The sequence below is a fragment of the Albibacillus kandeliae genome, assembly GCF_003116585.1.
GTDB lineage: Bacteria > Pseudomonadota > Alphaproteobacteria > Rhodobacterales > Rhodobacteraceae > Albibacillus > Albibacillus kandeliae.
Window position 1 is genome coordinate 1 of the sequence record NZ_QEHM01000011.1, and the last position, 54,288, is coordinate 54,288.

Genomic DNA, 54,288 nt, shown 5'->3' on the forward strand with positions numbered 1-54,288 from the left:
CCCCGTCCCGGGCCTGCCCCGGGACCCCGCACCAAACGCGCGCCCATCCACCCGAGCACCCGGCGCAAGGCCGGGGCGCGACACCCACCCCGTCCCGGGCCTGCCCCGGGACCCCGCACCTACCGCCCACGCAGCCACCCGAGGCCCCGGCGCAAGGCCGGGGCGCGACACCCACCCCGTCCCGGGCCTGCCCCGGGACCCCGAACCACCCGGCACCCCGCCAACCGCCACCCCGCAAAGCACCTGTCCGCCGACAGGGCAACCAAACGACCCGGCACCGCGCCGATATGGGAGGATTGAGACATGGCACGCGCAGTGACCCGGCAACGCAAGGCCGTGAACACCGCCCTCGCATGGGCGATCGGTCTGCTGATCTTCTTTCCGATCCTCTGGACCATCCTCACCAGCTTCAAGACCGAGGCGCAGGCGATCAGCGATCCGCCCGTGTTCCTGTTCTTCGACTGGACCCTCGAAAACTACCGGGTCGTGCAGGAGCGTTCGGACTACATGCGGTTCCTCTGGAACTCGGTGATCATCGCCGGCGGCTCCACCGTCCTCGGCCTGATCATCGCCGTGCCCGCGGCCTGGTCGATGGCCTTCGTGCCCTCGCGCCGGACCAAGGACATCCTGCTGTGGATGCTCTCGACCAAGATGCTCCCGGCGGTCGGCGTGCTCTACCCGATCTACCTGCTGTTCATCAAAATGGGCCTGCTCGATACCCGCATCGGTCTGACCGTGGTGCTGATGTTGATCAACCTGCCGATCATCGTCTGGATGCTCTACACCTACTTCAAGGAAATCCCGGGCGAGATCCTCGAGGCCGCGCGCATGGACGGCGCGACCCTTCGCGAAGAGATCCTCTACGTGCTGACGCCGATGGCAGTGCCGGGCATCGCCTCCACCCTGCTGCTCAACATCATCCTCGCCTGGAACGAGGCCTTCTGGACGCTGAACCTGACCGCCGCCAAGGCGGCGCCGCTCACCGCCTTCATCGCCAGCTATTCCAGCCCCGAGGGCCTGTTTTACGCCAAGCTCAGCGCCGCCTCGACCATGGCCATCGCGCCGATCCTGATCCTCGGCTGGTTCAGCCAGAAACAACTCGTCCGCGGCCTGACCTTCGGCGCGGTGAAATAAGGGGAAACTCATGGGACGCATCGTTCTCGACAACGTCACGAAAAGCTTCGGCAACGTTCAGGTCATCCCCCCGCTGGACCTGACCATCGACGACGGCGAATTCACCGTCTTCGTCGGCCCCTCCGGCTGCGGCAAGTCCACCCTGTTGCGCCTGATCGCGGGGCTGGAGGATGTCTCCAGCGGCCAGATCCGCATCGACCGCGAGGACGCGACCAACGTGCCCCCGGCCAAGCGGCGGCTGGCAATGGTGTTCCAGTCCTACGCGCTCTACCCCCACATGTCGGTGCGCAAGAACATCGCCTTCCCCCTGCGCATGGCAGGAATGGACAAGGCCGAGATCGACAAGCGGGTCGAAAACGCGGCCGCGGTGCTGAACCTTTCGGACTACCTCGACCGGCGGCCCGGCCAGCTCTCGGGTGGCCAGCGCCAGCGCGTCGCCATCGGCCGCGCCATCGTGCGCGAACCGGCGGCCTTCCTCTTCGACGAACCGCTGTCGAACCTCGACGCCGCCCTGCGCGTGGGGATGCGCCTCGAGATCTCCGAACTGCACGAACGTCTCAAGACCACGATGATCTACGTCACCCACGACCAGGTCGAGGCGATGACCATGGCCGACAAGATCGTCGTGCTGCGCGCCGGTCACATCGAGCAGGTGGGCAGCCCGCTCGAACTCTACCACACCCCGCGCAACACCTTCGTCGCGGGCTTCATCGGTTCGCCCAAGATGAACCTGATCGAGGGGCCGGAAGCCACCCGCCACGGCGCCCACACCATCGGCATCCGCCCCGAGCACATCGCGGTGTCGCCAACCGGCGGAGAGTGGTCCGGCGTCGTCGGCGTGTCCGAGCACCTCGGCTCCGACACCTTCCTCCACATCCACGAGACCGGCCTCGCCGAGACCATCACCGTGCGCGCCGGCGGAGAGGTGTCGTTCCGCCACGGCGACCGCGTCACGCTCTCCCCGCGTGCCGACGTGATCCACAAGTTCGACGCCCAAGGCCTGAGACAAGAATGAAACGACTGGACGGAAAATGCGCGCTGATCACCGGCGCCGCCCGCGGCATTGGCCGCGCCTTTGCCGAAGCCTACCTGCGCGAGGGCGCCCGGGTGGCCATCGCCGATATCGACATCGGGCGCGCCCGTGAGACTGCAACCGCGCTCGGCGCAGAGGCCATCGCGGTGGAAATGGACGTGACCCGGCAGGACAGTATCGAACAGGCGGTGACACAGGCCGTCGACGGCATGGGCCGCATCGACATCCTCGTGAACAACGCCGCGCTGTTCACCGCCGCCCCCCTCGTCGAGATCGACCGCACCGACTACGACCGCGTCTTCGGCGTCAACGTGGCCGGAACGCTCTTCACCATGCAGGCGGTCGCGCGCCACATGATCGCGCGCGGCGGCGGCGGCAAGATCATCAACATGGCCAGCCAGGCGGGCCGCCGGGGCGAGCCCCTTGTCGCGGTCTACTGCGCCACCAAGGCCGCCGTGATCAGCCTGACCCAGTCCGCCGGGCTCAACCTGATCGAACACGGCATCAACGTGAACGCCATCGCCCCCGGCGTGGTGGACGGCGAGCACTGGGACGGCGTCGACGCCTTCTTTGCCAAGTACGAGAACAAGGCCCCCGGCCAGAAGAAGAAAGAGGTCGGCGAGGCCGTGCCCTACGGGCGCATGGGCACCGCCGAGGATCTGACCGGCATGGCGATTTTCCTCGCCGGCCCCGAGTCCGACTACATCGTGGCGCAATGTTACAACGTGGATGGCGGCCAATGGATGAGCTGATGAAACTCTCCGCCGAAACCCTCGCGCCCCTCGCCTCCCGCGTGGCGACCCCGGCCTACGATCGCTCCGCGCTGACCCCCGGGATCCTGCACATCGGCGTGGGCAACTTCCACCGCGCCCATCAGGCCATCTATCTCGACGACCTGTTCAATCTCGGCGAAGGCCACGACTGGGCCATCGTCGGCGCGGGGATCAAACCCTTCGACGCCGCCCGGCGCGACGCGCTGCAGGGACAGGACTGGCTGACCACCGTGGTCGAGATGAGCCCGGGCCGCACCGATGCCCGCGTCACCGGCGCGATGATCGACTTCTGCGAGATCGACGCCACACGGATCATCGCCCATATCGCCGATCCGGCCATCCGCATCGTCTCGCTCACCATCACCGAGGGCGGCTACTACATCGACGCCCAGACCGGCGCCTTCGACACCGCCCACCCCGAGATCCGCTCCGACGCCGCCGACCCGGACTCGCCGCAGACGGTCTTCGGCATCCTGCTCGCGGGTCTGCGCGCGCGCCGCTTCGCCGGGCACCCGCCTCCGGCCATCCTCTCCTGTGATAACCTGCCCGAGAACGGCCACGTCACCCGCGCCGCCGTCGTCGGCCTTGCCGGGCTGATCTCCGAGGAACTGCGCGACTGGATCGCCGCCGAGGTCGCCTTCCCGAATTCGATGGTCGACCGCATCACCCCGGCCACCACCGACACCACCCGCGCACTGGTCAGGGACACCTTCGGGATCGACGACGCCTCGCCCGTCATCTGCGAACCCTTCCGCCAGTGGGTGATGGAGGACAACTTCCCGCTGGGCCGACCGGCCCTCGACAAGGTCGGCGCCCAGTTCGTGCCCGACGTGATGCCCTACGAGACGATGAAGCTGCGCATCCTCAACGCCGGGCACGCTGCCATCGCCTACCCTGCCGCCCTGCTGGGCCACGAGGGCGTGCACGAGGCGATGGCGGACCCCGACATCGCCGCATGGCTCGACCAGCTGATGCAGCGCGAGGTGATCCCGGTACTGACGCCGATCCCGGGCGAGAACTACCACGACTACCTCGCCACCTGCGCCGGGCGTTTCGCCAATCCGCAGGTGCGCGACACCATCGCGCGCCTCTGTCAGGACGGGTCGAACCGGCAGCCGAAGTTCGTGCTCCCGACCATCACCGAGGCCCTCGCGGCTGGCAAGCCGATCGACGGCCTCGCGCTGGAGGTAGCCCTGTGGTGCCGCTACTGCGCCGAGACAACCGCGCTCGACGACCCCCGCGCCGAAACGCTGGCCCGGGCCGCCCGGGCCACGCGCGACGATCCCGGCGCCTTCCTCGCCCTCACCGATATCTTCGGCCCCCTTGGCCGCAACGCCGCGCTTGCCGAAGCCTTCGCCCGGGCGATAGACCGGCTCTGGACCGGCGACGCGCGCGCGGTCCTGCGCGACTACCTGAATGGCGAGACGACCTGACATGATCCTCTGCTGCGGCGAGGCCCTGATCGACATGATCCCCGGCACCACCGGCGCCGGGGCCGATGCCTTCGTGCCGCACGTCGGGGGTGCCATCTTCAACACCGCCATCGCACTCGGTCGCCTCGGCACCGCCACGGGTATGCTCACCGGCCTCTCCACCGACCTGTTCGGGCACACCCTCGGCGCGGCCCTCGCGGCAAGCCACGTGGACACCTCGCTGGTGATCCACTCCGACCGCCACTCGACGCTCGCCTTCGTGCACCTTGTCGACGGTCACGCGACTTACACCTTCTTCGACGAGAACTCGGCCGGTCGCATGCTGACCCCGGAGGACCTCCCGGCCATTTCCGCGGACGTCACCGCGCTCTACTTCGGCGGCATCAGCCTCGCCTGCGAACCCGGTGCCGACACCTACGCCGCGCTCGCCGAAACCGCCTCCGCCGGGCGCGCCATGATGCTCGACCCGAACATCCGCCCGGGCTTCATCCGCGACATCGGGCGCTACCGCGCAAGGCTCGACCGCATGGTCCGCCACGCCGATATCGTCAAGGTGTCGGACGAGGACCTGAACTGGATCATCCCCGAGCCGCTCTCCCTGCGGGAAAAGATCGACACGCTGCTCGACAAGGGCCCGGCACTGGTGATCCTGACCCGCAGTCAGGACGGCGCCACCGGCTTCATGGCCGACGGCACCGAGGTTCACGCCCCTGCCACGCGCGTGCAGGTCGTCGACACCGTCGGCGCGGGCGATACCTTCAACGCCGGTGTGCTCGCCAAGCTCTCCGAACTGGGACAGTTGGAAAAGACCCGCCTCCGTTCGCTGGCGCCGGACGCGCTGGAACAGGCGCTGCGCCACGGTGCCCGCGTCGCCGCCGTCACGGTCTCGCGCGCCGGGGCCAATCCGCCCTGGGCCTCCGAACTATAAGCCTGCGCTCAGGCGCAGACCCGGTCCGAGGCCAGCACTTCCAGATCCCGCGACCCCACGCGGATCGAGCGGGGCTGCAACCCGTAGATCCGGCGGATCGAATGGCTGAAATGGCTCGAGTCGGGATAACCGAGGGCAAAGGCCACATCGGTCAGGCTGCTGTCGTGGTTGGCGTGATAGAGGAACCCCCGCGCCTGTTTCCACATCCTCAGCGCCCGGAACGAAACGCCGGTCTGTTCCTTGAACAGATGCAGGAAGCGCGAGGTCGACAGTCCCGCCTCCCCGGCGCAGGTATCCGCCGACAGGCGCGTCTCGCGGTCTTCCTCGTCGAACCGCTCCAGCACCGTCTCGATCCGCGCGTCGAGCGTCCGCCCCGCCAGCGCGCGGCCCAGCACCAGCCGGTCAAAGGTCTCGGCTGACGGCGGCTCGCTGTCGGGCAACTGCCGCAACCGCCCGGCGGCCCCGCGGATCCGCGCAATCGCCACCGACTGGTCCCCGCCCCCGTTCAGCGTCTCGATCAACCGCTCCAGCGCCTCGGCTTCCACCCGTTCCGGCTCGATCAACAGGCTGATGATCCGCCCCGAGCGCGTCTCGGCCCTGTGCGCGCATCCGGGCGCCAGTGCGGCGATCTCGCGCTCCTGCCACGGCCCGTCGCCGATCTTGATCCGCACCGGCCCCTCCGGCGCCACGTAAATCCCCGCGCCGCCCATGCGCCTTGTCTTCATGCCACGCCCCAGCAGCCCGGCGTAGAACACCCGGTCTCGCGTGCACAGCATGAATTTGCCGCTTTCGGTTTCCCCGGTCATGGCCTGCCTCCCGTCAGTCGCATGATCGCGCGGCATGCCACTCCGGGCATCGCCGCCTTGTCTCCTCGCCCAGAGCCTAGGTTCGGTCCTGACCCCGGTCAATTCGCGACGCGGCGTCCCAGCGTCTTGCCACAAGCGCGTTCTCCGGCAATCTGCCAGAAGGAGAAAACCACGCGGGGAGATGGATCGTGCTGCAACTCTGGCATTGCGTGAACGCGCGCTCGTTCCGGGCGCTCTGGGCGCTCGAGGAACTGGAACTCGACTACGACCTGAGGGTGCTGCCCTTTCCGCCCCGGGTGTTCCAGAAGGACTTCCTCGACCAGAACCCGCTCGGCACCATCCCCCTGCTCGTCGACGGCGAGACCCGGATGACCGAATCCGCGGCCATCGCCCATTACCTCGGGCGGCGTCACGGCGGCGGCAGGCTGACCTGCGACGAGGCCCACCCCGAGTTCGGGGCCTATCTCAACTGGCTGCACCACGGCGAGGCGACGCTGACCTTCCCGCAGACCCTCGTGCTGCGCTACAGCCGCTTGGAGCCGCCGGAACGCCGCCTACCACAGGCCGCCGAAGACTACCGCGTCTGGTTCCTCGCCCGCCTCCGCCTTGCCGAGCAGACCCTCTCGGACGGCCGCAGCTTCCTGCTCAAGACCGGGTTCACCATGGCCGATATCTCGGTGGCCTATGCCATGCAGGTCGCGCTCATGATCGACCTGCGCGACGACCTCCCGCCGCTCTGCCTCGCGTGGTACGAAAGGCTGACCGCGCGCCCCGCCTTCCAGCGTGCGCAGGAGGTTCAGCTCGCAGCAGCGAAACAGGCCCAGATCGGCGGCGTCACCCTCTAACCCTTGCGCAGCGCGGGCAGCCCGACGCCGGTGCTCTCGAACCCGCCATCGGCGGCGATGATCTGGCCGGTGACATAACTCGCCCGCTCCGAGCAGAGAAAGACCACCACCTCGGCAATCTCGCGCTCGCTGCCGTAGCGATTCAGCGGGATCGCGTCGTGATAGGCGTCGATGATGTCCTGCGTGTGCACCGCCATCGCCAGCTTGGTGCGCACCGGCCCCGGACAGACGCAATTGGCGCGGATGCCGTATTCGCCCAGTTCCGCCGCCTGCTGCTTGGTCAGATGGATCACCGCAGCCTTCGAGGTTCTATAGGCAACGCGCAGGGTCGAGGCCCGCAGCCCCGAGATCGACCCGATGTTGACCAGCGCGCCCCGGCTTTCCTTCAGCGCCGGCGTCGCCTCCTGCGAGAGCAGGAACACCCCGTCGAGGTTGGTGGCCATCACCCGGCGCCAACGGGCAAAGTCGGTCTCTTCAATCGGCCCGAAATCCGCCACCCCGGCGTTGTTCACCAGCGCGTCGATCCGCCCGAAGGCGGCCAGCGCCCCCGCGACGATCGCCCTAACCTGCTCCGGCTCCGACACGTCATGCGTCAGCGCCACCACGCCCTCCAGCGTCCCGGCGGCGGCCTCCAGTTCGGCCCCGTCGCAATCCACCATCGCGACGCGCCAGCCGTCTTCCAGAAACAGTTTCGTGGTGGCAAGCCCGATCCCCCGTGCAGCCCCCGTGACCAGAGCAACCTTGCCCGTCATGCTGTCCTCCTCCTTGTCCTCCCGCGCGGCGCACGTCCGTCCGCCCGCGCAGACAGGATCATCCCGAGCCCGGCGGGACTGTCAATGTCGGGGAACCTCAGTGCGCGCGGCGCCAGCGATGCAGGATGTCGGCGCCAATCGCGCGGGTCTCGACCAGATCGAAGCGCGGCGCGTTCGCCAGCCGGTCGATGCCCAGCGCACCGATGGAGGGCAGCCCCTCCGCCCCGATGGCCAGACCCGCGGAAAAACCCACCATCTCGTCCACCAGGTCGGCGGTCAGCAAGGAGGCCGCCAATGTGCCGCCCCCTTCGCAGAACACCCGCGTCAGCCCGGCATGCCCGAGTTGCGCCAGCATGTCGGCGGCGTCGATCTGGCCGCTGGTCAGGCGGCAGCCGAACAGCCGCGCCCCCAGCCCTTCCCACGCCTTCAGCCGCTCGGTATCCGCGCCGTGCCCGTGACACAGCCAGACCGGTGTCTGCCGTGCGGTCCGCGCCAACTGGCTGATCAGCGGCAGGTCCAGCCGCCGCGAGGCGATGATCCGAACCGGCTGGTGTTCGATCCCAAGGTCGCGCACGGTCAGCGAGGGGTCATCGGCCCGCGCCGTCCCCGCCCCGACCATCACCGCGTCGTGGCGCGCGCGCATGGCATGCACCTCGCGCCGCGCCTCGGGCCCGGTGATCCACTTGCTCTGCCCCGTCGCGGTGGCGATCCGGCCATCGAGGCTCGAGGCAAGCTTCAGCGTGACAAAGGGGCGCCCCTGCTCGGTCTTCATGAAGAACCCGGCGTGATCCAGCGCCGCCTCGTCCTCCAGCACGCCGGTCGTCACCTCGACCCCCGCCGCACGCAGCAGGGCAAACCCCTGCCCCGCAACCCGGGTATCGCTGTCCTCGATTGCCGCAACCACCCGGGCGACGCCCGCAGCGATCAGCGCCTCGGCGCAGGGCGGTGTCTTGCCGTGGTGGGAACAGGGCTCCAGCGTCACATAGGCCGTTGCCCCCCGGGCCAGCGCTCCGGCCTGTGCCAGCGCCTCGACCTCGGCATGGGGCCTGCCTCCCGGCTGGGTCCAGCCGCGCCCGACGATCCTGCCATCGCGCACGATGACGCAGCCGACCGCCGGGTTGGGCCAGCAATTGCCCTGTCCACGCCGCCCGAGGGCCAGCGCAAGGGCCATGTACCTCTTGTCGGTGTCTTTCACTCTTCCGGCGGCACCGGTGGCCGCAGTTCGTGGACGAAGTCCTCGAAATCATCTGCCGCTTGAAAGTTTTTGTAAACACTCGCGAAGCGCACGTAGGCCACGGTGTCGATCCGCGCCAGCGCCTCCATCACGATCTCGCCGATCTTCTTCGAGGGAATATCGGTCTCGCCCATGCTCTCCAGACGGCGCACGATGCCCGAGATCATCTGGTCGATCCGCTCCGGGTCGATCGGACGCTTCTGCATCGAGATGCGGATGGACCGTTCTAGCTTGTCCCGGTCGAAATCCTCGCGCTTGCCGCTGGTCTTGATGACCACGAGATCGCGCAGCTGGACGCGCTCGTAGGTCGTGAAGCGACCACCGCACGCGGGGCAGAAGCGCCTCCGCCGGATCGAGACGTGATCCTCGGCCGGACGGCTGTCCTTCACCTGGGTGTCGATGTTGCCGCAAAACGGACAGCGCATGGCTATTCCCCATTACTTTCGATTGGGGGGCTACTCCCCTTACCCACATCGACTATAGGCGGACAGTCAAGCGTTGTGTAGTGCTATTTCTGTGACACTATATCCTGTGGCAACTTACACGCATTTCACCCGCTAGTCTGTTGATTTTTCGGGCAGACCCTCGCCCGCCCGCAGTCAGCCAGAGAAATGCGCCGCCACCCGGCGGCTGTGCGGGGCGTCCCGGTGCTCGAACAGGTAGATCCCCTGCCATGTGCCCAGCAGGGGCCGCCCCTCGCTCACCGGAACCGAGAGCGAAACGGGCAGCACTGCCGCCTTGATATGGGCGGGCATGTCGTCCGGGCCTTCCAGCGTGTGCTGCAGGTAGGACAGCGACGGATCGGTCGCGGGCGGCACGAACCGCCCGAGCCAGGCCATCAGATCGGTCCGGACATCGGGATCGGCATTTTCCTGGATCAACAGCGAGCACGAGGTGTGCCGGACGAACAGCGTAAGCAGCCCATCGCCCGCGCCCTCCTGCCGCAGCCAGCCGCAGACCTCCCGCGTGAACTCGTAAAGCCCCTGCCCCCGCGTCCGCAGGGTGAATTCGGTCAGCACGCCGCGTCCCTCAGTGCAGTTCCCACTCGAGGTTGCAGTAGTTCTGCGCGAAAGCGGAGGACAGGTTGTCGCCAACCGTCTTCATGTTCAGCAGGACGGTCTTCTGCCCCGGGGTCACGCCGGGCGGCGGTGTCATCGAGAACTGGACGGCGGACTTGCCGGCGCCGGTCTCGGGCGCAGCCCGCCCCCGCGTGATGTAGATGCGGTCGGCGGCCCGTGCCCGCAGCACCCGCACCGCGTAGTCGCCCGCCGCGCACCAGAGCTGCGCGCCGCCGTCTCCGGGGCGCGCAATCACTTCAAAGCTGCCGTCCGGCAAGGGGTTCACCTTGTTCCGGTTCAGCGCCACCCAGGGGGCCGCAGTCACCGATGTCGCGGTCATGGTCAGCGCGACTGCCATGATGCTCAGGGATTTCAACATCCGCTGCTCTCCTCTCGTGGCCCGGTCAGGTCCGCTACCTGCGCCGGATCATGCTGCCTTTGTCCGCGTCGAAGTCATGACAATACTGCTGGGCGAACGCCGCAGTCAGGTTGTCTCCCATCACCTTCACCGACAGCGAATATCCCGGATCGGCCGCACCGGAGGCCGGCGGGCTCAGCGAGAACTGCACGGTGGCCTTGCCGCCATACTGGCTGCTGCGGCTGGATGGTTTGACGATATAGATTCGCTGGGCGGCAGCGGCACCAAGCTGCCGCAATGCATAGTCCCCCGCCGCACACCAGAAATTCGACGCCCCCGATCCCGGCCGCGACACGACCTCGAAGGCTCCGTTCCCGGCAGGAAAGACTTCCAAGAGGTTCACCGCGCGCCATGCAAAGGAGGCGGCGGGAACGAGGGCCAGACTGGCCCCAAGAACAACGACTGACAAATGCTTCATCTTAAAGAGCCTTTCTCGTGAATGACCCGACCCATGCGCAGAGGGTAGCTGCTCCGCGCCGCAAGGCAATATGAAGCGGATCACAAATTGGGCAACTTGCGGCAAAGCTGCCGGGCCCGAACTAAACCAAGGCAAGAAAAAGGGGCGGAAGTTACTCCGCCCCGATGGTCATCCTGTCCGTTCCGGATCGTCCTGCGATCACTGATCCAGGAACGAGCGCAGCTTGCGCGAGCGGCTCGGGTGCTTGAGCTTGCGCAGCGCCTTCGCCTCGATCTGACGGATACGCTCGCGGGTCACACTGAACTGCTGGCCCACCTCTTCCAGCGTGTGGTCGGTGTTCATGCCGATGCCAAAACGCATCCGTAGAACCCGCTCCTCGCGCGGGGTGAGCGACGCCAGAACGCGGGTCGTCGTCTCCTTGAGGTTTTCCTGAATCGCGGAATCCAGCGGCAGAACGGCGTTCTTGTCCTCGATGAAGTCGCCCAGCTGCGAATCTTCCTCGTCGCCGATCGGCGTTTCGAGCGAGATCGGCTCCTTGGCGATCTTCATCACCTTGCGGACCTTCTCGAGCGGCATCTGCAGCTTCTCGGCCAGTTCTTCCGGGGTCGGCTCGCGGCCGATCTCGTGCAGCATCTGGCGGCCGGTCCGGACCAGCTTGTTGATCGTCTCGATCATATGCACCGGGATACGGATGGTGCGCGCCTGGTCCGCGATGGACCGGGTGATCGCCTGCCGGATCCACCACGTCGCATAGGTCGAGAACTTGTAGCCGCGGCGGTACTCGAACTTGTCCACGGCCTTCATCAGGCCGATGTTGCCTTCCTGAATCAGGTCAAGGAACTGCAGACCGCGGTTGGTGTACTTCTTCGCGATCGAGATCACGAGGCGGAGGTTCGCCTCGACCATTTCCTTCTTGGCCTGACGGGCTTCCTTCTCGCCCTTCTGGACCTGCGCGACGATGCGGCGGAATTCGCTGATGTCGAGGCCGACGTACTGGCCGACTTGCGCCATGTCCGACCGCAGTTCCTCGACCTTCTCGGTCGAGCGCTCGATGAACATCTGCCAGCCCCGGCCCGGCTTGTCCGCCATGTCGGTCAGCCAGTTGGGGTCGAGTTCGCGGCCACGGTACTCGTCTACGAATTCACGGCGGTTGATGCGGGCCTGGTCGGCCAGCTTCACCATCGCGCTGTCAATCGCCATCACGCGGCGGTTGATACCGTACAGCTGGTCGATCAGCGCTTCGATACGGTTGTTGTGCAGGTGCAGCCCGTTCACCAGAACGACGATCTCCGAGCGCAGGCGCTGGTACTGGTCCTCGTCCGCATCCGAGAAGGAATCGTCCTCGTTCAGCGTGGCCGAAATCCGGCTGTCCTGCATCTCCGACAGCGTCGAATAGTCGTTGGCGATGCGCTCCAGCGTGTTCAGAACCTGATCCTTCAGGGCCGCTTCCATCGCCGCCAGCGACATGTTCGCCTGCTCGTCATCCTCGTCGTCGTCATCCTTGGCAATCGGGTTGCCGTCGGCGTCGAGCTCGGGGGAATCGTCCTTCTCGGCCTTGGGCGTCTCGACGTTGTTGGCCGAGACGATAGGCTCGTCCACGTCGCCGTCTTCGTCCAGCTGATTGCCGAAAGTGGTTTCAAGGTCGATGACATCGCGCAGCAGGATGTCCTCGGACAGAAGTTCGTCGCGCCAGATGGTGATCGCCTGGAACGTCAGCGGGCTTTCGCAGAGCCCCGCGATCATGGTGTTGCGACCGGCCTCGATCCGCTTGGCGATGGCAATCTCGCCCTCGCGGCTCAGCAGTTCGACCGAGCCCATCTCGCGCAGGTACATCCGGACCGGATCGTCGGTACGGTCGAGTTTCTCGTTGCCACCGGTCGAAAGAGCGACTTCACGCGCGTCGTTCTGGGCCACGACCTCGGTCGAGCCCTTGTTCTCTTCTTCCTCGGCTTCCTCGTCCTCGATGATGTTGATGCCCATCTCGGAGAGCATCGACATCACGTCCTCGATCTGCTCCGAGCTGACCTGATCCGGCGGCAGAACCTGGTTGAGCTGGTCGTAGGTGATGTAGCCCTTCTCGCGCGCCTCGGCGATCATCTTCTTGACCTGGGCCTGGCTCATGTCGAGCGAGATCTCGGCATCCTGCTCTTCGGTCTTGGTCTCGTCGTTGTCTTTGGCAGCCATGCATTGCTCCTGCGCGGGGTCTTCGGGCGATTCGCTGATCTGCGAATCAATAGCGCGATCTGATGATTCGGCTACCCGTTTACCCAATTTTCTTTGGCGTTCCCTCAGGAAAACGCTTCACTGTTGCCGTTTGGAGTAACCAATCTGTTCCAACAAAGAGGCAAAAGCGTTGCGTTCATCCCGGTTGATTCGGGCTCCGTTCTCGCCGGTGTCGTACTCTGCCCTGTCCTCCTGCTGCGACCGCATCGCCCGGTTCCGCGCCTCGGCCGCCTGGCCAAGGCGCCAGGTCAGGGCCTCGTCACTCCCAAGGGACAGATCCTCCACGGCATCCGCGATCTCGGCGCTCAGCCCTCGTTGCGCCTGAAGTTTTGCGAGTTCCTCGCCCAGCGTCATTTCCGCCAGCTCAACATCGCCCGGTTTGCGCACCGAAGGGTTGATGGCCACATGGCGAAGCGAGAACAGGTTTTCAAGAGGCTCGGGTCCGATTGACGAGAGAATCTCCCGTTCAAGGTGATCGGCGTCCGAGGTCGGCACCCTCAGGATGAGGTTGCGCAGATCGCGCCGGTCGCTGTCGTGGCACTCCATCTGCTCGATCCCCGCCTCGAACTGCGGCACGATGGCGGGCGTCCGGATCAGCACCGCAAGGATCACCGCCTCGCGCATCGCGATCTCGGCCTTCTCGTCGCCCGAGACCAGCGGAGAGGTCTTGGTCGAGGCCAGCGCGCCCGGCGTCGCCTTGCGCCCCGGGGTCCAGTCCTTGCCCGACCGCCACTCGCGCTTCGGACGTTCGCCTCCCTGCCCCGCCCCGCGGTTGCGGAACAGATCCCACCGCAGCGACTTGATCTCTTCGCCATAGTGGCTGCGGATGGACGGGTCCTTGATCTGCTTGATCTTTTCCCGCAGCACCTTGTCCAGCGCGGCCTTGCGCTCGGGGCTGTCAAAGACCTTGCCCTCGGTCTCGCGCTGCCACAGCAGCTTGACCATCGGCATCGCCCCGTCGAGGATCGCCTGCACCGCGTCGCGCCCCTCGCTCCGGATCAGGTCGTCGGGGTCCTGCCCCTCGGGCATGATGGCGAACCGCAGCGACTGCCCCGCCTCCAGCAGCGGCAGCGACAGGTCGATCAGCCGCATGGCGGCGTTCAGCCCGGCCTTGTCCCCGTCCAGCGCGATGATCGGCTCCGGCGCGATGCGCCACAGCATCCGCAGCTGGTTCTCGGTGATTGCGGTGCCAAGCGGCGCAACCGCAGCATTGAAGCCGCCGGAATCGAGCGCGATCACGTCCATGTAGCCCTCGGCCACGATCAGCGGCTGGCCCTTGCCCGCCGCTTCCCGCGCGGGGCCGTGATTGAACAGGCTGTGCCCCTTGTCGAACAGCTCGGTCTCGGGCGAGTTCAGGTACTTGGCGTTGTCGTTCGGGTCCATCGCCCGTCCGCCAAAGGCGATGCAGCGCCCGCGCGCATCCCGGATCGGAAACATGATCCGGTTGCGGAAGGTATCGTAGGGCTTCTTGCCCTTGTTCGAGGGCTTGGCCAGCCCCGCGCCAAGGATCAGCTCCTCCTCCACGCCCTTGCCGCGCAGGTGATCCCACAGCGCCTGCCAGCCGTCGGGCGCAAACCCGATCTCCCAGCGCTCCAGCGCCGCGTCATCCAGCTTGCGCCGGGCAAGGTAGTCGCGGGCCGGTCCGGCCGCGCCGGTGCGCAGCTGCAGGCGGAAGAACTGCACCGCCTGCTCCATCACCTCGACCAGCTGGCCGCGCTTGTCCGACTTCTTCTGCGCCTGCGGATCGCGCGCCGGCAGCGGCATCCCCACCTCCCGCGCGAGGATTTCCACCGCCTCCATGAAACCGACGTTCTCGGTCTCCTGAATGAAACTCAGCGCGTCGCCCTTCGCGTGGCAGCCGAAGCAGTAGTAGAATCCCTTGCGGTCATCCACGTGGAACGAGGCCGATTTCTCTTGGTGGAACGGGCACGGCGCCCACATGTCGCCCTTGCCCTGGTTCGACTTCCGGCTGTCCCACATGACCTTGCGCCCGACAACCTGCGAGAGGCTGGCGCGGCTGCGAAGTTCATCCAGGAATCCGGGGGGCAGGCTCATGAGGTTTTATAGCGGAGGCCGAGGCCCCAGGTCCAGAGGATCGGCATCGCGGATCCGGCGCGCGCCTGCGCGCTGCCGCTCCGCGAGGCACTCCCCGGCCCGTCCTCAGTTCTTGACGCAGACCTCGTTCCACGCCTCGGCAAGGTCGTAGTTCCGCACGATCCGCATCTTCTTCTCGTAGACCCACGGCGCGATCAGCGGGATCGTCGCATTGTAGTTCTCGGGCCAGGGCGGGGTCGGATAGGTCTTGGCAATGTAATCCGGCACGTCGCGTTCCTTGACCCGGTCCAGCCGGGCCTTCTGGACCGCTGCAACAACCTGGGCCTGGTGGCCGCAATCCTCGGCCTTGTCCACCGCGGCAAGGGCGGGGCTGGCAAGAAGGCTGGCGACAAGTGCGAGGCGGATCATCATGGGCATACTCCGGAATCAAATGACTTGCCCGGCACTCTAGAGCGATCGGGGCGAAACGGAAACCGCCCGCCCCCTCCGTCGCTCAGCGGCGCGCGGTCACGCCCTGCATCGCGGTCTTCAGATCATGCACCAGCGTCGCCGCCATCGACCGGAACACCATGATCATGAACGCCTGCGGCCCCACGCGGGTCACCGAGGACATCATGTGCATCAGTTCGGTCCGCGCGGTGCGGCCCTCGGCAAAAACCTGCGGACGCAAGTCCAGCGGCACCAGGCGCGCCAGCACGTCCTCGCAGCCCTCGCCCTCGAGGCGCACCACGACCCATGCATCGCTCTGGTCGGTCACCGCCGCCGCGTCGCCCAGCCCCTCGGCTGCGCCACCGACCAGCATGTACTGGTTCTGGCCGAACCACAGCACCCGGCCACCCGCCGCGGCACCGCTTTCCCCAGGCCCCGGCAAACCCGCGCCCAGCGCTGCCTCCAGCGCCGCCGCACCGCCCTTGAACGGCATCAACGAGGTCAGCGCAGTCGGCACCTCCTCGGTCAGGCTCAGCTTGCCGATGGTGACGGGCAGCAGCCCGTCCCCCGCGCTCTTGGCTACCAGTTCAACCACGCACGCGCCCTCCCTCGGGATCGAAGGCAACCGGGTCGATCACCTCGCAATAGGTTTCCAGACCGCGCAGGTGGTCGACCATACGGATGGTCTCGCCATGACGCGCGCGCCCGTTCTTCAGGAAGCCCATGCCCAGCATGTGGCCCAGCGTCGGCGAGAAGGCCACCGAGGTCACGTAGCCCTGATCGTTCACGCGCACCGCCTCCTCCTTCTCGTTGAACAGGTGCGCCCCGGCGGCCAGCTGCTTGACCGGCCCAACGGGCTTCAGCCCCACCAGCTGTTCGCGGTCGTCCCCGAACAGGCCCGGACGCTCGGACATGGTCTTGCCGATACAGTCCTTCTTGCCCGAGACCATCTTCTCCAGCCCCACGTCAAAGGCCGTGGTGCGCCCGTGGATCTCGGCATGGGTAATGAAGCCCTTCTCGATCCGCAGCACGTTCAGCGCCTCCATGCCGTAGGGCCCGCCGCCCTTCTCCTCGGCGCGCGCCATCAGCAGGCGGAACAGGCTGTCGCCATAGCGCGCCGGCACCGCCAGTTCATAGGCATGCTCGCCCGAGAAGGAGATGCGGAACAGCCGCCCCTTGACGCCCGCCACCTCGACGGCGCCGCAGGCCATGAAGGGCCAGTCGCCTTCCGACAGCGGCTCGTCGAGCAGTTCGTCCAGCAACTCGCGCGACTTCGGACCGGCCACGGCGAACTGCGCCCATTGCTCGGTCACCGAGATGAAGTTCACGTCGAGGTCCGGCCGCAACCCCTGATGCACGAACTCCAGATGCCGCATCACCTCCCCCGCCGCAGCGGTGGTGGTGGTCATCACGTAATGGGTCTCGCTCAACCGCGCGGTGGTGCCGTCGTCCATGACGAAGCCGTCCTCGCGCAGCATCAGCCCATAGCGGCAGCGCCCCACCTTCAGCGTCGAGAAGGTGTTGGTATAGACGAAGTCGAGGAACTCGGCCGCGTCCTTGCCCTGAATGTCGATCTTGCCCAGCGTCGAGACATCGCAGACGCCCACGCTCTCGCGCACCATGTTGACCTCGCGGTCGCAGGATTGCCGCCAGGTGGTCTCGCCCGAAACCGGGAAATAGCTGGGGCGATACCACAGCCCCGCCTCGATCATCGGCGCGCCGCGCTCCACGCTCGCCTTGTGCGAGGTGGTAAAGCGCTGCGGGGCAAAGCCCTTGCCCTGCGACCCGGCCCCCATCGCGGCGATCGAGACCGGCACATAGGGCGGACGGAAGGTGGTGGTCCCGGTCTCGGGGATCGCCCGCCCGGTCACGTCGGCCAGGATCGCCAGCGCCGCCACGTTCGAGTTCTTGCCCTGATCGGTCGCCATGCCCTGCGTGGTATAGCGCTTCATGTGCTCGACCGAGCGGAAGTTCTCCACCGCCGCCTGCTTGACGTCCTTCACGGTCACATCGTTCTGGAAATCGAGCCAGGCGCGGCCCTTGCCCGGCACCGCCCAGAGCGGGGCAATGCGGTAGGGGTCGTCCTCGGCGGCCGGCAGTTCCACCGCGCCTCCGGCCACGCCCAGCGCATCCAGCGCCTCGGCGGCAGCCTCGGCCCCGGCCCGCAGGCAGCCCGCAGTCGAGAAGACCCCGTTGCAGGCCCCCGCCGCGCGCATCCCCGGGATCGCGCCCTCGGCAGGCACAAAGGCTTCGAGGTCCTGATTCCAAACCGGCCGTCCGCCCATGTGGCAGGTCATGTGCACCGTGGGGTTCCAGCCGCCCGACATGGCCAGACAGTCCGTCTGCAGCTTGTCCTCACCCGACACGCTGCGGATGGTGATGCTCTCCAGCCCCAGCCGCCCGCCGCTGTCGCAAACCTGCGCGCCCTTCAGCACGCGCACGCCCGCGCAATCCGGCGCATCGTGGCGCGAGTCGATCAGGGCTGCCACGTGCACACCCGCATCCAGCAGGTCGCGCGCGGTGCGGTGCCCGCTGTCGTTGTTGGTGAACACCGTCACCATCTTGCCCGGGCTCACGCCCCAGCGGTTCAGATAGGCGCGCACGGCGCCCGCCGTCATGATCCCCGGCCGGTCGTTGTTGCGGAAGGCGACAGGCCGTTCCAGCGCCCCGGCGGCCAGGATCGAGCGCTTGGCCACGATCCGCCAGAAGCATTCCAGCGGCGTGCCCGCGCGGCCGATAGTATGGTGCGCTACCCGTTCCAGCGCGCCAAAGGTGCCGCCGTCATGGGCGCCCGTCACCGTGGTGCGCGGCATCAGGCGGACATTGGGCATCTCGCCCAGCTCCTCCAGCACCTCGCGCACCCACTCGGCCCCGGGCATCCCGTCAACCTCGTGCGTCTCCGCCAGCAGCCGCCCGCCCAGGCTCGCATCCTCGTCGGCAAGGATCACGTCGGCCCCGGCCCGGCCCGCCACCAGCGCGGCCATCAGCCCCGTGGGGCCCGCCCCGATTACCAGCAGGTCGCAGAAGGCATAGGCCTTCTCGTAGCTGTCCGCGTTGTTCTCGCCCGACAGCGCGCCAAGGCCCGCGGCCCGGCGGATCGCCGGCTCATAGACCTTCTCCCAGAAGGCTTTCGGCCACATGAAGGTCTTGTAGTAGAACCCCGCCCCGAAGAAAGGCGCGGCCAGGTCGTTCACCTGCAGCGCGTCCCAGGTCAGGTTGGGCCAGCGGTTCTGACTGCGCGCCTCCAGCCCGTGATAGATCTCCTGCACCGTGGCGCGCACGTTCGGCTCCTGCCGCGCGCCCCGCCCGACGGTCACCAGCGCGTTCGGCTCCTCGCTCCCCGCGGTCAGAATGCCGCGCGGACGGTGATACTTGAACGACCGCGCCACCAGCCGCACGTCGTTGGCCAGCAGCGCCGAGGCCAGCGTGTCACCCTCGTAACCCTCGTAGCGCATGCCGTCGAAGGTGAACGAGACCGGGTGCCCCCGGTTGATCAGTCCCTTGCCCTCGACCCTCATGCCCGTGCCTCCGAGGCCAGAACCGCGTCCAGGATCTCGTGGCTCACGGTATTGCGGGTCACCACCAGCCAGGCGCTGCAGCCGGTCTCGTGATACCAGAGCTCGCGGGTCACCCCCGCCGGGTTCTCGCGCAGGTGGAGATAGTCGTTCCACACGCCGTCGCCCGCCTCCGGGTCGGGGCGCTCCAGCGCCACTGCCGCACTCTTGTAGTAGAATTCGCGCCGGTCGCGCTCTCCGCATATCGGACAGGTGATCCTCATCGCGCCGCCCCCTGCTTCTTCTCTTTGTAAATACTCATGTCCATCGCTCGCCAGGGGCGCTCAGTGCAGGTTGTGCTGTGCACCGGTGCCTTCCTCGTCCATCAGGCCCACGCCGCTGCGGAAGCGGTCCAGGCGGAACTTCTCGGCCGCCGCGTGGTGGCGATCCGTCGCGATCAGGTGGGCAAAGCAGTTGCCCGAAGCCGGGACCGCCTTGAACCCGCCGTAGTTCCAGCCGCAGTCGAGGTAGAGTCCCTCGACATGGGTCTTGTCGATGATCGGCGAGCCGTCGGGTGTCATGTCCATGATCCCACCCCAGCTGCGCAGCACCTTGGCCTTGCCGATCATCGGCATCAACGTCATGCCCGCCTCCATCACGTGCTCCACCAGCGGCAGGTTCCCCCGCTGCGCGTAGGAAGCGTACATGTCGAGGTCGCCGCCGAAGACCAGCCCGCCCTTGTCGGACTGGCTGATGTAGAAGTGCCCCATGCCAAAGCTGACCACATGGTCGATGCAGGGCTTCAGCCCCTCGGTGACAAAGGCCTGCAGCACGTGGCTCTCGACCGGGATGCGCATGCCGGCCATCGCCGCCACCTGCCCCGACCGTCCCGCCACCACCATGGCGACCTTCTTGGCCCGGATTGCGCCGCGCGTGGTCTGCACGCCCTTCACCACACCGTTCTCGATGTCGATTCCGGTCACTTCGCAATTCTGGATCAGGTCCACGCCCCGGCTATCGGCGCCGCGCGCATAGCCCCAGGCCACCGCGTCATGGCGCGCCGTGCCGCCGCGCGGATGCAGCAGCCCGCCGTAGACCGGAAATCGGACGTTGTCGAAATCGAGGTAAGGCAGGTACTTGCGCACGCCCTCGCGGTCCAGCAGCACCGCATCGTCGCCCTGGTTGATCATCGCGTTGCCGCGTCGGGCAAAGGCGTCGCGCTGACCGTCCGAGTGGAACAGGTTGATCAGCCCGCGCTGCGAATGCATCACGTTGTAGTTCAGCTCCTCCTCCAGCCCTTCCCAGAGCTTGAGCGAGTGCGAATAGAATTCCGAGTTGCCCGGCAGGAAATAGTTGGCGCGCACGATGGTCGTGTTCCGCCCCACGTTGCCCCCGCCGATATAGCCCTTTTCCAGCACCGCCACGTTGGTCAGCCCGTGCTCGGCGGCAAGGTAATAGGCGGTCGACAGGCCGTGCCCGCCCCCGCCGATGATGACGATGTCGTACTCGGATTTCGGAGCCGGGTCGCGCCAGTGCGGCGTCCAGCCCCGGTTGCCGGTCAGCCCCTCCTTCAGGATTCGGAGGCCGGAAAATCGCATGTCGTGCTCCCTGCTGGTTCGAGCCGGATACAACCAACTCTCCGAACTACTATCAATGCCACGCGCCAACTCACCCCTGTTTTTCGACAAAAACTTGCCAGCGCGCGACGCAAAGAGTCGCAGATGATCGCCGACCGCGCCGCGCCCTTTGGTGCTGGCGCCACGCTCCCTCTGGCACAGGCAGTTCCTGCGCAGATTCCGCCCGCCCTGTCACCGCGTGTCCGCCCCAGCACGTACCCCCCGCAGCGCGACCCGGCACTCGAAGCCGGCGACAGAGCCTGATTCCCTGCCCGCTCCTCTCCCGAACGGGCGAATCACCCCTGCCATCGCCACGACGCCGCCTTTGTCCCCGAGGGGGAAACAGCCCTCGCGATTCGGGCAGATTGCAAGATCGAAACGGTACCTCACCCCTTTTCGGCGCGCTTCCGCCCAATTTCGGCCAAGTTTGGCTCCCATTGATGGCGCGCCAATTCTCTATCCACGGGTCGCACCGCGCGACGCGGCAAAACGAGGTTCACATGGCCGACCGCACTGGAACGAACCACATCAAGACGGGCTCCCGGCCCGACCGCCGCCTTGCCGGATCGCGAACGCATGCCTTCCTCAGGGACGAGAGCGGATCGCTGGTGATCTTCGCCGTCTACATCTTCGTCCTGATGTTGATGGTCGGGGGCATCGGCATCGACCTGATGCGCTTCGAGCGGGACCGCGCCAAGCTGCAGTACACCCTCGACCGCGCCGTGCTGGCCGCCGCCGACCTCGACCAGGAACTCGAACCGCAGGCGGTGGTCGAGGACTACTTCGCCAAGTCCGGCCTCGGGAACTACCTCAGCACGGTCACCGTCTCGCAGGGCCTCGGCTATCGCACCGTCTCGGCCTCGGCCAAGTCGACGGTGCAGACCCAGTTCATGCACATGAGCGGCGTCGACACCCTCAGCGTGCCCGCCAACGGCACCGCCGAGGAAAGCATCGGTGACGTGGAAATCTCGCTGGTGCTCGACGTCTCCGGCTCGATGGCCAGCAACAGCAAGCTCACCAACCTCAAGAGCGCCGCCAAGGAATTCATCGACACGATGGTCAACAGCACCGAGGAAGGCTCGGTCTCGATGTCCATCGTCCCCTATGCGACGCAGGTCTCGGTGCCCGAGTCCTTCCTGGACCGCTTCAACATCAACCGGCTGCACACCTACTCGAATTGCGTGAACTTCACCGCGGGCGACTTCTACGACACCGCCATCACCGAGACCGAGCCGCTCGAACAGACCATGCACTTCGACCCGTGGAACTCGAGCGACCGCCGGCCCTACAACCAGTACGTCTCCGATCCGGTCTGCGAATCCGCCGCCTCCCGTGAAACGATGGTGATGCAGGAAGACGCGACCACGCTGAAGAACTTCATCACCAACTTCTATGCCGAGGGGAACACCTCGATCGACGTGGGCATGAAGTGGGGCGTCGCGCTGCTCGACCCGGAAATGCGCCCGGTGATCAACGACATGATCACCGATGGCGAGGTTCCCTCGAACTTTGTCAACCGGCCCAACAACTTCAACAGTGGCGACGTCCTCAAGGTCATCGTGCTGATGACCGACGGCCAGAACACCGCCCAGTACTACCTCAAGGACGGCTACGGCGGCGTCGCGGTCGAGGATCGGGACAAGGTCACCTACGACCCCAGCAAGGACTACCGCACCGGCAACTCCAACGTCTGGTGGAACGACACTGCCGATCGCTACTCGGTGCACGTCGGTCTCGATGCCGACGACGTCGACGGCGACGGCGTCACCGACGAGAACCTGTTCTACTGGCCCTTCAACGACAGCTGGCAGGACCACGCCTACGGCAACGGCAACTACACCGAAACGACCACCTACTCCGTCAGCACGGGCGTCTGCCAATCCTACAAGAAGAACGGGTCCTGCCGACAGTACGAAACCAAGGAAGTGACCGAGACCAATACCTATTCCGAGACCGGTTCGGCCTCGCTGCTGAGCTACGCCGACCTCTGGGCCAAGACACCGCTCTATGCCAACGCGCGTGACAACTACGCCCCCTTCATGGGCAACTCTGCGGCCCGCAGCGACTGGTACGATGGCGTCTACAGCTACGTGGACTCGACCGAGAAGAACCAGCGCGTCTACGACATCTGCAACGCCGCCAAGGACGAGGGCGTGATCATCTTCGCCATCGGCTTCGAGGCGCCCGACAGCGGCCGCACCGTGCTGCGCAAGTGCGCCAGCTCCGATGCCCACTTCTACGATGTGCAGGGCCTCGAGATCTCCGACGCCTTTGCCTCCATCGCCACCTCGATCCGCAAGCTGAGGCTGACCCAATGACCGCGCGCCTGCTCCGGGCCGTCCGCCGCTTCCGCCGTTCCGAATCCGGAACCGCCACGGTCGAGTTCGCCATCACCTTCCCGGCCATGCTGGTCATGCTGCTCTCGGGCGTGGAACTGGGCATGATCTCGCTCCAGCACGCGATGCTGGAGCGCGCGATGGACATCACCGTCCGCGATATCCGCCTCGGCACCGGCTCGGCACCGCAGCACGACGATATCAAGGACCTGATCTGCGAACGCGCGGGCTTCATCCGCGACTGCAGCGACAACCTGCTGCTCGAGATGGTCCAGGTTGACCCGCGCGACTGGTCCGGCGTGGCCGACAACGCCACCTGCACCGACCGCTCGGAAGAGGTGAACCCCAAGACCGAATTCAAGAGCGACGCCCCCGAGAACGCACTGATGCTGCTCCGGGCCTGCGCCAAGATCGACCCCATCTTCCCCAGCACCGGGCTGGGCGCCAACCTCGCCAAGGATGACTCGGGCCAGTTCGCCCTCGTCGCCATCTCGGCCTTCGTTCAGGAGCCCGAATAAGCCATGCAGACGAACACCTTCCGCACCCTGCTGAAACGATTCCGCGACGACACCTCCGGGGTGATCAGCCTCGAGTTCGTCATCATGATGCCGATCCTGTTCTGGACCTTCATGGCCGTTTACGTCTTCTTCGACGGCTACCGGCAGAGCGCGCTGAACCTCAAGGCCGCCTATACCATCAGCGACCTGATCTCGCGCGAGACCGAGGCGATCAACGATCCCTACGTCAACAGCATGATGAACGTGCTGCGCCTGATGACCCGCTCGGGCTCCGAGGTGGACCTGCGCATTTCGGTGATCCGCTGGGATCAGGACGACGACCGCTACTACGTCTACTGGTCGGCCAACCGCGGCTTTGCCGCCGAGCTGACCGATGACAACGTGATCGACTTTGCCGAACGCCTGCCGGTCATGCCCGACGACGAAATGGTGATCCTCGTCGAGACCAAGAACGTGTTCGAGCCGGTCTTCGACGTCGGCATGAACGACATCGACCTCGACAACTTCGTCTTCACCCGTCCGCGCTTTGCCTCGAAGGTCGAATGGGACGCCGGCGAAACCGATACCGAGACCAACGTCCAGGACGACCCGGCCTGATCCGCCGGGTCAGTCGCCGCGCTGCTCGCGCTCGGCGATCATGGCGGCCAGCATGTCGGCCAGCATCCGGCCCTGCTGGCCCGGCGTGACGCCACCGATCCCGATCCGACGGCCGACCCGCCACCACAGCCCGGGGCGCCATGCGCGCGCTCCCGGCGTGCGGGTCCGGATCATCATCCCGTTCGACGGCTTGAAGGCCAGCATCCCCCGCTCGACCGCCTCGATGTCGGCGACCTTCGCGATCAGCGTGCCGTCCGTGTCGTAAAGCCCCTCTTCGGTCAGCTCGACACGGGTCCGCGTGGCGCGGCGCATCTTCTCGCCCAGCCACAGCACCAGCACCCCCAGCACGATCAGCAGCGCCTGCCACAGCGGCGTCGGCTGCGCCTCCAGCGCGAGGTAGATGGACAGCGCGCCCAGCATGACCAGCATGCTCACGCCCATCACGCGCCGCACCGGCGATGCGGCCACCACGGCCAGTGTCTTTTCGTCCATCAGAGGGCCTCCCGGAATCCGGTGGCCCTCTTAGCGTGAAACCGCAGCCGCGAACAGGCTATTCCGCCGCCGCGCGCCGGACCATCACCTCGGCACCGGGCTCCTCCGGCTCGTCATCGACCATCTCCGCCGGAAAGCCCGGCGCGCGGATGTCGAGGCCGGTCGCCTCTTCCAGCCGCTTGATGATGTTCGGCGACAGCTCGCGCGCCCCGAACCGCGAAATCCCGTCCTGGAAGATCGAGATCAGCAGCGGGTTCACCTCCACCGGCACGCCGGCACGGTCCGCAACCGCCTGGAACAGCCCGATGTCCTTGGCGACAAGGTCCATGGTAAAGGAAATGTCGCGGCTGCCGTTCAGGATCACCTGGCTCTCGGTCTCGTGCACAAAGCTGGTGCCCGAGGAGATGCGGATCGCCTCGTAGGCCACGCCCAGATCCATCCCCGCCCCCTTGGCCACGGTCAGCGCCTCGGCGCAGCTCACCAGGTTGGCGGTGGCGAGGTAGTTGGTGATGACCTTCAGCACGCTGGCACTGCCGATCTCGCCGGTGTGCAGCACGCGCCGCCCCATGATCGTCAGAAGCGGCAGAACCCGCTCGAAGGTGATGCGGTCGCACCCCGCAAAGATCGAGATATTGCCGGTATCGGCCCGGTGACAGCCGCCCGACACCGGGCAATCCACAGCCGACCCGCCCCGTTCGAGGACCAGCGCGCCAAGGCGCCGGATCTCGGCCTCGTCGGTGGTCGACATCTCCAGCCAGATCTTGCCGGGGCCAACCTCCGGCAGCATCTCGGTCACCACCCGGTCCGAGATCACCGGGCTCGGAAGGCAGGTGATCACCACGTCGCAGTCGCGCATCAGCGCCGCTGCACTTCCGCCGTCCTTCGCCCCCTTCGCGACCGCCGCCGCCACGAGATCGGGGTTCAGGTCGTGCACCGAGACGTCGATCCCATTGCGGATCAGGCTTCCCGACAGCTTGCCGCCGACGTTGCCCAGTCCGATAAAGCCCACGCGCATCATTCTTCTCCAACAAAAGCCCTGTCAGAGAAAGACTGCGCAGGCCGGAAACGGCCCGCGCGTCTGGTTGCGACATGAATTTGCGACACGCGCCGAACCTGCGGCGCATGACGTCTGGTCAGGCCATCACTCGATGTTCTTTTCCGAGGCATCGGCCTCGCCCTTGATCCAGTAACCGGAGGCCTTGAGCCAGCCCAGCGGCACATTGCGCTGGTCGGTCATGTAGGCGCGAAGGGCCCGGGCGACGGCGGCCTCGGCGGCGATCCAGACAAAGGTCTTCTCGCCCAGTTCGATAGCCTTCAGGGCCTCGATGTAGGGCGCCGGATCGGTGGCCGCGTCAAGCGGTCGGTGAATCCAGTTGGTGTCGAGTTCCGCCGCCGTGTCGAACCCCTGTTCGTCCGCCGGTCCGGGCACCGCGACAAGGCTGGTCACCTTCGTTCCCGCGCCCATCTCCTCGATATAGCGGCCGATGGCCGGCAGCGCGGTCTCGTCCCCGATCAGCAACCAGTGCGCGATGTCGCCCTCAATCACCTGCGAGCCGCGCGGCCCGCCGATCGACAGCGGATCGCCCACCTTTGCGCTGCGCGCCCAGTCGGCGGCAGGGCCGCCCTCGTGGTCCACGAAGTCGAGCACCAGCGAGTTCGCCTCCGCGTCATGGCGGCGGGGGGTGTAGTCGCGCCGCTCGGGCTCCCCGCCCTCGCGCGGGAAAAAGACCTTAACGTGATCGTCGGGCGAGGCCGACAGGAACCCGTCAAGGTCGTCGCCCGCCACGGTCACGCGGATCATGTGGGGAGTGAGATGGGAAACCTCGGTGACCGTGAGTTCACGGAACTTGAGCTCGTGGCGAACCCGCCGGATCACGGGGCGGTTCATGGTCTCGGAATCTTGCGTCATGTCTGTCCTTTCAATCCCCGGCTCAGGCAACTGCAGGACACAGACGCACATCACCGGGGCGGACTTGCGTCCGTCGGTTTTGTGCGTTGGTTCACGTTAACGCTTACGATGGCGTCGCCTGCGGGCGGGCCTCCCGAGCATGTACGAGTGTTTTAGTCGGAAATCAAGAACCCCCGACTCCGGCGCGCGGCAATTCCTCCTCCCGCATGACAATGCGATCAATTCATGCGCAAGCGGCACCGCCTGCGACTCGCCCGATCATGGCGAATCCGGGGCGCTCGCCGCGCTCCACTGCTGGACAGCGCTACAAACGCAAAATCAACCTCGGATTGTTTCCGTGTTGCCCCCGAAAACCCCTGCAAATGGGGCGAAACCGCGAAATTCGTCGCGATTTAATTCGAGCTGAATTATATCCAGAACATGAAAAATACGTACGAGTTGCCTTCTGTTAACCACCCTGCCGCTCTCCGCACGTTGCGGGGAGCGGAGGCAGACCCGCAGTTCGCGCGGCCTGACCAATCCGGATCCAAGCCCATGCAGCGCCGACGTCCCACCCGCCCCGTTACCGTCCACCCCGAGCTTCGCGAAGACCTGAACCTGCAGGAACTCAAGACCTTGTCCGCCGTGCTGGCGCAGATTTCGCAGATGCCGGTCGAGGACAAGATCATCAAGCGCCCGCAGCCCGCGCCCCGCGTCAAGCAGGCGCTGGACTGGTCGCTACCCGGCTTCGAGGGCAAGGCACGGGTCACCACCAACTTCGGCGAACTCCCCATCGAGGCCCTGCGCCGCCGCGACATGGTCAAGACCATCTCGGGCGCCTACCGCGAAGTGCAGTGGGTCGATACCATCCGCCTCGACGTCGACTTCATGGAACTGCACCCCGAGGCCGCGCCGATCCTGATCCGTGAACGCGCCATGGGCGGCCTCTACCCGCGCCGCAACATCCTCGTCTCGCCGGGCCAGCCCCTGCGCTACCCGCACCCGCACGGCGACACCATGAACCTCACCGCCGGCGAGGTCGTGGGCCAGCCCAACATCCTGCGGATGCACCGCAGCGAGATCACCTATTACCGCTTCCACTGCGGCACCGACGAGACGGTTTGTGTCGAAGGGTCGTGGTTCCACGTCTCGCCGCCCAAGTAGGACCGGCCCGGGCGCGCCCTTTGGTGCGCCCATGCACAGGGCCTGCCAGCCCGCGCCGGATTGGCGCAACACGTCGGGGCCACTAGATTAGGGCCAGCACCCACTCACGAGGAGGGCCCGACATGTCTCTCAGACCGACACTCGAAACCCGCAAGGCCATGCCCACGATGGAAGGCGCAGGCGTCAAGCTGCACCGCGCTTTCGGCTTTCAGGATCCGACCGAACTGGATCCCTTCCTGCTGTTCGACGACTTCCGCAACGAACGGGTCGAGGATTACATCCGCGGCTTTCCCTGGCACCCGCACCGCGGCATCGAGACCATCACCTACGTTCTCTCCGGCACCGTCGAACACGGCGACTCGCTGGGCAACACCGGCACCCTCGGCGCCGGGGACGTCCAGTGGATGACCGCCGGGTCCGGCATCATGCACCAGGAAATGCCCAAGGGGAACGCCCGCGGCCAGATGCACGGCTTCCAGCTCTGGGGCAACCTGCCCTCGGCCCAGAAGATGACCGCGCCGCGCTATCAGGACGTTACGGCCGGAGAGATCCCCGAGGTCATCGACGATGACGGCACCCGCGTCCGGGTGGTGGTCGGCACCTTCTGGGGCAAGACCGGCCCGGTCGACGGCATCGCCGCCGATCCGCAGTACCTCGACATCTCGATCCCGGCGGGAGTGAAGAAGACCTTCCGGATCGACACCTACCGCCGCGCCTTCGCCTATGTCTTCGAGGGCAGCGCCGCCTTTGCCGATGCCTCCGCCCCGACCGGCGTTCTGCTGGAAAAGGAAGTGGCGGGCGAAGAGGTCAACATCCGAGACCTCTCGGGCGACCGCACCCTGATCCGCTTCGGCACCGGCGACGAGATCACCGTGCAGGCAGGCGACAAGGGCGTGCGCTTCCTGCTGATCTCCGGCGCGCCGATTGCCGAGCCGGTGGCCTGGCACGGCCCCATCGTGATGAACACCCGCGAAGAGCTGATGCAGGCCATGAAGGAACTCCGCAACGGCACCTTCATCAAGCCCGCGCACTGAGTTAAGCGCGCCGGGTCACACCGGCGCGCGCGCCAACACCGCCCGGCGGGCCATGTCCAGATAGATGGTTTCGACCTCGTCCAGCGACAGGCGCCCGCCGCTGCGGTACCAGGTGTTCACACCGTTCAGCATGGCAATCACCGCCAGCGTCGCGATCTTGGGGTCCGGCACGTCGAACACCCCCTCCGCCACCCCATCCCGCAGGATAGTCTCAAGCACGTCCTCGTAGCGGCGGCGCAGCGCCTCGACGGCCGCAAAGTTCTCCGGCGTCAGGTTGCGCAGCTCCATGTAGGCGATGAACACCGCGTCCAGCCGCTCGAGGTGAAACCGGATGTGGAAGCGGACGAAATCTTCCAACCGCGCCAGCGCCCCCTCCGGCCAGGGCCGCTCTCCCCGAGCATCGATCAACTCGGCCAGGTGGGTTTCCATCAGGTTGAACAGCAGGCTCTGCTTGTCCGAGGTGTAGTTGTAGAGCGCGCCGACCTGCACGCCGACCTCGGCAGCAATCTGCCGCATCGAAACGGCGGCATAGCCATGCCGCGCAAACAGCTGCAGGGCCGCGTCGCGGATGCGCGGGCCGGTGACGTCGGAGCTTGAACCCTGTGTACGTGCCATGCCCGCAGGCTATATGAACAAGTGTTCAGATAGAAGCCCCGCTTGCGCCCGGCGCGGCAAGAGGGCAAGACTGAACCCGTATCATCACAGGTTTCCGCGTTATGTCGACCGCCCGTTCCGTCCGCCTCGCCCTGGCCCTGCTGCCCCTGCTGGCAGGCTGCGTCGACGTGCCGGAACTGGGCGACAGCGTCCGCCCCGAACTCGAACGGGCGCCCTACCCCCGGCTGATCCCCCTCGACGGGAGCTATGCGCCGCAGGGCGATCCCGCCGAAGAGGCCGAAAAGATCGCCGACGGCCTCAGCTACCGGGCCAGCCAGTTGCAGCGCAAGGCCGACGCCCTGCGCGCCACTCCGACCGGCGACGAGGACGAGTCCTGAGCCCCTGCCGGACAGGCCGAAAACCGACATTGCCACCCACCCTCGTTTGGCTATAGTGCCGCTTCTTCCGAAACGGGGGCAGGACATGCAGGATATCCAAGTCGGCATCATCATGGGCAGCCAGTCTGACTGGGCCACGATGAAAGAGGCCGCCGCCATACTCGACGAACTGGGCATTCCCTACGAGAAGAAGATCGTCTCGGCCCACCGCACCCCGGACCGCCTGTGGGACTACGGCAAGAGCGCCGTGTCGCGCGGCCTCAAGGTGATCATCGCAGGCGCCGGCGGTGCCGCGCACCTGCCCGGCATGATGGCGTCGAAAACCCGCGTGCCAGTCGTCGGCGTGCCGGTCCAGACCCGCGCCCTTTCGGGCGTCGACTCGCTCTATTCCATCCTGCAGATGCCGCGCGGCTTCCCTGTCGCCACGATGGCCATCGGCGCCGCCGGGGCCGCCAACGCGGGCCTCATGGCCGCCGGTATCCTCGCCACCTCGGACGAGGAGATCGCCGCCCGCCTCGACAAGTGGCGCAATGACCTCTCCGCCTCGATCCCCGAGGAGCCGACGGATGACTGAGCCCCTCGCCACCGGCGCCACCATCGGCATTCTCGGCGGCGGCCAGCTGGGCCGGATGCTTTCGGTTGCGGCCTCCCGCCTCGGGTTCCAGTGCCACATCTACGAACCGGGCGCCAACCCGCCCGCCGGGCACGTGGCCGCAACGGTGACAACCGCGCCCTACGAGGATGAGGCCGCGCTGACCGCCTTTGCCAAGTCGGTCGACGTGGTGACCTACGAGTTCGAGAACGTCCCCACCGCCGCGCTTGACCTCATCGAGTCGCACTGCGCCATACGCCCCAGCCGCGAGGCGCTGCGGGTCAGCCAGGACCGGCTGACGGAAAAGACCTTCCTGCAGGACCTCGGCCTGAAAACCGCGCCCTTCGCCGACATCACCGACCTCACGAGCCTGGAAGCGGCAATCGAGAAAATCGGCACACCCGCGATCCTGAAATCCCGCCGCTTCGGCTATGACGGCAAGGGCCAGGTGCGCCTCAAGTCCCCCGCCGACACCGCCAGCGCCTTGGCCGAGATGAAGGGCGCCCCCGCCATCCTCGAAGGTTTCGTCGACTTCTCCTGCGAGATCTCGGTGATTGCCGCGCGCGGTCCCTCGGGCGAGGTTGCCTGTTTCGATCCCGGCGAGAACGTCCACAAGGACGGCATCCTGCACACCACCCGCGTACCCGCCAACATCCCCGCCGCGCTGCGCACCGACGCCATCCTGCTGGCGGGCCGGATCCTGAACGCGCTCGATTACATCGGCGTGCTGGGGGTCGAGCTTTTCGTAACGCCGAACGGCCTCGTGGTGAACGAGATCGCGCCCCGCGTTCACAACTCCGGCCACTGGACCCAGAACGGCTGCACCGTCGACCAGTTCGAGCAGCACATCCGCGCCGTGGCCGGCTGGCCGCTCGGCGACGGCAAGCGCCACCTCGATGTCGAGATGCTGAACCTGATCGGCGACGACGTGCTGCAGACCGAAGCACTGGCGAAACAGCCGAACACCGCCCTGCATCTCTACGGCAAGGCCGACGTCAAGGCAGGCCGCAAGATGGGCCACGTCAACCGCATCCTCGGCCCCGCAAGCTGACAGCCGCGCGGTTCAGATGAACCGCGCCGCCACCTCCCCGCTCATGTAGCTGATCCGCCCGCCCGCAAGGGTCGCGGCCACGCGCCCCGTCGCGGCATCGAGGATCACGAGGTCGGCGCGCAGCCCCGGTGCCAACCGCCCCCGGTCCTCCAGCCCCAGCAGCCGCGCAGGCCCCTCCGACAGCAGCGCCCAGCCGCGCGCAAGGTCGCAGACGCCCTCGCGCACCAGCTTCAGCACCGCGCGCCGCAGCGAGGGGTAGTGATAGTCCGAGGCCAGCGCATCGCACAGCCCCTCGGCCACCATCTCGGCCGCGCTCACGTTGCCCTTGTGCGAATTGCCCCGCGCGGCATTCGGCGCACCAAAGATCACCCCGTCCCCCGCCTCGTGCGCCGCCAGCGCCGCCGCGTGGGTCTCCGGGAACTCCGCGATGGTCGCGCCCCGCGCCCGCCACGTGGCGCGGTCCTCGGCGGTATGGTCGTCATGGCTGCCGAACCGGATACCCTGCCCCGCCAGCCGCCCGATCAGCCGGTCGATGGCGGCAGGCACTTCAGCCGAGCGCGCGTGCATGTCCTGCAACATGGCAAGATGCACCTCCGGGTTCCGCCCCGCCTTCAGCGCCTGCCCGGTCAGCCGCGCGGGCACCTTGCCCGCCGCCAGCCGGTCGTGCGGCAGGTGGTCGTTGAACACGAGGTAGGACACGCCCCAGTCCGCGATCTTTTGCGGCAGCGCCTCGTAATCGTCGAGCATATGCGTCTCGAACCGCAGTTGCGCGCGCAGGTCGGTCACCACCTGCGGCTGCGCCTCGCGGATCGCCGCAAAGACCTGCGCCGCGTAGTCGGGGCCGCGCACGCCGCCCTCCCAGCTGTAGAACTGCGCCAGCACACCCGTGGTGATCCCGTTCGCCGCCAGTTCCGCCTCGGTCGCGATCACGCCCTCCGCCATGTCCGGCATCGCGCCCCGCCGCGGCGCAAGGTGCCGCTCAAAGGCATCGCCGTGCAGATCCACGATCCCCGGCAGTATCATGTAGCCGCTCAATTCCACGGCCCGCCCCGCCGGGTTCGGCAGAATGCGCCCCTCCCCGATGGACAGCGTCCTCGCGCACAACCCCTCGCCGGGGCAGAGCACCTCCGCCCCGGTGAACGTCAGCTCCAGCCCCGTCATCGGCTGTCTTCTCCCAGGTTTTCCTCGCACCCCGGCAGGGCGCTGCAATCCACGCCCGCAAGTTCGGCCACCGCCTGCGCCCAAGTGATGTCACCGGCAAAGGCCCCCTGTTCAAGGAACCGGATCGCCTCGGCAATCGCCACCGGGTTGTTCATCATGAAGGTATGGGTGACCGGCAGCACGATCCGCTCGGCCATGCCCTCCAGTTCGGTCTCCTCGACGCCCACCTTGCCATCGTCCGGCCCATCGATCATCGCCGAGAACACCGGGTTCAGCGTGCGGTTCCCCGCGATCACGCCAACCGGGTAGTCGACCCCCGGCAGGCTCAGCGGCACGCTCGCCGGTCCGGTCCCCAGCTGACGTCCGGCGGGGCCCATCATCAGCCCGAAGACCTCCCAGTCGTCGAGCGACTCGGCCAGTTGGCTGCCCCGGTTCGGCGGCCCCATCATTACCACCCGCCCCAGCCGCTCCGGCGCGCCCTCTAGGAAAGCACGACGCACGAGGATCCCGCCCAGCGAATGGGTCACGAAATGCACCGTCCCCTCCGGGCACTCGGCCATCGCGGCGGGGACCGTCGCCTCGGCCATCTCGCCGATCGGCACCTCGGTCGAGGCGTAGTCCGGGTTCACCACCGCATAGCCGCGCCGGGTCAGCACCTCCTGCAGCAGCGTCATCGACAGATCGCTGCGCGCCAGCCCGTGCAACAGCACGACACAGTCCGCCGAGGCGGCGGTGGGCGCGAGCAACAGAAGGAACAGGAACAGCCGGATCATGGCCCAGCCTTACGCGGAAACGAGACGCTGCAAAAGATGCCTCAGCCGCGCCGCAGCGACAGCGCGATCCCGCCCAGCACCAGAACCGCCCCGACAAGGAACCGCAGCCCCACCGCCTCGCCCAGGATCAGCACGCCACCGGCCACCGCGATGACCGGCACGCTCAGCATCAGCACGGCCGAGGTCGAGGGCGAAAGCTTCGGCACGATGGAATACCACATCGCATAACCGATCCCCGAGGTCACCGCCCCCGACAGGATCGCAAGCCCAAGGCCCGGCCCGGACACGACCAGCGGCTGCCCCGAGACGACCGGCACCAGCAGGGTCAGCGGCAACGCGAGGCAGAAGTTGGCAGCCGTCCCGGCCAGCGCATCCGGCTCGCCCCGACCGGCAAGGGTATAGGCCCCCCACCCGATCCCGGCGAGGACCATCAGCGCCGCCCCCACGGGATCGGCACCCGTCGCGCCCGCCGGGTTCAGCACCACGACCAGCCCGCCAAAGGCGATCACCGCGCCAAGAACCTGCCGCAGGCTTGGCCCCGCGCCACGCAGCGCGGAAACGACAAAGATGGTGATCTGAACCGCCCCGAAGAGGATCAGCGCCCCCAGCCCTGCGGGCAGCGTCAGGTATCCGAGCGAGAAGCCCCCCATGTAGAGCGCGAGCGAGACCGCCCCCACCGCGCGCGCCCGGCCCGTCCAGCGCAGCGGCCGCTGCTGGAGGCGGGCCAGCGCCACCAGCGTCAGCGCCCCCGCCAGCACCCGGATCACTGCAAAAGCACCCGGATCGACATGCCCCCCGTCCACCGCCATTCGGTTCAGCACCGAGTTGGCAGCAAAGAAGACCATCGTCAGGGCGATCAGGAAAGCAAAGCGCATGGCGATTCCTATAGGCTCACCGGGCGCTTACGGAAAGTCCCGCACATGTGGCGCACCTTCAGCCGAAGGCTTTGGGATAGATCAGGGTCGTCTCGGGCACACCCTCGCCCGCCCCCGCCAGCAGCGTGTGATCGACCGGATAGGGCGACGTCAGCTTGCGCGCCCGCTCCAGCGAGAACCCCGCCTTCTCGTAGAACCCGACCTGCCCCAGCACCACGACGGTGGTGCCGCTGATCCGCGCCCATTCGGTGATCATCCCGACCAGCCGCTTGCCGATCTTCCGCCCCTGCCAGTCCGGCGCGACGGCGACCGGCGCAAGGCAGAGCCAGTTGCCCGGCTGCACCATGCGCGACAGCCCGGCATAGGCGATGATCTCGTCACCCGCCGGGGTGATCATCTCGCCCACCATGTCGCCGCTCTCGCGCAGGGCCATCACCAGTTCGGCCTCGTCCGGCCCGCCAAAGGCGCTGCGCAGCAGGGCGTCCACCCCGGGCTCTTCCCCGTGCTTCATGTCACGACTGAGATCTGGAAAACCGAACACCGGGGTCTCTCCTCTTTTCCGCATCCTAACACGGCGCCGCGGTGGCGGCTGGAACAACGACGCAAGGGAATTCACGGCCTGCGCCCTCCCACCCTCTTGACCGGATTAACGGCGCGCGTAAATGGCGCTTGCGGGCATCTCGGCCCGTTCCTGTTCCTGAAATGCAATGATTCCCGTTTCCATGTCGTCCGGCGACCTGATCGCCGACCGCCGCGCCGATTACGCCGAGGCCATGCTCCCCCAAGACCCCGCCGCAGCCTCCGATCTCTACGCACAGGCGCTGGAGCTTGTCCCCGGCTGGGCCGCGGGCTGGTTCCGGCTGGGCGAAATCCGGGCCGAGGCCGGGTTGGACGGTGCCGAGCGCGCCTTCGAGGCGGCGATGGCCGCCGACCCCTCCGACCGGCTGGGCGCCAGCCTCCGCCTCGACCTGCTGCGCGATCGCTCTCTGGCCGACGTCATGCCCTCGGCCTTCGTCGAGCTGCTGTTCGATCAATACGCCGCCGAGTTCGACACCGCGCTGGTCGACCGGCTCGACTACCGCGCCCCGCAACTGCTGGCCGCAGCGCTCACCGGGCCGCAGGGCCGCGTGCTGGACCTCGGCTGCGGCACCGGCCTGATGGGGCAGGAGTTGCGCGCAGGATCCGACTGGCTGGAAGGCTGGGACATCTCCGCCGAGATGCTGCGCGAGGCCGAGGGCAAGGCGCTCTACGACCGGCTGGACAAGCGCGACCTCTCCGCCCTCGCCCCCGAAGACGCCGCATGGGACCTCGTGACCGCCGCCGACGTCTTTGCCTATCTCGGCTCGCTGGAACAGATCGTGGGCTGGGTCGCGATGGCCCTGCGTCCGGAGGGCCGCTTTGCCTTCACCGTCGAATCCCACGACGGCGACGAGGCCTATGTCCTGCGCGAAAGCCGCCGTTATGCCCATTCCGAACGGCACCTCGCGGCGCTGCTCGACCTCGCGGGGTTCGAGGCGCGCATCGGCCGCGCCGTGCTGCGGCAGGACCGTGGCGCCCCGATCTGGGGCCTCGTCGTCCACGCGGTCAAGCGCGGGCACGGCACCGGCAGCGCCCATGACGGCGCAAGGGCCGCGCCCGTTCCCGCCTGACCGGCTCCCGGCCCTATTCCTCCACCGGGGCCTCAGGCTCGGTGGCCGGCGTCTCTTCCACCACGGGCGCCGCCTCCGCCTCGACCGGCAACTCTGCCGCAGGTTCGGCCAGCGGCACCGCGACCTCGACGGTTTCCGCCTGAGCCGGGGGCGCCGACAGCAGCACCTGCCCGAGGTTGCGGTTCGGCCCCCAGTCGCGATAGCGCAGCTTGCCATCCGCGATGTAGAGCTTGCGCATCAGGAACAGCTTCTGCTCGCCCTTGACCTCAAGAGACAGGCTGTCGCCCTTGTCGGTCGAGACGATGGACATCGCCGGATCGACCGCCGCGATGGCCTCGAGAATGCGGCGCACCTCGTAGGGGTCCGTCACCTTGTCGACCCGGAAGTAGCAAATCCCCTCCACGGCGACACCTGCCGCTAGCGCCACCGCGCCCGCCGTCACCGCGGCCGGAGCCGCCGCCGCCGTCCCGGCCGAGCTCAGCGCCGCGTTCGCACTGGCCGTAGCGCTGCTGGCCGACACGCCCGCCGCGCTGGTCCCGAGCGCCACCAGCTCGGGAGAGTTATACATCAGGCTGTAGACCCCGAGCGCCGTGCGCCCGGCCTCCGCCGCCACCGTACCGGCCTTGCCGATCAGCACCGAGGGCTTGTAATCGCACAGGCCCGCATGTCCCGCCTGCCCGCTCAGGCACAGCAACAGGGCCGCGCCCGGCACTCGTATCCAGTTGTTTTGCATGTTCTGCCTCTGCTCCGAACATCCACGACACCCGTGCGCCCGGACATCCGGACGACACGGCTTACACGATGAAAGAAAGTCCCGACTCGCGGGAGGCAGCTACCCGTCGAATCTCCGGCCCCTTCTCGCAGAAGCCGCCGGAACGGAAAAGGGGCGCCCCGAAGGACGCCCCCGATACTGTCGCGTGAGCAACAGCGGCTGATTACATCATGCCGCCCATGCCGCCCATGCCGCCCATGTCGGGCATGCCGCCGCCAGCACCTTCCTTGGCCGGCTTGTCAGCGACCATGGCTTCGGTGGTGATCAGCAGACCGGCGATCGAAGCGGCGTCCTGCAGTGCGGTACGCACAACCTTGGCCGGGTCGATGACGCCGAACTTGAACATGTCGCCATATTCTTCGGTCTGAGCGTTGAAGCCGAACGACTTGTCGTCGCTTTCGCGGACCTTGCCGGCCACAACCGAACCGTCAACACCGGCGTTCTCTGCGATCTGGCGCAGCGGGGCTTCCAGAGCCTTGCGCACGATCGAGATACCGACGTTCTGGTCGTTGTTGGCACCGGACAGGCCGTCGAGCGATTTCGCTGCCTGAACCAGGGCGACGCCGCCGCCGACCACGATGCCTTCTTGAACGGCAGCGCGGGTTGCGTTCAGAGCGTCATCGACGCGGTCCTTGCGCTCTTTCACTTCGACTTCGGTCATGCCGCCGACGCGGATGACAGCAACACCGCCTGCCAGTTTGGCAACGCGCTCTTGCAGCTTCTCACGGTCGTAGTCCGAGGTGGTTTCTTCGATCTGGGTGCGGATCTGGGCAACACGTGCTTCGATCTCGGCCTTTTCGCCAGCGCCGTCGACGATGGTGGTCTCGTCCTTGGTGATGGAGACTTTCTTGGCCGAACCCAGCATGTCCACGGTGACGTTCTCGAGCTTCATGCCGAGGTCTTCCGAGATCACCTGGCCGCCGGTCAGGATCGCGATGTCCTGCAGCATGGCCTTGCGGCGGTCGCCGAAGCCCGGTGCCTTGACGGCTGCGATTTTCAGGCCGCCGCGCAGCTTGTTGACCACGAGGGTCGCCAGCGCTTCGCCTTCGACGTCTTCCGCGATGATCAGCAGCGGCTTCTGCGACTGGATGACCGACTCGAGCAGCGGAACCATCGGCTGGAGCGAGGAGAGCTTCTTCTCGTGCAGCAGGATCATGCAGTCTTCGAGGTCTGCGATCATCTTGTCGGCGTTGGTCACGAAGTAGGGCGACAGGTAGCCGCGGTCGAACTGCATGCCTTCGACGACATCGGTCTCGGTTTCCAGACCTTTGTTCTCTTCGACGGTGATCACGCCTTCGTTGCCGACTTTCTGCATCGCGTCAGCAATCTGCTGGCCGATTTCAGCTTCGCCGTTGGCCGAGATGGTGCCGACCTGAGCAACTTCCGAGCTGTCCGACACGTCACGTGCGGCAGCTTTGATCGCTTCAACGACCTTGGCGGTTGCCATGTCGATGCCGCGCTTCAGGTCCATCGGGTTCATGCCCGCTGCGACCGACTTCATGCCTTCCTTGACGATGGCTTGCGCCAGCACGGTTGCGGTGGTGGTACCGTCACCGGCTTCGTCGTTGGTGCGGGAAGCGACTTCCTTCACCATCTGCGCGCCCATGTTCTCGAACTTGTCTTCCAGTTCGATTTCCTTGGCGACCGAAACACCGTCCTTGGTGATGCGCGGTGCGCCGAAGGACTTGTCGAGGACCACGTTGCGGCCTTTCGGGCCCAGGGTCACTTTCACGGCGTCTGCGAGGATGTTGACACCCTTCAGCATACGGTTGCGGGCATCGGTGTTGAACTTGACGTCCTTAGCAGCCATTTCTCTCTCCTAAAATCTGATGTGCGATGTCTTGGGGATCAGGGGCGCGCTCAGGCTGCTTTCGCAGCGGCGTCGTCCGTGATGATGCCCAGAATATCGCTCTCTTTCATGATCAGCAGCTCTTCACCGGCAACGGTGACTTCGGTGCCCGACCACTTGCCGAACAGGATGCGGTCGCCAGCCTTGACGGCCATCGCGATCAGTTCGCCGTTGTCCTTGCGTGCACCTTCGCCGCAGGCAACAACTTCACCCTCGCTGGGCTTTTCCTTCGCGCTATCGGGGATGATCAGCCCGCCAGCGGTTTTCTCTTCGCTTTGCACGCGGCGAACCAGCACACGGTCATGAAGTGGTTTGAATGCCATCTTTGCAGCTCCTTGAGGCTCAAAGTTTGTTTCTCCCGGTCCCTCTCCTGAGGCAACCATTAGCACTCACCATGGTCGAGTGCTAACGGCGCATAGCTAGGGACAGCTCACGCGGCTGTCAACAGGAGGACGGGCAAAAAAACCTGGGGCGAATGCACCGCTTTCGACGCAATCCGCGCCCTGCCCCACGCCCCGTCCGGGCCGCGTCCCTCATGTCCGCCCGCAGCGCCCGTAAATCAAGGTCATAGGCGCCTCGTCGCCGGTCATGTCGTCGCGGATCAGCCGGTTTCCGCCATCGCTGACCCGCAGCCGCATGACCTTGCTCCAGCTCATGCCCTCGCCCGTAAAGGCGAAGGCGCCCTCGATCATGCTGTCCGAACGCAGCGCCGCCTCGCTCAGAACCGCCCGCGATTCGTAGAAGGTAAGGGCTTCCTCCCCCACTTCCATCAGGCCCTTGGCATCGGACCGGCCCGGCTCGCAATCGGCTTCGTTGATGCCCCAGCGGCCCTGCAGGGCCTCCGGAATCGACGGCTTGCCCGACAGCATCCCGCAGGAGGACACCGCCAGAAGGGTCAGGAACAAGATTGGGCCTCGCATCGTTTCCTCTTCATTAACCTATCAAATCCCGGCGGCCGCGCCGCCCAAGGACAGATAGGGCACGACCGCCGCCTTGTCTCGCACGGGCCGAAAATTCCCGGCCGAAAGGAGCCACCATGACCACGCAGGACGACATCTGGACCGCCGAAGAACAGCTCTGGACCGGCACCGCCGACATGATGAAGGATCGGATCGCCCCGACCTGCCTCATGGCCTTTCCCGGCGAAGGACTGCTGCAGAGCGCCGCCATCGCCGCCGCGATCGAGGACTCGGTGCGCTGGGAAAACGTGCTGATGAAGGGCCGCTTCAAGGCAGAGACCGACGGCACCATCGTGCTCGGCTATACCGCCACCGGCTATCGCGACGGCCGCCCGCCCTACCACGCGCTCTGCACCTCGACATGGCGGCAGACGGCGCACGGCTGGCAGATGATCCAGCACCAGCAGACCCCGATCTAGCCCTCGCTCGCCTCCGGCAGGGCATCCGCCCAGTCCGCCAGCCCCTTCTGGCCCTGCTCGGTCAGCCCGTAGATGCCGCGCTGAACCCTTTCGAACCAGCCGTAATGGTTGTCCGCCATGATCCGTGTGGCGGCCTTTACCCCGGTATCCCCCGCCACCGAGGCACCCCGGCTCGGCCCGTACTCTGCAAGGTAGGTCGCGCAGGCGATGGCGTCCTGCCGATACCCGGTGACGATCCCGTGCCGCGTCGCGCCCCCGTCGTTCGGATCCCCGCGCAGCCGATCAAAGGCGCGCAGCAGGCGCGCGCTCTTCACCTTGGACTTGCGCGGCAGATAGGGGCCCGGGTCGCAGATCACCTCGGCCAGCCCGTCCTCGCGCACGGTGATCAGCCCGAGGCCCAGGCGCCGGCACAGGGCAGTATTGTCCTTCATCGCCCGCCGCGCCGTCCGCCCGCCCGGGCGCGGCACCGCGATATAGACATGGTCGGTCACGCCCAGCCGCTCGACCGCCTGATGATAGAGGCTCAACGAGAACCCCAGCTTCAGCTCCACGATCACCGGCGCATCCTCGCCACGCCGCGCCATCACGTCGACCGCGCCAACCTCGCCCTTCACCGTGTACCCCTGCCGTTCAAGCAGGGCCTTGACCGGAGCGTAGAGCGAGGATTCCGAGAGTTTTGCCATGCCCTTCGCATATCAGCCGCCCCGCGCCGCTCCAAGCGGGGAACGATACCTGCCCTGCCCCCCGTCACGCCCACGACTTGAAATCGCCCCGTTTCGCTTTCAGTACTCGGGAGGAAACGGGAATGGGAGGCACGGGATGCTGCGCAAACTTCTGATGGTGGCCGTCACCGTCGCCTCTGTTCAGGCACCGGTCGCGGCGCAGGCAGACTGCGACGGAACCGACCTCCGCACCACCCTGACCCAAGCCGAACAGGCCCGGATCGACGAGAAACTGGCCGCCACCCCCTATGCCGAGGGCAACCACTGGGTCGCAACGCGTGGCAACCAGCGCATCGACCTGATCGGCACCTACCACTTCAACGCGCCCCAGTTCGAGGCCATCGCCGAGCGGCTGGAACCCGTGGTCGCCACGGCCGACGCGATCCTCTTCGAGGTCAACGCGCAGGATACGGCGGACTTCCAGAAATCGCTGGCAACCGACCTCTCCGCCGTCCTCATCGTCGAGGGCCCCACCCTCCCCGACCTGATGACCGAGGACGGCTGGGACCAGCTCAGCGCCCTCGGACGCGAGCGCGGCATTCCCGCCTTCGTCCTCGCCAAGTCGCGGCCCGTCATGCTGCTGGGCGCGCTGGCGCTGCCGGGCTGCTTCGAAAAGGGCCCCGACCTCGAAAAGGGTCTCGACAAGCGCCTGATGCAGATCGCCAGCCACCACAACGTGCCGCAGATCTCGCTGGAAACCGTCGCGGACTCCTTCGGCATCTTCGAACAGGATCCGCTGGAGGAGCAGGCCGCGCTGCTGGAAAAGATGCTGCCGCAGCTCAGCGATGCCGAGAACCAGTTCCATACCCTTCTCACCGGTTACCTCGACGAGGACGTGGCCCGCACCGTGCTGACGATAGAAGCCTCCACCCGGCGGAGCGCACCCGACACCGCCGAGCATGACGCGGTCTCCGCCAAGTTCAACAAGCGCGCCCTGTCCGACCGGAACCACAACTGGATGCCCGTCATCCTGCGCCAGCCCGGCGACCGCCTCGTCATCGCCGTGGGCGCCGCCCATCTCTCCGGCAAGGACGGCTTGCTCCACCTTCTCGAACAGCAGGGCTACACCCTCGAACGCGCCGCGTTCTGAACCCCGCCCTCCCGAGGGCCGGGCGCCTTGCCGCGCTGCGGCGCATGGCCTCGTGACATCTTCGCGCCGTCCCCCTATAAGGCGCGCGAAATCCAAATCCGAGCATCCGAGGACACTCTCCCCATGACCATCCAAGTCTTTGGCCACAAATCCCCCGACACCGACAGCACCGGCTCCCCGATCATCTGGGCCTGGTACCTGAACGAAGTGAAGGGCACCCCGGCCAAGCCCGTCCTGCTGGGCGAGCCCAACACCGAAGCCGCATTCATGCTGACCCGCTGGGGCCTCGACAAGCCGGAGATCATCACCTCGGTCGCCGCAGACGCGCCCGTCGTGATCGTCGACACCAACAACCCCGCCGAGCTGCCCGCCGACATCAACAGCGCCGACATCCTCGCCATCATCGACCACCACAAGCTGGTCGGCGGCCTGGAAACCAAGGGCCCGATCGACATCACCGTGCGCCCGCTGGCCTGCACCGCCACCATCATGCACGACCTGATCGGTGACGACCTCGCGAAGATGCCCGAGCAGGTGAAGGGCGCGATGCTGACCTGCATCCTCTCCGACACGCTGGAATTCCGCTCGCCCACCACCACCGACCACGACAAGGCCGTGGCCGAGAAGCTGGCCGCCGACCTCGGCATCACCATCTCCGACTTCGCCGCCGAGATGTTCGCCGCCAAGTCCGACGTCTCCGCCTTCTCCGAAGCCGAACTCCTCCGCATGGACTCCAAGGAATACGAAGTCGGCGGCAAGCAGTTCCGTGTCTCCGTGCTCGAAACCACCTCGCCCAAGATGGTGCTGGACCGCAAGGACGCCCTGATGGCCGCCATGCCCGGCGTCGCCGAGGAAGACGGCGCCGACCAGGTCCTGCTCTTCGTGGTCGACATCCTGAACGAGGAAGCCACCCTGCTGGTCCCGAACGAGCTGGTGAAATCCGTGGCCGAAAAGAGCTTCGACGCCAAGCCGACCGGCGACACCGTCGTCCTGCCGGGCATCATGAGCCGCAAGAAACAGATCATCCCGAACCTCAAGGTCTGAGACCGGGAACACCGCGACGAAAAGGGCGCCCCCCGGGGCGCCCTTTGCTTTTGGGCGTGCTGCCTGGCGCTCATGGCCTTGTGGGTATGCCGCCATGTCGAACGACAGCCGCCGAAGAGGTCTTCGGGTGTTGCCCGGATGGGCGAAAGTTAAGCGGACAGGGCTGTCTCTCGATGATACGCGATGACGCTCTGCTCTCTACCTATCTCCAAGGGATGAAAGGCATTTGTCCAGTACGCGGTTCAAATCAGACTGATCTAAATCGGACAGCCCTTCGACCAGTCGTTTCTGAACGACGACGTGATCCGTCACTGCGGCATCAATTTTCCTGATCCCGCTCTCTGTGAGTTGTACATGGACGCTGCGCTTGTCCTCAGGGTTCGGGATGCGCGCCACGAAACCTTCCTTTTCGAGCTGATCGATGCGGTTCGTCATGGTGCCTGACGTTACCATCATCGTCGTAAGCAGTTGGTTCGGCGATAGTGCATGAGGCGGCCCCGATCTCAAGAGCGTGGCCAACACATCGAAACTTGCCGCGCTCAGGCCATGCTCTGCAAAGGTCTTGCTCATCTCTTCGTTATATAGAGCTGACAATCTGACCACCCTGCCAATTATGCCCATTGGCCCGGTGTCAATGTCAGGCCGCTGTTTGGCCCACTGCGCTCTGATGTCTTCAATATCGAACATGCCCCAACACTGGGATCATTTTATCTTGACGTCAAGCTAAATGCATTTATCTCTACGTCAAGATAAGATGGAGAGCCCCATGTCCCGCCCCTCTGATTTCGCAATAACGGCGTTGGCCCCACTAGTGTGGGGTAGCAGCTACATCGTCACGACACAGTTCCTGCCAAACCTTGATCCGTTGACCATTTCTGTACTTCGCGCTCTGCCAGCTGGCCTGCTTCTGTTGTGTCTGGTTCGCCAAGTTCCTCATGGTCACTGGATCTGGAAAATGTTCGTTTTGGGCGCACTCAATTTCGCAATATTCTGGTCACTACTCTTCTTTTCCGCCTATCGCTTGCCAGGAGGCGTCGCAGCCGTGATGGGGGCATTGCAACCGTTCGTGGTCATCTTCGCATCGCGTTTCCTGCTTGGATCACCAATCAAAGTGCTGTCACTCCTTACAGTCGCGGCTGGCGTTCTTGGTGTAGCACTCCTCGTTCTAACGCCCGAAGCAAAGCTGGATATGTGGGGAGTTGCTGCTGGGATGGCCGGATCGGCGTCGATGGCCTTCGGCACTGTATTGAGCAGAAAATGGCAGCCGCCAGTCACCGCTCTTACTTTTACGAGCTGGCAACTGACAGCAGGTGGTTTGCTCTTGGCACCCTTTGTACATTTTGCACCTACCGATTGGTCAACCATCAATGCAACGAATGTTCTGGGTCTCGCATACCTGGGATTGATCGGTGCCGCATTGACCTACATTATCTGGCTGCGCGGCATCCAAATCATACAGCCAACTGCGGCTTCGGTTCTGGGCTTGCTAAGCCCTATGAGCGCGGCATTGCTCGGGTGGTTTTTCCTGAATGAAACATTGAGCACTACTCAATCTATAGGAATGATGATCGTGCTCCTTAGCGTACTCGTCGGTCAATACGCTCTAAGGTCAAATCGAGCATCCCCAGAGCCGGCATTGGCCACGTTGCAGAAATCATGAAATGACGGGCTCTTATCCAACACTGCACTTCGAACCCGCGTCGCTCTAATGAGCACCCCCCAAAACAAAGGGCGCCCCTAAGGGCGCCCTGTCTCGTTCATACCGTGTCTTGGGGCCTAGCTCTTGCCCATCGCGCGGATGTCTGCGGCGCTTGGCGTGCTGCCGCCAATGCCCCACTGACCGCTGCGCACTTCCTTGACGCGCACCCAGGTCACGCCGCGCATGGCCTCGCCTTCGACTTCGACCATTGCATTGGTGACCTTCTCGATCATCGCGGCCTTCTGGGCCTGATCAAAAACGCCTTCGATCACTTCGATATCCACCAGTGGCATGTTGCCTCTCCTCTCTCGTATGGAATGAGACCACATTGCCGCAGAGGCACGGCGGCGCTCCACTACGCAAACAGTAGGAAACCCGCTACAGTTTTTGTACTAGGTCTTTACCCGGCGTCATGAGACACTTTTCGCGGAGGTGCCCCATGACGCAAACGCCCTACCCACGTTTCTGCCCCGTCGCGATGGCCGCGGATCTTCTGGAACCCAGGTGGACGCTTCTCGTGCTCTGCGAGATGTGGACCGGCTCGACCCGCTTCAGCGAGATACAGCGCGGCGTGCCCGGCATGTCGCCCGGTCTGCTGTCGAAACGCCTCAAGGACATGGAGACCAAGGGCCTGATCGAACGGCGCGACGGCGGTGTCGGCGCACACCCCGAGTACCTGACGACCCCGCTGGCGGACGAACTGGAACCCATCGTGCGGCAACTGGGCGAATGGGCCCACCGCAACATCGACTCGCAGGTCTCGCTGCAATGCCTCGATGCGCGGATGCTGATGTGGAACATCCGCCGCAAGATCAACCGCTCGGCGCTCCCGATCGACAAGTGCGTCATCCAGTTCACCCTGAACGAACAGCCCCGCACCCAGTCCAACTACTGGCTGATCGTCAAACCCGGGATCGAGACCGACCTCTGCTATATCGACCCGGGCCACAACGTCGATCTCTTCGTGGTGAGCGAACTGCGCGCGCTCACATCCGCGTGGATGGGGCACACCAGCTTCGAATACGAGATCGGGGCAGACCGTATCGCGCTGATCGGACACTCGGGCATGGCGCGCGACCTCACCAAGTGGCTGATCAGAAGCAGTTTCGCCCAGCCGATGAGAAAGAGCGCCTGACAGCGGCCGGGGGTCGGTCGGCTCAGGCGGCCGAGGTGCCCGCCCAACGCCGCAGCACGTCAAGGTAGAGCCCGAAGGGACGGCTCAGCAGAACCATGAACACGATCGCTGACCCGACGGCGGCGGTGATCTCGGCCACCCCGGCCCCCGCCACGGCGAGGGTCGCGACGTAGACCGGCACCTGGAACGTCAGGAAGGCCCCGATATCGCAGGCCAGCGCGGCAAGCCATCCCCGCGGACGCAGGGCCGTGAACACCCAGTCGCGCCAGACCCCGTAGGGGCGGCCCGTCAGCATCATCACCGGGATCATGATCAGCCGCGCAATCAGCACCTGCCGTGGTTCCATGCCCGCGACGAACAACTCGCTCAGCGCCGCAACCGTGGTGAAGAACAGGATCGTTCCCACCGTGTCGACCAGATAGCGTTTCAATGCGGACAATCCTTCATGCAGCCGTGCTATCCGCTCCCGGCCCACCTGTCGAGATGTTGAACGGTTCTTGCCCCACCCCGCCGCCGAACCTGCCTCCAGTCCGGGCATCGGCGCCTCACGCCCGCCCGCCCCGCTGGCTGATGACCCTGCCCCGCCTTTCCGGTAGGATGCCGCCATAAAGGAGACCCCAATGATTTCACTCCGCCATCTGGCCGTTTTCGCCGCCCCCCTGCTCGCATCCCCGCTCCACGCCGACGAGGCGATACAGGCCCGGTTCCTCTGCAACGAGGGCGTCGAGGTCCATGTCGGCTTTCAGGATGGCGCGGCCCGTCTCGACTACGCCGGGCAGTCCGTCACCATGACCGGCCAGCCCGTCGGCTCGGGCTACGCCTATGCCGGCGAAGGCCACGCGCTGCGCGGCAAGGGACAGGAGATGACCTGGACCGACGCGGGCAAGACCGAATGGCAGTGCAAGGAGGCCAAGGCACCGCAGATGACCGCTCCCCAGTCCCCGCTCGCCGGGACCACCTGGCGCCTCGTGCAGTTCCAGTCCTCGGACGATGCCATCGGTACCGTCGTCCCGCCCCGGATCGAGAACTACGAACTGTCCTTCGAACCCGACGGCACCCTGCGGGCCAGGCTCGACTGCAACCGCCTGAACTCCCGGTGGGAAAGCGAGCCGACCGGGGACGAGAGCGGCAGCCTTGCCTTCACCCCCGGCGCCATGACCCGCGCCTTCTGCGGCGAAGGTGCGATGGATTCGAAGATCGCGCAGGATCTCGGCTTCATCCGCTCCTACATCCTCAAGGACGGCCAGCTGCACATGTCGCTGATGGCCGACGGCGGAATCTACTCGTGGGAGCCCGTCGCGAACTGAGCTCTCAGCGGTAGCGGCCCGCCGACTGGATCACCTCGATCTGGTAACCGTCCGGATCGGCGACGAAGAAGAAGGTGGCGAGCAGCGTCTCGCCATCCGGCCGGAAGGCCACGATGTCGCGCGGGGCGTGCCCCGCCGCCCTTGCCGCCGCGTGCACCGCCGCAAGATCGTCCACCGCGAAGGCAAGATGCCCATAACCGTCGCCAAGGTCATAGGGCGTATCCCGCCCCTTGTTGATCGTCAGCTCCAGCTCGAAGGAGCTCTCCGGCACGGCAAGGTAGACCAGCGTGAAGGTTTCAAAATCGAACCGGTCCTTCAGCTCCATGCCGAAGACCTCTTTGTAGAAGGCCCGCGAACGCGCTTCGTCGAGCACGCGGATCATCGAGTGGATCGGTTTGGCCATGGCGCCGGTAACTCCTGCATATGATTGCCCCGGGCACGGCGGCAAGGATGGCCAAGCCCGTCTCGCTCGGGCATAAGCGGCGGGAGCGCACACCTCAAGAGGCCCCTGACCATGACCCAGATCATCCCCTCGCTTGCCGAGATTTCAGACCGCTACGAGGCGCTCTTCGTCGACCTCTGGGGCTGCGTCCATGACGGGGTCAAGGCGCTGCCCGAGGCGGTCGCCGCCCTGCGCGCCTACCGCGAGAAAGGCGGCGCCGTGGTGCTGGTCACCAACTCGCCCCGCCCCCGCGCCAGCGTCGCGGCCCAGATCCGCGGCTTCGGCGTCACCGACGACGCATGGGACACCATCGCCACCTCGGGCGACAGCGCGCGCGTCGCCATGTTCCGCGGCGTGGTCGGCAGCAAGGTGTGGGTGATGGGCGAAACCGGACAGGAGGCTGAGTTCTTCGAGCCCCCGAAGGTACTGGACGACCCGATCGAGGTCCGTTCCGTGCCCCTCGACGAGGCCGAGGGCATCGTCTGCCTCGGTCCCTTCGATCCGATGGCCGATCCGGCCGAGAACCGTCCGCAGTTCCTCATGGCCAAGCAGAAGGGCCTCAAGCTGCTCTGCGCCAACCCCGACATCGTCGTCGACCGCGGCGGCGTGCGCGAGTGGTGTGCCGGGGCGCTGGCCCGCCTCTACACCGAGATGGGCGGCGAGAGCCTCTACTTCGGCAAACCCCACGCCCCGATCTACGACCTCGCCCGCCGCCGCCTTGCCGCACTTGGCCGCAACGTGTCCGAGGGCGGGATCCTCGCCATCGGCGACGGCATCCACACCGACATTGCCGGCGCCATCGGCGAGGACATCGATTCGCTCTTCATTTCCGGTGGCCTCGCCGCCGAGGAGACGCGCACGACGCACCAGCCCGACCCCGATGCCCTGAAGGCCTATCTCGACAAGGAACAATTCAGCCCGACCTATGCGATCGGACAGCTGCGCTGAACCTTTTAGGGCTTGATTTTCTGCGGCTGCGAAGTAATAAAGTTGCCCGACAAGAGGATGTCGCGGATATTTTGTTGCGACGCCGCCGATCAACGAGGATGCCATGTTGGACAACCAGCCCCGCGGGACGATCTGCATCGAAGACATCGAGATGGGCATGAGCCGGCATCTGCGCAAGCAGATCACCGACGAGGACATCGAGATGTTCGCCAAGGTCTCGACCGACCATAACCCGGTGCATCTCGACGACGCCTACGCGCAGGACACCATCTTCCACGGGCGCATCGCCCACGGGATGCTCACCGCCGGGCTGATCTCGGCAGTCATCGGCGAACAGCTCCCCGGCCACGGCACCGTCTACCTCGGCCAGACGCTCAAGTTCCTCGCCCCGGTCCGCCCCGGCGACACCGTGCTGGCCGAAGTCAAGGTGACCGGCATCGACCTCGCCAAGCGCCGCGTGCAGCTCGACTGCGTCTGCTCGGTGGACGGCAAGAAGGTCCTCGCGGGCGAAGCTAACGTCCTCGCCCCCTCGCGCAAGTTCGACTGAGAACGCGGCACCTGTCCGCGCGCGCCCCGGCAAAGCCCCCGCGCGCGCAAAGCAGGCTTGCGCGCCTTCGCCGGTAAGGCTAGGCAACGGCCATGCGGATCATCCGGGACTATCAGTTCGTTGCCCCTTCGGATCGCGGCGCCAGCGCCGCGATTGGCAATTTCGACGGGGTGCATATCGGCCATCGCTCGGTGATCGAGCTGGCGCGCAAGGCCGCGCCGGAGGCTCCGCTGGGCGTCCTGACCTTCGAACCGCACCCGCGCGAGTTCTTCGCGCCCGACGCACCGCCCTTCCGCCTCATGCGCAGCGAGACGCGCCGCCACCGGCTGGAAAAGCTCGGCGTCGACGTGCTTTACGAGCTGAACTTCAACGCCGCCCTCGCCGGGCTCGCGCCCGAGGAATTCGCCCGCAAGGTGCTCTGTGACGGCCTCGGGCTCTCGCATGTCATCGTCGGCGCCGACTTCTGCTTCGGTCGCAAGCGCAGCGGCAACGCCGCCGACCTCCAGCGCTTCGGTGCCGAGATGGGCTTTGGCGTGACCATCGCGCCGCTGCTCGAGAACGCCGATGCCACCGTCTCCTCCACCGCCATCCGCGAGGCGCTGAGCGACGGGCGTCCGCGCGACGCCGCCGCCATGCTGGGGCACTGGCACCGCATCGAGGGCACCGTGATCGGCGGCGCGCAGCGTGGCCGCGAACTGGGCTTCCCCACCGCCAACATGTCCATCGACGGCCTGCACCTGCCCGCCTTCGGGGTCTACGCGGTGCTGGTCGACGTGCTCGACGGCCCCAACGCAGGCAAGTACCACGGCGCCGCCAGCCTCGGCATCCGCCCGATGTTCGACGGCGAGGTGCCCAACCTCGAAACCTTCCTCTTCGACTTCTCCGGCGACCTCTACGGCGCGACCCTCTCGGTCGGCCTCGTCGAGTACCTGCGCCCCGAGATGAAGTTCGATGGCCTCGACGCGCTGATCGCCCAGATGGACGCCGACTGCGCCCGCGCCCGCACCCTCCTGGACGCCCTATGAAGGACCCGATCCCCCGCTCCGGCATCCGTCCCCGCTTCTGGGAAAAGGTCCAGATGAGCGAGATGACCGACCGCGAGTGGGAAGCGCTCTGCGACGGCTGTGGCAAGTGCTGCCTGAACAAGCTGGAAGACGAGGACACCGGCGAGATCGCCCTGACCTGCATCGCCTGCCGCCTGCTCGACGACGAGACCTGCCGCTGTGGCCAGTACGAGATACGGCACCAATTCGTGCCCGAGTGCATCGTGCTGAAGCCCGAGACGCTGGAAGAGCACATGCACTGGATCCCCCAGACCTGCGCCTACCGGCTGATCCACGAGGGGCGTCCGCTCTATGACTGGCACCCGCTGATTTCGGGCCGCGCCGAATCCGTGCACCACGCCGGTGTCTCGGTCCGTGGCCGCACCGTGCCCGAGTTCGAGATCCCCGAGGAAGACTGGGAAGATTACCTGATCGAGGAGCCCATCTGATGTACTTCGCCTCCGACAACTCCGGCCCCGTCCTCCCCGAGGTCATGGACGCCCTGGCAGCCGCCAATACCGGCTACGCCATGCCCTACGGCGCCGACCCGATCATGGAGGAGGTCCGGGGCAAGATACGCGCGCTCTTCGAGGCGCCCGAGGCGGCGGTCTATCTCGTAGCCACCGGCACGGCGGCCAATTCGCTCGCCCTCGGGACCATCACCCAGCCCTTCGACACCGTGTTCTGCAGCCCCGTCGCCCATATCGAGGAAGACGAGTGCAACGCGCCCGAGTTCTTCATGGGCGGCGCCAAGCTGACCCTCGTCGCGGGCGGCGACAAGATGACCCCCGAGGCGCTGACCAGGTCCATCGAGTCGCAGGGCAATCGCGGCGTGCACGGGCCCCAGCGCGGGCCGGTCTCGATCACCCAGGTGACCGAGCGCGGCTCGGTCTACACGCTCGACGAACTGCGCGCCCTCTGCGCCGTCGCGAAATCCTACAAGCTGCCGGTGCACCTCGACGGCGCCCGCTTCGCCAACGCGCTGGTCAAGCTGGGCTGCACGCCTGCCGAGATGACCTGGAAGGCCGGTGTCGACGTGGTGTCCTTCGGCGGCACCAAGAACGGCTGCATGGGGGTCGAGGCGGTGATCTTCTTCGATCCCGCCAAGGCATGGGAATTCGAGTTGCGCCGCAAGCGCGGCGCCCACCTGTTCTCCAAGCACCGCTACCTCTCGGCCCAGATGAACGCCTACCTGACCGACGGCCGCTGGCTTGACGCCGCAAGGCAGGCAAACGCCGCCTGCCTGCGCCTGACCAAGGGGCTGGAGGCCGCCGGAGCGGAGTTCCTGCACGCCCCCGAAGCCAACATCATCTTCGCCACCCTGCCCCGCGCCGCGCACCAGCGCCTGCACGAGGGCGGCGCGGCCTACTACCTGCTGGAGGGCACCCTCGACGGCGCCCCGGACGAGCACCTGCCCTGCCGGCTGGTCTGCGACTGGTCCGCGACCGACGAGAACATCGACCGCTTCGTCGCCCTCGCAAAAGGCTAAGGCGCAGATCGCAGGGACGCTGCAGCGCGATCCCGGGCGCCGCGCCAGCGGTCGTTTGTCGGGAGCGCAGAGGGTGACCGGTTGCGGTCTTTTGGGCGACGTTGGTGCAGGGCGTGGTGAAGGTCGGGTGTCTTGCCGATACTAGAGTCAGGACCCATTGGTTTTGGAGCGTGATTCACGGCTCGTAAAGCGAGCGGTGAACATGTCTGATTTATTCTGGCTGACGGATGCGCAGATGGCGCGTCTTGAGTCCTTCTTCCCGATGTCCCATGGTAAGCCACGCGTCGATGACAGGCGCGTTTTGTGCGGCATTATTTTTATTAATTACAATGGCTTGCGGTAGCGTTGCGCGCCCACCGCCTATGGCACGCACAAGACGCTATACAACCGGTAGAAGCGCTGGAGTGACAAGGGCATCTTCGCCCGGATCATGGCCGGTCTGGCTGCCGAACACCGCGAACAGAAGACCGTGAAATACGACAAGCGCCACTACAAACGCCACAACCGGATCGAGATCATGTTCGGCAGGCTCAAGGACTGGAGGCTTGTCGCAACCCGAGATGACAGGTGCCCAAAGGTCTTCCTCTCAGCCATCGCGCTGGCGGCTACCGTCATCATATTGGAAATGAGTCCTGAACCTAGCCTCGTGGAAAATCACAAAGGCCTTGAGATCGTCAAGAGTAGTCGGCCCCCGGTACCCTCCGCCAGCCCCAGGTAGATAACCGTTTTCAAACCAAAGAACTGGGTCGAACGGCTGTTCATCGACAAGTCCCATTTAATCAAGAAGGTTCGAGTTCCCAATAACGGTTCTATTGTCCAGGACATACGTCATGGACGTCATGCGGCGACATCACTTTCTTCGCATTTTTCTTGCTAACTTCAAAATCTGGTAAACAGTAAAGAGTACGAGCATAGAAAGGGTTACCCTGTCAAATGCGCCGGAGTAATATCCTAATGCTAGGCGGTGCAAGTGGAACGCACTAAAGAATATCGAAACTGATACTACGATAAAATCTGGTATATACTTCACCGGCATTGTTATCTCTTCCAAAGAAACGCTGGTCGCCATTCAGGCGGATCTTGCCCCCGCCAAAAACCTCTGGCGGATCACCTTCGCATCTGCAAACGGCGACACCACTTCGTTTACCACCACTTGTTCACCTGACCGCCACTCCTCGAGTTCGAGCATCCTCCCTCGGTCAAGCTTGGCCTAGACCTCACTCGAAACGGCCGCCCATGTGAGAAAGGCTACAGGCTTGTCATTCTGGGAATAGCGTTTGAATTGTCTAAGCGAATTTGGAGTTGAAACTGTTGCTTCGATGTCCATCGATCGGACGGCTAAGATAGGCTTTGCCCATTGTCATCAACCAAACGGCATGACCCATTGCCGCACCGAAAGTCTGCACATCAACGGAATAGTTTGCCCTGTCTGTCATTGCCCCCAAGCCCCAGTCAAATAGACATACTCTCGCAGCATCGTTGGCGTCTGCGACGATCCTTGATGTTTGCGTACAGGCATCGGGCGTTTGCGTTGACATCAAAACTGCTGCAATAGGAAGTTAGTGTCATGCTTTTCTTGCCCTTCCAGTCTCTACTGGAGCGCAGGCGAGCTGTCCGAAAGCGAAAGTTCACACCGCTAATCATGTTTTCGGCGAGATCGGCAGCACGTTCCTGTCATAGTACTTTTTTCGCGAAACTGATGATACGATCTTGGTGCATCAAATTAACTTTATCCACCAGTAGGGGGGGGCACCGGGTCGAATCGCTGGCTTGTCAGAAGCCGGATTGGAGTGCTTTTCTTATGGTGGCGACCCCAGACCAGAGAACTTCCAGGACCTTCCATTAAGAGTGATTGAATCATCCGTTCGAAATGCCGCTTCGTCCGCAGTGACGACCATGGATCGTTGGAAATGCTGCGCAGAGGCACGATCGGTCGCTTCGGGGAAGCCAGCCTCCAATACCAACTGGGGCGCGAAGGTCCGGCTTGGGCCGCTTCCTGACTCTCATTCACGACACAATAAATGTCGTCTTCCCGCCTATACTCCCAAAGGTCTTCGCTCTTCCGATCAAGCATGAACATACGGGACGAACGGCACGATACTCCGACCAATCAAGACGTATCACGAGGCCACCCCCGAAAACGTCTTCGTGCCCCGCCATTCAACACAACACAAACCCCCACGACTACCCCCCCTCAGGCGGGCGCCGTCTCGAACAGGGACTTCAGCTCCCGGGCGGTTTCGACGGGGTGGCTGACGGGCAGCATGTGCCCTGCCCCCTCGACCACCACGTTGCGCGCCTGTGGCAGACGGGCGGCGAGCCCGTCGTTGACGACGCCGATGATCTCCTCGGTGGTGCTGCCACGCATCAGCAGCACCGGCATCGTCACCCGCGCGAGGCTCTCGGGTTTCATCAGCCCGGGCCGGTCCTGCGTCACCACCGTGTTGCAGGCCGGTACGATCCGCACGCCGCGCGTCATCGCCTGCCGCGAATGCTCAGGCAGGTCGGTCCAGCGCGGCCCGTCCCCGTCGCCCCAGCCCCGGTTGAAGATGCGCGCCGCCGCCTCGTATTCGCCCGCGAGGATCGCCTCGTGGAACGGCCGGTTCTTCTCGGTCTGAAGGTCGACCAGTTCGGGCCGGTCGAGCACCGCGACGGAGAACAGCACCGGCTCGATCAGGGTCAGGCTGCGCACCTTGTCGGGATGCTCCACCGCCAGCCGCAGCGCCACGGTCGCGCCGAAGGAGTGGCCCACCACGTCCATGCGGTCCGTCAGGTGCCCGGCCACGGCCTCGGCCATGCGGTCGCTGAAATCGCCGCGCCCGTCCCAGTCCGGGCTGCGCCCGTGGCACAGCATGTCGGGGCAGTGGAAGGTCGCCTCCTGCTCCAGCTCCGACGCCACGCCGCGCCACGCGCCGGAATGGGCAATGGTGCAGTGGAAGGCGAGCACCTGCCGTGCGCCCTCGCCGAAGCTGCGGCTGAAGAGCGGCTGCGGCACCTTCATCTGGCAGTTCACCGGCCAGCCTCCTGCAGGTGGCTCTCGAGGTCGTCGATC

General features: G+C 65.9%; 60 protein-coding genes and 1 pseudogene (1 of these 61 only partly in view). 27 read left to right on the plus strand and 34 right to left on the minus strand.

What is annotated here, in order from left to right; translation table 11 throughout:
- Positions 1 to 303 precede the first annotated feature (303 nt).
- From DDT93_RS22305 to DDT93_RS22325, 5 genes are read left to right on the plus strand one after another with little or no spacing between them, the layout of a single operon-like run.
- Entirely contained in the window at positions 304 to 1,134 is an 831-nt protein-coding gene (locus tag DDT93_RS22305) for a carbohydrate ABC transporter permease (protein WP_109468124.1), read from the plus strand.
- A gap of 10 nt (positions 1,135 to 1,144) precedes the next feature.
- On the plus strand, positions 1,145 to 2,149 hold the full coding sequence (locus tag DDT93_RS22310; RefSeq protein WP_109468125.1) for an ABC transporter ATP-binding protein: 1,005 nt from the start codon (positions 1,145 to 1,147) through the stop codon (positions 2,147 to 2,149).
- Positions 2,146 to 2,919: an L-iditol 2-dehydrogenase gene (locus tag DDT93_RS22315; protein WP_109468126.1), complete on the plus strand. Its 774-nt coding sequence runs from the start codon at positions 2,146 to 2,148 to the stop codon at positions 2,917 to 2,919. The genes DDT93_RS22310 and DDT93_RS22315 overlap by 4 nt, the downstream gene beginning before the upstream one ends.
- Complete coding sequence (locus DDT93_RS22320; protein WP_198654943.1) at positions 2,919 to 4,373, plus strand: mannitol dehydrogenase family protein; 1,455 nt, start codon at positions 2,919 to 2,921, stop codon at positions 4,371 to 4,373. Before DDT93_RS22315 ends, DDT93_RS22320 begins: the two co-directional genes overlap by 1 nt.
- A 1-nt stretch (position 4,374) precedes the next feature.
- Positions 4,375 to 5,301: a carbohydrate kinase family protein gene (locus DDT93_RS22325; RefSeq protein ID WP_109468128.1), complete on the plus strand. Its 927-nt coding sequence runs from the start codon at positions 4,375 to 4,377 to the stop codon at positions 5,299 to 5,301.
- An 8-nt stretch (positions 5,302 to 5,309) separates the two neighbouring features.
- Here the strand turns inward: DDT93_RS22325 and DDT93_RS22330 are convergent, their stop codons facing one another.
- Positions 5,310 to 6,107, minus strand: a complete 798-nt coding sequence (locus DDT93_RS22330) for a helix-turn-helix transcriptional regulator (RefSeq protein WP_157960257.1) — start codon at positions 6,105 to 6,107, stop codon at positions 5,310 to 5,312.
- Positions 6,108 to 6,295: 188 nt separating this feature from the next.
- On the opposite strand from DDT93_RS22330, the gene DDT93_RS22335 reads away from it, so the two are divergent.
- Positions 6,296 to 6,952: a glutathione S-transferase family protein gene (locus DDT93_RS22335; RefSeq protein ID WP_109468130.1), complete on the plus strand. Its 657-nt coding sequence runs from the start codon at positions 6,296 to 6,298 to the stop codon at positions 6,950 to 6,952.
- On the opposite strand, the gene DDT93_RS22340 is transcribed toward DDT93_RS22335, so the two are convergent.
- The 13 genes from DDT93_RS22340 to DDT93_RS22405 form a co-directional block, all read right to left on the minus strand.
- Positions 6,949 to 7,704, minus strand: coding sequence for an SDR family NAD(P)-dependent oxidoreductase (locus tag DDT93_RS22340; protein WP_109468131.1), 756 nt, complete (start codon positions 7,702 to 7,704; stop codon positions 6,949 to 6,951). The two genes, DDT93_RS22335 and DDT93_RS22340, sit on opposite strands and share 4 nt — an antisense overlap.
- A gap of 97 nt (positions 7,705 to 7,801) precedes the next feature.
- Positions 7,802 to 8,899 (minus strand): bifunctional diaminohydroxyphosphoribosylaminopyrimidine deaminase/5-amino-6-(5-phosphoribosylamino)uracil reductase RibD, encoded by a 1,098-nt coding sequence (gene ribD, locus DDT93_RS22345; protein WP_269800959.1) that lies wholly within the window; start codon positions 8,897 to 8,899, stop codon positions 7,802 to 7,804.
- Entirely contained in the window at positions 8,896 to 9,363 is a 468-nt protein-coding gene (gene nrdR / locus DDT93_RS22350; RefSeq protein WP_109468133.1) for a transcriptional regulator NrdR, read from the minus strand. The genes ribD and nrdR overlap by 4 nt, the downstream gene beginning before the upstream one ends.
- 174 nt (positions 9,364 to 9,537) lie before the next feature.
- Entirely contained in the window at positions 9,538 to 9,957 is a 420-nt protein-coding gene (locus DDT93_RS22355) for a secondary thiamine-phosphate synthase enzyme YjbQ (RefSeq protein ID WP_109468134.1), read from the minus strand.
- 10 nt (positions 9,958 to 9,967) lie between these two features.
- The gene (locus tag DDT93_RS26575; protein WP_157960258.1) at positions 9,968 to 10,375 is read right to left on the minus strand and encodes a hypothetical protein; all 408 of its coding nucleotides are present in this window, start codon (positions 10,373 to 10,375) and stop codon (positions 9,968 to 9,970) included.
- A 34-nt stretch (positions 10,376 to 10,409) separates the two neighbouring features.
- The gene (locus DDT93_RS22370; protein WP_109468137.1) at positions 10,410 to 10,832 is read right to left on the minus strand and encodes a hypothetical protein; all 423 of its coding nucleotides are present in this window, start codon (positions 10,830 to 10,832) and stop codon (positions 10,410 to 10,412) included.
- Positions 10,833 to 11,030: 198 nt separating this feature from the next.
- A complete protein-coding gene (rpoD, locus tag DDT93_RS22375) occupies positions 11,031 to 13,016 on the minus strand; it encodes an RNA polymerase sigma factor RpoD (protein WP_109468138.1) in 1,986 nt (661 codons plus the stop codon).
- 117 nt (positions 13,017 to 13,133) lie between these two features.
- Positions 13,134 to 15,110 (minus strand): DNA primase, encoded by a 1,977-nt coding sequence (gene dnaG, locus DDT93_RS22380; protein WP_109468139.1) that lies wholly within the window; start codon positions 15,108 to 15,110, stop codon positions 13,134 to 13,136.
- Positions 15,111 to 15,215: 105 nt separating this feature from the next.
- Positions 15,216 to 15,521 (minus strand): hypothetical protein, encoded by a 306-nt coding sequence (locus DDT93_RS22385; protein WP_408607959.1) that lies wholly within the window; start codon positions 15,519 to 15,521, stop codon positions 15,216 to 15,218.
- Positions 15,522 to 15,603: 82 nt separating this feature from the next.
- A complete protein-coding gene (locus tag DDT93_RS22390) occupies positions 15,604 to 16,134 on the minus strand; it encodes a sarcosine oxidase subunit gamma (protein WP_109468140.1) in 531 nt (176 codons plus the stop codon).
- On the minus strand, positions 16,127 to 19,057 hold the full coding sequence (locus DDT93_RS22395) for a sarcosine oxidase subunit alpha family protein (protein WP_109468141.1): 2,931 nt from the start codon (positions 19,055 to 19,057) through the stop codon (positions 16,127 to 16,129). The genes DDT93_RS22390 and DDT93_RS22395 overlap by 8 nt, the downstream gene beginning before the upstream one ends.
- Complete coding sequence (locus tag DDT93_RS22400) at positions 19,054 to 19,317, minus strand: sarcosine oxidase subunit delta (protein WP_109468142.1); 264 nt, start codon at positions 19,315 to 19,317, stop codon at positions 19,054 to 19,056. Before DDT93_RS22400 ends, DDT93_RS22395 begins: the two co-directional genes overlap by 4 nt.
- A 60-nt stretch (positions 19,318 to 19,377) precedes the next feature.
- Complete coding sequence (locus DDT93_RS22405; RefSeq protein WP_109468143.1) at positions 19,378 to 20,631, minus strand: sarcosine oxidase subunit beta family protein; 1,254 nt, start codon at positions 20,629 to 20,631, stop codon at positions 19,378 to 19,380.
- A 518-nt stretch (positions 20,632 to 21,149) separates the two neighbouring features.
- Here DDT93_RS22405 and DDT93_RS22410 point away from each other — a divergent pair.
- Genes DDT93_RS22410 through DDT93_RS22420 form a run of 3 tightly spaced genes read left to right on the plus strand, consistent with a single transcriptional unit; the run spans position 21,150 to position 24,100 of the window.
- The gene (locus DDT93_RS22410; protein ID WP_232825542.1) at positions 21,150 to 22,967 is read left to right on the plus strand and encodes a pilus assembly protein; all 1,818 of its coding nucleotides are present in this window, start codon (positions 21,150 to 21,152) and stop codon (positions 22,965 to 22,967) included.
- Positions 22,964 to 23,503 carry a TadE/TadG family type IV pilus assembly protein gene (locus DDT93_RS22415; protein ID WP_109468144.1) on the plus strand — a complete coding sequence of 180 codons (540 nt, stop codon included), beginning with the start codon at positions 22,964 to 22,966 and terminating at the stop codon, positions 23,501 to 23,503. The genes DDT93_RS22410 and DDT93_RS22415 overlap by 4 nt, the downstream gene beginning before the upstream one ends.
- Before the next feature lie 3 nt (positions 23,504 to 23,506).
- Entirely contained in the window at positions 23,507 to 24,100 is a 594-nt protein-coding gene (locus DDT93_RS22420; RefSeq protein WP_109468145.1) for a TadE/TadG family type IV pilus assembly protein, read from the plus strand.
- A gap of 9 nt (positions 24,101 to 24,109) precedes the next feature.
- Here the strand turns inward: DDT93_RS22420 and DDT93_RS22425 are convergent, their stop codons facing one another.
- The 3 genes from DDT93_RS22425 to DDT93_RS22435 form a co-directional block, all read right to left on the minus strand.
- Positions 24,110 to 24,592 (minus strand): hypothetical protein, encoded by a 483-nt coding sequence (locus tag DDT93_RS22425; RefSeq protein WP_109468146.1) that lies wholly within the window; start codon positions 24,590 to 24,592, stop codon positions 24,110 to 24,112.
- Positions 24,593 to 24,650: 58 nt separating this feature from the next.
- Positions 24,651 to 25,607, minus strand: a complete 957-nt coding sequence (locus tag DDT93_RS22430) for an NAD(P)-dependent oxidoreductase (protein ID WP_109468275.1) — start codon at positions 25,605 to 25,607, stop codon at positions 24,651 to 24,653.
- 126 nt (positions 25,608 to 25,733) lie between these two features.
- Positions 25,734 to 26,501, minus strand: a complete 768-nt coding sequence (locus DDT93_RS22435; RefSeq protein WP_109468147.1) for a siderophore-interacting protein — start codon at positions 26,499 to 26,501, stop codon at positions 25,734 to 25,736.
- 534 nt (positions 26,502 to 27,035) lie between these two features.
- Between DDT93_RS22435 and DDT93_RS22440 the strand changes: the two genes are divergently transcribed.
- Positions 27,036 to 27,644, plus strand: a complete 609-nt coding sequence (locus DDT93_RS22440; protein WP_157960259.1) for a Hint domain-containing protein — start codon at positions 27,036 to 27,038, stop codon at positions 27,642 to 27,644.
- Positions 27,645 to 27,766: 122 nt separating this feature from the next.
- Positions 27,767 to 28,678 (plus strand): pirin family protein, encoded by a 912-nt coding sequence (locus DDT93_RS22445; protein ID WP_109468149.1) that lies wholly within the window; start codon positions 27,767 to 27,769, stop codon positions 28,676 to 28,678.
- Positions 28,679 to 28,693: 15 nt separating this feature from the next.
- Here the strand turns inward: DDT93_RS22445 and DDT93_RS22450 are convergent, their stop codons facing one another.
- Positions 28,694 to 29,293: a TetR/AcrR family transcriptional regulator gene (locus DDT93_RS22450; RefSeq protein WP_109468150.1), complete on the minus strand. Its 600-nt coding sequence runs from the start codon at positions 29,291 to 29,293 to the stop codon at positions 28,694 to 28,696.
- A 101-nt stretch (positions 29,294 to 29,394) separates the two neighbouring features.
- Between DDT93_RS22450 and DDT93_RS22455 the strand changes: the two genes are divergently transcribed.
- From DDT93_RS22455 to DDT93_RS22465, 3 genes are all read left to right on the plus strand, one after another.
- Positions 29,395 to 29,670 (plus strand): hypothetical protein, encoded by a 276-nt coding sequence (locus DDT93_RS22455; RefSeq protein WP_109468151.1) that lies wholly within the window; start codon positions 29,395 to 29,397, stop codon positions 29,668 to 29,670.
- A gap of 85 nt (positions 29,671 to 29,755) precedes the next feature.
- A complete protein-coding gene (gene purE / locus DDT93_RS22460) occupies positions 29,756 to 30,244 on the plus strand; it encodes a 5-(carboxyamino)imidazole ribonucleotide mutase (RefSeq protein WP_109468152.1) in 489 nt (162 codons plus the stop codon).
- Entirely contained in the window at positions 30,237 to 31,313 is a 1,077-nt protein-coding gene (locus DDT93_RS22465; RefSeq protein ID WP_109468153.1) for a 5-(carboxyamino)imidazole ribonucleotide synthase, read from the plus strand. The genes purE and DDT93_RS22465 overlap by 8 nt, the downstream gene beginning before the upstream one ends.
- 12 nt (positions 31,314 to 31,325) lie before the next feature.
- Here the strand turns inward: DDT93_RS22465 and DDT93_RS22470 are convergent, their stop codons facing one another.
- From DDT93_RS22470 to DDT93_RS22485, 4 genes are read right to left on the minus strand one after another with little or no spacing between them, the layout of a single operon-like run.
- On the minus strand, positions 31,326 to 32,474 hold the full coding sequence (locus DDT93_RS22470) for an alpha-D-ribose 1-methylphosphonate 5-triphosphate diphosphatase (RefSeq protein ID WP_109468154.1): 1,149 nt from the start codon (positions 32,472 to 32,474) through the stop codon (positions 31,326 to 31,328).
- Complete coding sequence (locus DDT93_RS22475) at positions 32,471 to 33,247, minus strand: alpha/beta fold hydrolase (RefSeq protein WP_198654944.1); 777 nt, start codon at positions 33,245 to 33,247, stop codon at positions 32,471 to 32,473. The genes DDT93_RS22470 and DDT93_RS22475 overlap by 4 nt, the downstream gene beginning before the upstream one ends.
- A gap of 41 nt (positions 33,248 to 33,288) precedes the next feature.
- Positions 33,289 to 34,122, minus strand: a complete 834-nt coding sequence (locus DDT93_RS22480; protein WP_109468155.1) for a DMT family transporter — start codon at positions 34,120 to 34,122, stop codon at positions 33,289 to 33,291.
- 58 nt (positions 34,123 to 34,180) lie between these two features.
- A complete protein-coding gene (locus DDT93_RS22485; RefSeq protein WP_232825543.1) occupies positions 34,181 to 34,663 on the minus strand; it encodes a GNAT family N-acetyltransferase in 483 nt (160 codons plus the stop codon).
- A 166-nt stretch (positions 34,664 to 34,829) separates the two neighbouring features.
- On the opposite strand from DDT93_RS22485, the gene DDT93_RS22490 reads away from it, so the two are divergent.
- Positions 34,830 to 35,771, plus strand: coding sequence for a class I SAM-dependent DNA methyltransferase (locus tag DDT93_RS22490; RefSeq protein WP_109468157.1), 942 nt, complete (start codon positions 34,830 to 34,832; stop codon positions 35,769 to 35,771).
- Between the two features lie 13 nt (positions 35,772 to 35,784).
- On the opposite strand, the gene DDT93_RS22495 is transcribed toward DDT93_RS22490, so the two are convergent.
- The 4 genes from DDT93_RS22495 to DDT93_RS22510 all read right to left on the minus strand — a co-directional run bounded on the left by DDT93_RS22495 (position 35,785) and on the right by DDT93_RS22510 (position 39,312).
- On the minus strand, positions 35,785 to 36,504 hold the full coding sequence (locus DDT93_RS22495) for a hypothetical protein (protein ID WP_109468158.1): 720 nt from the start codon (positions 36,502 to 36,504) through the stop codon (positions 35,785 to 35,787).
- Between the two features lie 202 nt (positions 36,505 to 36,706).
- The gene (groL, locus tag DDT93_RS22500; protein ID WP_109468159.1) at positions 36,707 to 38,353 is read right to left on the minus strand and encodes a chaperonin GroEL; all 1,647 of its coding nucleotides are present in this window, start codon (positions 38,351 to 38,353) and stop codon (positions 36,707 to 36,709) included.
- Positions 38,354 to 38,403: 50 nt separating this feature from the next.
- Positions 38,404 to 38,715: a co-chaperone GroES gene (gene groES, locus DDT93_RS22505; protein WP_109468160.1), complete on the minus strand. Its 312-nt coding sequence runs from the start codon at positions 38,713 to 38,715 to the stop codon at positions 38,404 to 38,406.
- A gap of 210 nt (positions 38,716 to 38,925) precedes the next feature.
- Positions 38,926 to 39,312, minus strand: coding sequence for a hypothetical protein (locus DDT93_RS22510; protein ID WP_157960260.1), 387 nt, complete (start codon positions 39,310 to 39,312; stop codon positions 38,926 to 38,928).
- A gap of 116 nt (positions 39,313 to 39,428) precedes the next feature.
- Between DDT93_RS22510 and DDT93_RS22515 the strand changes: the two genes are divergently transcribed.
- Positions 39,429 to 39,770, plus strand: coding sequence for a nuclear transport factor 2 family protein (locus tag DDT93_RS22515; RefSeq protein WP_109468162.1), 342 nt, complete (start codon positions 39,429 to 39,431; stop codon positions 39,768 to 39,770).
- Here the strand turns inward: DDT93_RS22515 and DDT93_RS22520 are convergent.
- On the minus strand, positions 39,767 to 40,453 hold the full coding sequence (locus DDT93_RS22520) for a DUF2161 domain-containing phosphodiesterase (RefSeq protein ID WP_109468163.1): 687 nt from the start codon (positions 40,451 to 40,453) through the stop codon (positions 39,767 to 39,769). The two genes, DDT93_RS22515 and DDT93_RS22520, sit on opposite strands and share 4 nt — an antisense overlap.
- A 136-nt stretch (positions 40,454 to 40,589) precedes the next feature.
- Here DDT93_RS22520 and DDT93_RS22525 point away from each other — a divergent pair, with 136 nt between their 5' ends.
- Positions 40,590 to 41,582 carry a TraB/GumN family protein gene (locus tag DDT93_RS22525; protein ID WP_157960261.1) on the plus strand — a complete coding sequence of 331 codons (993 nt, stop codon included), beginning with the start codon at positions 40,590 to 40,592 and terminating at the stop codon, positions 41,580 to 41,582.
- 123 nt (positions 41,583 to 41,705) lie between these two features.
- Positions 41,706 to 42,626: a manganese-dependent inorganic pyrophosphatase gene (locus tag DDT93_RS22530; protein ID WP_109468165.1), complete on the plus strand. Its 921-nt coding sequence runs from the start codon at positions 41,706 to 41,708 to the stop codon at positions 42,624 to 42,626.
- A gap of 198 nt (positions 42,627 to 42,824) precedes the next feature.
- On the opposite strand, the gene DDT93_RS22535 is transcribed toward DDT93_RS22530, so the two are convergent.
- On the minus strand, positions 42,825 to 43,313 hold the full coding sequence (locus DDT93_RS22535) for a MarR family winged helix-turn-helix transcriptional regulator (protein WP_109468166.1): 489 nt from the start codon (positions 43,311 to 43,313) through the stop codon (positions 42,825 to 42,827).
- 79 nt (positions 43,314 to 43,392) lie between these two features.
- On the opposite strand from DDT93_RS22535, the gene DDT93_RS22540 reads away from it, so the two are divergent.
- Positions 43,393 to 44,286 (plus strand): EamA family transporter, encoded by an 894-nt coding sequence (locus DDT93_RS22540; protein ID WP_109468276.1) that lies wholly within the window; start codon positions 43,393 to 43,395, stop codon positions 44,284 to 44,286.
- Positions 44,287 to 44,402: 116 nt separating this feature from the next.
- Here DDT93_RS22540 and DDT93_RS22545 read toward each other — a convergent pair whose 3' ends face one another.
- Entirely contained in the window at positions 44,403 to 44,618 is a 216-nt protein-coding gene (locus tag DDT93_RS22545) for a tautomerase family protein (protein WP_109468167.1), read from the minus strand.
- A 146-nt stretch (positions 44,619 to 44,764) separates the two neighbouring features.
- Between DDT93_RS22545 and DDT93_RS22550 the strand changes: the two genes are divergently transcribed.
- On the plus strand, positions 44,765 to 45,460 hold the full coding sequence (locus DDT93_RS22550) for a winged helix-turn-helix transcriptional regulator (RefSeq protein ID WP_109468168.1): 696 nt from the start codon (positions 44,765 to 44,767) through the stop codon (positions 45,458 to 45,460).
- Between the two features lie 22 nt (positions 45,461 to 45,482).
- On the opposite strand, the gene alaE is transcribed toward DDT93_RS22550, so the two are convergent.
- Positions 45,483 to 45,890 carry an L-alanine exporter AlaE gene (alaE, locus tag DDT93_RS22555; RefSeq protein WP_109468169.1) on the minus strand — a complete coding sequence of 136 codons (408 nt, stop codon included), beginning with the start codon at positions 45,888 to 45,890 and terminating at the stop codon, positions 45,483 to 45,485.
- Between the two features lie 190 nt (positions 45,891 to 46,080).
- On the opposite strand from alaE, the gene DDT93_RS22560 reads away from it, so the two are divergent.
- A complete protein-coding gene (locus DDT93_RS22560; RefSeq protein WP_109468170.1) occupies positions 46,081 to 46,767 on the plus strand; it encodes an META domain-containing protein in 687 nt (228 codons plus the stop codon).
- A gap of 4 nt (positions 46,768 to 46,771) precedes the next feature.
- Here DDT93_RS22560 and DDT93_RS22565 read toward each other — a convergent pair whose 3' ends face one another.
- Positions 46,772 to 47,170: a VOC family protein gene (locus tag DDT93_RS22565; RefSeq protein ID WP_109468171.1), complete on the minus strand. Its 399-nt coding sequence runs from the start codon at positions 47,168 to 47,170 to the stop codon at positions 46,772 to 46,774.
- Between the two features lie 111 nt (positions 47,171 to 47,281).
- Here DDT93_RS22565 and DDT93_RS22570 point away from each other — a divergent pair, with 111 nt between their 5' ends.
- The 6 genes and pseudogenes from DDT93_RS22570 to DDT93_RS22595 all read left to right on the plus strand — a co-directional run.
- A complete protein-coding gene (locus tag DDT93_RS22570) occupies positions 47,282 to 48,157 on the plus strand; it encodes a TIGR01459 family HAD-type hydrolase (RefSeq protein ID WP_109468172.1) in 876 nt (291 codons plus the stop codon).
- 103 nt (positions 48,158 to 48,260) lie between these two features.
- Positions 48,261 to 48,704 carry a MaoC family dehydratase gene (locus DDT93_RS22575; RefSeq protein WP_109468173.1) on the plus strand — a complete coding sequence of 148 codons (444 nt, stop codon included), beginning with the start codon at positions 48,261 to 48,263 and terminating at the stop codon, positions 48,702 to 48,704.
- 92 nt (positions 48,705 to 48,796) lie between these two features.
- Positions 48,797 to 49,729 carry a bifunctional riboflavin kinase/FAD synthetase gene (locus tag DDT93_RS22580; protein ID WP_109468174.1) on the plus strand — a complete coding sequence of 311 codons (933 nt, stop codon included), beginning with the start codon at positions 48,797 to 48,799 and terminating at the stop codon, positions 49,727 to 49,729.
- The gene (locus DDT93_RS22585; protein ID WP_109468175.1) at positions 49,726 to 50,196 is read left to right on the plus strand and encodes a YcgN family cysteine cluster protein; all 471 of its coding nucleotides are present in this window, start codon (positions 49,726 to 49,728) and stop codon (positions 50,194 to 50,196) included. The genes DDT93_RS22580 and DDT93_RS22585 overlap by 4 nt, the downstream gene beginning before the upstream one ends.
- The gene (locus DDT93_RS22590; protein WP_109468176.1) at positions 50,196 to 51,236 is read left to right on the plus strand and encodes a threonine aldolase family protein; all 1,041 of its coding nucleotides are present in this window, start codon (positions 50,196 to 50,198) and stop codon (positions 51,234 to 51,236) included. The genes DDT93_RS22585 and DDT93_RS22590 overlap by 1 nt, the downstream gene beginning before the upstream one ends.
- Before the next feature lie 202 nt (positions 51,237 to 51,438).
- Positions 51,439 to 51,852, plus strand: a pseudogene (locus tag DDT93_RS22595) (transposase); the annotation flags it as partial.
- A 594-nt stretch (positions 51,853 to 52,446) separates the two neighbouring features.
- On the opposite strand, the gene DDT93_RS27175 reads toward DDT93_RS22595, so the two are convergent.
- The 3 genes from DDT93_RS27175 to DDT93_RS22610 form a co-directional block, all read right to left on the minus strand.
- Positions 52,447 to 52,563 (minus strand): toxin-activating lysine-acyltransferase, encoded by a 117-nt coding sequence (locus DDT93_RS27175; protein WP_408607960.1) that lies wholly within the window; start codon positions 52,561 to 52,563, stop codon positions 52,447 to 52,449.
- Between the two features lie 867 nt (positions 52,564 to 53,430).
- Positions 53,431 to 54,249 carry an alpha/beta fold hydrolase gene (locus DDT93_RS22605; RefSeq protein WP_232825544.1) on the minus strand — a complete coding sequence of 273 codons (819 nt, stop codon included), beginning with the start codon at positions 54,247 to 54,249 and terminating at the stop codon, positions 53,431 to 53,433.
- On the minus strand, positions 54,246 to 54,288 hold the 3' portion of the coding sequence (locus tag DDT93_RS22610; RefSeq protein WP_109468177.1) for a 2-hydroxychromene-2-carboxylate isomerase. It continues 560 nt past the right edge of the window; only the last 43 of its 603 coding nucleotides appear in the window; the start codon falls outside the window, past its right edge — the gene reads right to left on this strand; it ends in the stop codon at positions 54,246 to 54,248. Before DDT93_RS22610 ends, DDT93_RS22605 begins: the two co-directional genes overlap by 4 nt.

Coding starts and splice junctions, on each gene's coding strand:
- DDT93_RS22305 (WP_109468124.1), top strand. CDS start 304: ATGGCACGCGCAGTGACCCGGCAACGCAAGGCCGTGAACACCGCCCTC.
- DDT93_RS22310 (WP_109468125.1), top strand. CDS start 1,145: ATGGGACGCATCGTTCTCGACAACGTCACGAAAAGCTTCGGCAACGTT.
- DDT93_RS22315 (WP_109468126.1), top strand. CDS start 2,146: ATGAAACGACTGGACGGAAAATGCGCGCTGATCACCGGCGCCGCCCGC.
- DDT93_RS22320 (WP_198654943.1), top strand. CDS start 2,919: ATGAAACTCTCCGCCGAAACCCTCGCGCCCCTCGCCTCCCGCGTGGCG.
- DDT93_RS22325 (WP_109468128.1), top strand. CDS start 4,375: ATGATCCTCTGCTGCGGCGAGGCCCTGATCGACATGATCCCCGGCACC.
- DDT93_RS22330 (WP_157960257.1), bottom strand. CDS start 6,107: ATGACCGGGGAAACCGAAAGCGGCAAATTCATGCTGTGCACGCGAGAC.
- DDT93_RS22340 (WP_109468131.1), bottom strand. CDS start 7,704: ATGACGGGCAAGGTTGCTCTGGTCACGGGGGCTGCACGGGGGATCGGG.
- nrdR (WP_109468133.1), bottom strand. CDS start 9,363: ATGCGCTGTCCGTTTTGCGGCAACATCGACACCCAGGTGAAGGACAGC.
- DDT93_RS26575 (WP_157960258.1), bottom strand. CDS start 10,375: ATGTTGAAATCCCTGAGCATCATGGCAGTCGCGCTGACCATGACCGCG.
- DDT93_RS22370 (WP_109468137.1), bottom strand. CDS start 10,832: ATGAAGCATTTGTCAGTCGTTGTTCTTGGGGCCAGTCTGGCCCTCGTT.
- rpoD (WP_109468138.1), bottom strand. CDS start 13,016: ATGGCTGCCAAAGACAACGACGAGACCAAGACCGAAGAGCAGGATGCC.
- dnaG (WP_109468139.1), bottom strand. CDS start 15,110: ATGAGCCTGCCCCCCGGATTCCTGGATGAACTTCGCAGCCGCGCCAGC.
- DDT93_RS22385 (WP_408607959.1), bottom strand. CDS start 15,521: ATGATGATCCGCCTCGCACTTGTCGCCAGCCTTCTTGCCAGCCCCGCC.
- DDT93_RS22395 (WP_109468141.1), bottom strand. CDS start 19,057: ATGAGGGTCGAGGGCAAGGGACTGATCAACCGGGGGCACCCGGTCTCG.
- DDT93_RS22400 (WP_109468142.1), bottom strand. CDS start 19,317: ATGAGGATCACCTGTCCGATATGCGGAGAGCGCGACCGGCGCGAATTC.
- DDT93_RS22405 (WP_109468143.1), bottom strand. CDS start 20,631: ATGCGATTTTCCGGCCTCCGAATCCTGAAGGAGGGGCTGACCGGCAAC.
- DDT93_RS22410 (WP_232825542.1), top strand. CDS start 21,150: ATGGCCGACCGCACTGGAACGAACCACATCAAGACGGGCTCCCGGCCC.
- DDT93_RS22415 (WP_109468144.1), top strand. CDS start 22,964: ATGACCGCGCGCCTGCTCCGGGCCGTCCGCCGCTTCCGCCGTTCCGAA.
- DDT93_RS22420 (WP_109468145.1), top strand. CDS start 23,507: ATGCAGACGAACACCTTCCGCACCCTGCTGAAACGATTCCGCGACGAC.
- DDT93_RS22425 (WP_109468146.1), bottom strand. CDS start 24,592: ATGGACGAAAAGACACTGGCCGTGGTGGCCGCATCGCCGGTGCGGCGC.
- DDT93_RS22430 (WP_109468275.1), bottom strand. CDS start 25,607: ATGCGCGTGGGCTTTATCGGACTGGGCAACGTCGGCGGCAAGCTGTCG.
- DDT93_RS22435 (WP_109468147.1), bottom strand. CDS start 26,501: ATGACGCAAGATTCCGAGACCATGAACCGCCCCGTGATCCGGCGGGTT.
- DDT93_RS22440 (WP_157960259.1), top strand. CDS start 27,036: ATGCAGCGCCGACGTCCCACCCGCCCCGTTACCGTCCACCCCGAGCTT.
- DDT93_RS22445 (WP_109468149.1), top strand. CDS start 27,767: ATGTCTCTCAGACCGACACTCGAAACCCGCAAGGCCATGCCCACGATG.
- DDT93_RS22450 (WP_109468150.1), bottom strand. CDS start 29,293: ATGGCACGTACACAGGGTTCAAGCTCCGACGTCACCGGCCCGCGCATC.
- DDT93_RS22455 (WP_109468151.1), top strand. CDS start 29,395: ATGTCGACCGCCCGTTCCGTCCGCCTCGCCCTGGCCCTGCTGCCCCTG.
- purE (WP_109468152.1), top strand. CDS start 29,756: ATGCAGGATATCCAAGTCGGCATCATCATGGGCAGCCAGTCTGACTGG.
- DDT93_RS22465 (WP_109468153.1), top strand. CDS start 30,237: ATGACTGAGCCCCTCGCCACCGGCGCCACCATCGGCATTCTCGGCGGC.
- DDT93_RS22470 (WP_109468154.1), bottom strand. CDS start 32,474: ATGACGGGGCTGGAGCTGACGTTCACCGGGGCGGAGGTGCTCTGCCCC.
- DDT93_RS22475 (WP_198654944.1), bottom strand. CDS start 33,247: ATGATCCGGCTGTTCCTGTTCCTTCTGTTGCTCGCGCCCACCGCCGCC.
- DDT93_RS22480 (WP_109468155.1), bottom strand. CDS start 34,122: ATGCGCTTTGCTTTCCTGATCGCCCTGACGATGGTCTTCTTTGCTGCC.
- DDT93_RS22490 (WP_109468157.1), top strand. CDS start 34,830: ATGATTCCCGTTTCCATGTCGTCCGGCGACCTGATCGCCGACCGCCGC.
- DDT93_RS22495 (WP_109468158.1), bottom strand. CDS start 36,504: ATGCAAAACAACTGGATACGAGTGCCGGGCGCGGCCCTGTTGCTGTGC.
- groL (WP_109468159.1), bottom strand. CDS start 38,353: ATGGCTGCTAAGGACGTCAAGTTCAACACCGATGCCCGCAACCGTATG.
- groES (WP_109468160.1), bottom strand. CDS start 38,715: ATGGCATTCAAACCACTTCATGACCGTGTGCTGGTTCGCCGCGTGCAA.
- DDT93_RS22510 (WP_157960260.1), bottom strand. CDS start 39,312: ATGCGAGGCCCAATCTTGTTCCTGACCCTTCTGGCGGTGTCCTCCTGC.
- DDT93_RS22515 (WP_109468162.1), top strand. CDS start 39,429: ATGACCACGCAGGACGACATCTGGACCGCCGAAGAACAGCTCTGGACC.
- DDT93_RS22520 (WP_109468163.1), bottom strand. CDS start 40,453: ATGGCAAAACTCTCGGAATCCTCGCTCTACGCTCCGGTCAAGGCCCTG.
- DDT93_RS22525 (WP_157960261.1), top strand. CDS start 40,590: ATGCTGCGCAAACTTCTGATGGTGGCCGTCACCGTCGCCTCTGTTCAG.
- DDT93_RS22530 (WP_109468165.1), top strand. CDS start 41,706: ATGACCATCCAAGTCTTTGGCCACAAATCCCCCGACACCGACAGCACC.
- DDT93_RS22535 (WP_109468166.1), bottom strand. CDS start 43,313: ATGTTCGATATTGAAGACATCAGAGCGCAGTGGGCCAAACAGCGGCCT.
- DDT93_RS22540 (WP_109468276.1), top strand. CDS start 43,393: ATGTCCCGCCCCTCTGATTTCGCAATAACGGCGTTGGCCCCACTAGTG.
- DDT93_RS22545 (WP_109468167.1), bottom strand. CDS start 44,618: ATGCCACTGGTGGATATCGAAGTGATCGAAGGCGTTTTTGATCAGGCC.
- DDT93_RS22550 (WP_109468168.1), top strand. CDS start 44,765: ATGACGCAAACGCCCTACCCACGTTTCTGCCCCGTCGCGATGGCCGCG.
- DDT93_RS22560 (WP_109468170.1), top strand. CDS start 46,081: ATGATTTCACTCCGCCATCTGGCCGTTTTCGCCGCCCCCCTGCTCGCA.
- DDT93_RS22565 (WP_109468171.1), bottom strand. CDS start 47,170: ATGGCCAAACCGATCCACTCGATGATCCGCGTGCTCGACGAAGCGCGT.
- DDT93_RS22570 (WP_109468172.1), top strand. CDS start 47,282: ATGACCCAGATCATCCCCTCGCTTGCCGAGATTTCAGACCGCTACGAG.
- DDT93_RS22575 (WP_109468173.1), top strand. CDS start 48,261: ATGTTGGACAACCAGCCCCGCGGGACGATCTGCATCGAAGACATCGAG.
- DDT93_RS22580 (WP_109468174.1), top strand. CDS start 48,797: ATGCGGATCATCCGGGACTATCAGTTCGTTGCCCCTTCGGATCGCGGC.
- DDT93_RS22585 (WP_109468175.1), top strand. CDS start 49,726: ATGAAGGACCCGATCCCCCGCTCCGGCATCCGTCCCCGCTTCTGGGAA.
- DDT93_RS22590 (WP_109468176.1), top strand. CDS start 50,196: ATGTACTTCGCCTCCGACAACTCCGGCCCCGTCCTCCCCGAGGTCATG.
- DDT93_RS27175 (WP_408607960.1), bottom strand. CDS start 52,563: ATGGACATCGAAGCAACAGTTTCAACTCCAAATTCGCTTAGACAATTC.